We start from the raw sequence: 55,864 nt of genomic DNA, 5'->3' as shown, positions 1-55,864 counted from the left end.
GGCGGACGATGAACCTCCTGACCATTCTTCCGCTCGCCGTGGTCATGGTCGCCGGGACGCAGTTGGTGGTGGCCGTTTTCCTGGCCTCGTCGGATCGGCCCCGGGCGGCGTCGCTGGGCTTCCTCGCCGGCGCGGGGCTGGTGGTCGCCGCCGGGGTGACAGTGGCCTGGTTGTTGACCAAGTTGGTGGGTGGAGTGGTCGCCGACGCCAGCGCCGTCGCCGGGAAGGTCGATCGCGGCCCCGCCATCGACCTGGTGGTGCTGGCCCTGCTGGTGTGCCTGGCGGTGCTGATCTGGGTCCGCCGGGGCCGCTCCGGACCGCCGCGCTGGCTGGGAAGCATCGAGCATGCCGGTCCGCCGCAGGCGCTGCGGCTGGGTGCGCTGCTCTTCGTGGCGACGCCGACCGACGACCTGACCATGGCCACCGTCGGGGCGAGCGTGGCCCGACATGATCTGCCGTGGTGGCACCTGGTGCCGTTCGTGCTGCTCACAGTGCTCCTGCTCGCGCTGCCTCTGCTGGCGTTGCTGCTGTTGGGGAGCAGGGCATCTCGGGTGCTGACCCGGATGCGGGAATGGGCCGAGGGGCACGCCTGGATCGTCAACGAGATCGTGATCGCGTTCTTCGCGCTGCTCACCGTGTTGGACCTGATCCGGTCGGGGTGAGCCGCCGCATGCCGTCACGGGATTGCGTGTCGTTTCGTCGACACCAGGAAGGGTCGGACGGGTTCCAAGGAGGACGAGATGAAGGTTCTGATCACCGGGGCGTCCGGCACTCTGGGCCGTGCGGTGCTGGGTCGGTTGCGTGACGACGGGATCGGCGTCCGGGCAACCAGCCGCCGGCCACCCGCCGGCACGGACGTGGAGTGGGTGGTGACCGACCTGGTCACCGGGGACGGGCTGACCGAGGCGGTGACCGGGATGGACGCCGTGCTGCACCTGGCGTCCGCGCCTCGGGGTCGGCAGACCTACCAGGTGGATGTGTTGGGCACCCGACGACTGGTGGTGGCCGCCGGCACTGCCGGTGTGCGGCACATCGTCTACATCTCGATCGTCGGGGTTGATCGGGTGCCGATTCCGTACTACCGCCACAAGCTCGCCGCCGAGCAGGTGATCGCGGCCGGTCCGGTGCCGTGGTCGGTGCTGCGGGCCACCCAGTTCCCCCAGTTCCTGGACGACATGCTGACCGCCAGCGCGCGGCTGGGCCCGGTGATCGGGGACCGGGCGGTGCTCGCCCAACCGGTCGACCCGGGTGAGGTGGCGGCGCGGCTGGCGGCCCGACTGGTCGCCGGACCATTGGGCGGCATCGAGGAGCTGGGTGGGCCGCAGGTGCTCCGCTTCGACGAGGCCGCCCGGGCGTGGCGAGCGGCCCGAGGCTCGCGCCGACCGCTGCTGCCGGTGCGGATTCCCGGCCGGCTCGGTCGCGAGCTGCGGGCCGGTGGTCTGGCCACCGAGGCACTGCCCCGGGGCGTACGTACCTGGGCCGACCACCTGGCCGACACGTACGGGGGAACCGGCCGGAAATGAGAGCAACAACGGTTCACGTTCGTCTTACCGTGACGCCATGTTCGCTGTCGTCACCACTGTGATCCTCTACGTCTTCGGCTTCGTCTTCCTCTACGGCGTGATCCGGCTGGGTGTCCGGCACGCGTTCGAGGATCTGGAGCTGCAACGGGCCAAGGCCCAGCGCGAGGAGGAGTTGGCGGCTGCCCGCGACCGCTCCTTCATGAGCGACAACGCCTTCCTCGCGGGCAGTTGAGCGCCGGATCGATCCGGCCCGGGCCGCTGGCGTCGCCGGGGGGCCGGGGAGCCGCCGGGCGGTTCAGCGTCGCGGATGCGAGGATCGCACCCGTGATGGGAACGCTGAAGACCGAACCGGCCCGCGCCCGCCTGGATCTGCTCGCCCCGCCGGTCGCGGAGGCCATCGCGCAGTGGCCGGCCGACGCGCCGGTGGACGTCAACGACGTGCTGGTCGCGCCGATCGACGCCGACCTCGCCGACACCGCGGCGTTCTGCGCGGCGTACGAGGTGGGGCTGGACGTGTCGGCCAACTGTGTCGTGGTGGCGGGCAAGCGTGAGGGCGTGGTGCGCTACGCGGCCTGCATCATCCTGGCTACCACTCGGGCCGACGTGAACGGGGTGGCCCGCCGGACGCTGGACGTCCGCAAGGCGAGCTTCGCCCCGATGGACGACGCTGTCGAGTTGACCGGCATGGAGTACGGCGGCATCACCCCGATCGGGCTGCCGGCGCAGTGGCCGATCCTGGTGGACGCGCGGGTCATCGCCACACCGCACGTGATCGTCGGGTCCGGCGTACGGCACAGCAAGATTGCGCTGCCGGGGCCGGCGTTGGGCGCGCTGCCGGGAGCCCAGGTGGTGGAAGGGCTGGCCAGGCCGGTCTGACCAGGTATCGGCATCGATGTTGTTGCACGTGAAACATCGTGATCATCAATGTCGGACGTCCGGTCGTCGGTGACTCAGTGTGAGTGCGCTGCGGACTCGCGCTGCTCGACCTCGGCGAACGCGGCGAGCAACGTCTGCACTTCCTGCGCACCGGAGACCGCGTACTTCCCGGCCAGCACGAAGGTCGGCACGCTGGTGATGCCCAGATCCTGGGCGGCGGCCAGGTCGGCGGCGACGTCGGCGACGCGCTCGTCGGAGTCGAGGAACCGGCGCGCGTCGACCGCGTCGAGGCCGATCTCACCGGCCAGGGCGGCCAGCGCCTCCCGCGAGCCGACGTCGACTCCGTGGTTGAAGTGCGCCTGGTAGAGCGCCTCCACCATCTCGGCCGCCCTGCCCTGGTCGGTCGCCCAGGAGACCAGCCGGTGCGCGTCGAAGGTGTTGGCGATCACCGCGCGGTCGTAGTCGAGCCGCAGCCCGTCGGCCGCCGCGACCTGGGTCACGTGGTCGACCATCTGCCGGGCGCGCTCCGGGCCGCCGAACTTGCCGGCCAGCGCCTGCACCAGTGGCAGGGGCTGCGGCACCGGCGACGGGTCGAGCTGGAACGGCCGGTAGCGGACCGTCACCTCGCCCTCGTAGCTGGCGAGGGCCTCATCCAGGCGGCGCTTGCCGATGTAGCACCACGGGCAGATGACGTCCGCGTAGATCTCGATCTCCATGATCGGTGGCAACCTCGCGGTCAGCCGAGTTGTTCCCGGATCTGCCGCTTGAGGCGGCCCAGGATCGCCGTGCCGCCACGGATCCGCAGCGGGCTGATCGCCTGCGCCAGCCCCATCCGCTGATAGAGGTCGTCCGGCACGGCCAGCACCTGCTCGGCGCTCGCCCCGGCCAGCCCCTCGGCGAGGATCCCGGCGAACGCCCGGGTGGTGGGCGCCTCCGGTGGGCAGTCGAAGAGCGTCTCCACTGTGCCTTCCGGGGTCACCCGGGCGCGCAGGAAGAACGCCGTCTGACACTCGGGCACCTGTTCCATGCCCTCGCGCTCCGCGGCGCCCTCCGGCAGCGCCGGGATGACGTCCGCGTACTCCAGGAGCATCTCCAGCACCAGGTCGCGCGGCGCGGCGGCGAACTCGTCGACGATCTCGGCCAGTCGGGCCGGCATGTCAGCCATGCGTCGAGGCTACCGCCGTCGTCCCGAGGGCCCGGTCACACGGTGGGCGACTGCTCGCTGATCTCGCTGAGCGCGCTGGTGGGGTCGAGCTGCATGGCCAGGTCGCCGAGCGAGACGATCCCCACCAGCTTGCGGTCACTGTCACAGACCAGCACCCGTCGGATGCCCCGATCCCGCATGAGCGCCGCCGCCTCACCCGCCGTGCAGTGCTGCTCGATCATGACGACCTCGCGGGTGACGATCGAGCCGATGGTGGTGGCCGCAGGCGAGCTGTTCTCCGCCACGGCCCGCACCACGATGTCCCGGTCGGTGAGCATGCCGGCGAGGCTGGCGCCGTCGGTCACCACCACATCACCGATGTCGGCCTCCTTCATCACCCTGGCCGCCTCGTCCAGGGTGGTCTCGGCCGGCAGGTACACCACCTGCTTGGTCATCACGTCACTGACCCGGTAACCGGTCATGAGAGCCTCCGAAGACGTTTCCACCCGATCCGACAGCACTACCCTGTGACGCGGCAGCTACACCAGGCTCGCACGAACCTGGCGTACCTCGTGGACGAGTCGATCCACCAGACCGTCCAGCGGTAACTCGGTGCGCCCGTCGCCGGCCCGCTCGCGCAGCTCGACGTACCCCTCGGCGAGCCGGCGGCCGACCACGACGGCCCGGGGGATGCCGATCAGCTCGGCGTCGGTGAACTTGACCCCGGCCGAGACGTGCGTGCGGTCGTCGACAAGCACCCGCAGGCCGGCGGCGGCGAGACGCCCGCCGAGCTCCAGCGCCGCGTCGAGCTGCGGGCCCTTGCCCGCAACCACCAGGTGTACGTCACACGGCGCGACCGCCGCCGGCCAGACCAGTCCCCGGTCGTCGTGGTGCTGCTCGGCCACGGCCGCCACCGCCCGGGAAACCCCGATGCCGTAGCAGCCCATCGTCGGCCGGACCGGCTTGCCGGCCGGCCCGAGCACCTCGACAGCGAAGGCGTCGGTGAAGCGGCGGCCGAGCTGGAAGATGTGCCCGATCTCGATGCCCCGCCGGATGGTCAGCTCGCCGGCGTCGCACTCCGGGCAGGGGTCGCCGGCGCGGACGTCGGCCGCCTCGATGGTGCCGTCCGGGGTGAAGTCCCGTCCGCACACCACGTCGGTCGCGTGTCGGCCCGGCTCGTTCGCCCCGGTCAGCCAGGCAGACCCGGTCACCACCCGAGGGTCGACCAGGTAGCGGATGCCCAGCTTGTCGAGCAGTTGCGGTCCGATGTAGCCGCGAACCAGCTCCGGATGCTCGGCCCACTCCTCGAAGACGGTCACCTGTGCCGGGTGCAGTGCGGCGCCGAGCCGCTTCAGGTCGACCTCCCGGTCACCGGGCAGCCCGACGACCAGGAGCTCGGCCCGGTCGGCACCCGGCCGACGAACTGACAACACGACGTTCTTCAGGGTGTCGGCGGCGGTCCAGCCGTCCCGACCGCCCAACCGGCGCGCGTTGGCCAACTCCACCAGGCTGGCGATCGTCGGGGTCTCCGGAGTGTCGTGCACCTCGACGGCCGGCTGCGCGCTCGGGTCACCGGCGCTCGGCACCCGGGTGGCCACCGCCTCGGTGTTGGCCGCGAAGTCGCAGGAGGTGCAACCGACGAAGGTGTCCTCGCCGACCGGCGTCGCCGCCAGGAACTCCTCCGACGCGGAGCCGCCCATGGCGCCGGACATCGCCCGCACCACCGTGTAGTCCAGCCCCAACCGATCGAAGATCCGCTGATACGCGGCGCGATGCCGCCCGTACGCCTCCCGCAGCCCCGCCTCGTCCAGGTCGAAGGAGTACGCGTCCTTCATCAGGAACTCCCGGCCACGCAGCAACCCGGCCCGCGGCCGCGCCTCGTCGCGGAACTTCGTCTGCACCTGGAACAGCGTCACCGGGAAGTCCCGGTACGAGGTGAACAGGTCCTTGACCAGCAGCGCCGCCATCTCCTCGTGGGTGGGCGCCAACAGGTGCTCGGCACCGCGCCGGTCGGCGAGGGTGAAGATGTCGTCGCCGTACTCCGTCCACCGGCCGCTGGTGCGATACGGCTCGGCGGGCAGCAGCGCCGGGAAGTGCACCTCCTGGTCGCCGATCGCCACCAGTTCGGCGCGGACGACCTCGGTGATCCGATCAAGCACCAGCTTGCCCAGCGGCAGCCAGGTGTAGCCGCCCGGTGCGGCACGACGGATGTAGCCGGCGCGCAGCAGCAGCCGATGGCTCGGCACCTCCGCGTCGGCCGGATCCTCGCGCAGGGTCCGCAGCAACAGGGTCGACATGCGTAGCAGCATCCGCGCAGCCTACGGCCGGTGCGGCAGGATGAGCGATCCATTTCGATCCGAGCCGGACCCGATGCCGGCAACCATCGGCGCCGTTGCTGGCGTCTGCAAGGACACCAAGTCCTCGTACCCCGACCTGAAGGATTGGCCCGTGTGGACCCTCTGCTGAGTGAGTTCGACTCGTTCGTCCGTACCCGCACGCCAGCGTTGCTGCGCTCGGCCTACCTGCTCACCGGCGACCAGCACCTGGCCGAGGACCTCGTCCAGTCGGCCCTGGCCCGGACCCACCGCTCCTGGAACAGCCTGCACCACAGCGGCAACGCCGAGGCGTACACCCGCAAGACCATGTACCACCTACAGGTGTCCTGGTGGCGTCGGCGCCGGGTACCCGAGTCGATGCCGGGCGACCTGCCCGAGCCACGCGGAGGCGACTCGGCCCCGGACCACGCCCACCAGACCAGTCTGCGGCTCACCCTGCGGGCGGCACTGGCGAAGCTCTCCCCGAAGCAACGTGCCGTGCTGGTGCTGCGGTTCTTCGAGGACCGCACCGAGGCGGAGGCGGCGGACCTGCTCGGCGTCACGATCGGCACCGTGAAGAGCCAGACGGCCAAGTCACTGGCCAGGCTGCGCACCGTCGCACCCGAACTCGCCGAGCTGTACGTCCTGGAAGGGAGTACCCGATGAACGACCAGCGCCTCCGGCTCGATTTGACCGCCCTGGCCGACGAGGTCACCTCGGTCGACCTGCGGGACCGGACCCTGCGTACGTCCCGCCGGCTCGGCATCCAACGGGCGGTGGCCACGTCGGCAGCCGCGCTGGTGCTGATCGCCGCAGCGGCCGGTACCGCCTTTGCCATCCGACCGGACCAGTCCCCGACCCCGCTGCCCGCCGACACCCCATCGGTCACCGCGACTCCGACGCCGTCGGCGTCCCCCACCCCGACGCCCTCCACCAGCGCCGGCGACACCCCCGGCGCCCCACCCAGCGGCGGGTCGGGCACGAACAACCCGACCGTGGAGTTCGGAAAGCTCTTCTACGGCCCGGCCAGTGTGACCGACGCGGAGATGGCGAACCTGCGGTCCTGGCGTCCGGGCGACAGCCCGGTGAGTCTGCTGGCTCTGCCCGAGCTCGCGGCGAAGGGCAACGCGAGCATCTCGCCGGACGGGCGCCGGGTGGCCTGGGTGGACCGCGACGACAGCGGCGAAAGTACCCTTGTCGTGGCCGACGCCGACGGCTCCGACCGGCAGGAGATGCGCTCGGACGTGGCGGGCGACTGCTCCCCGGTCTGGTCACCGGATGGGCGGCACCTGCTGTTCGTGGCGGCGATGGGGACGGGTGAGTCCGGTCGGCACGGAGTGCTGGACACCCTCAGCGACAAGAAGACAGTCACCTGGTGGCCCGGGCGGCCCGGCGGCTGTCACGCCCTCTGGTCGGCGGACGGTCGGACCATCGCCATGGCCGTCGATGTTGGGATCACCCTCTATGCCGCGGACGGCACGAAGAAGCGGGTTGTCCCCGGCTTCTCCATGAACGGTTGGCGCAGCCACGACATTGCCAGCCTGTCCTCGGACGGCTCTCGGATTGCTCTGCTGCGGAGGAAACCCGGCGAGGAATCCGGCGACATCGCTCGTGAACTGTGGGCCAACGCGGTGCTGGACACCCGTACTGGCAAGCAGGTCACCTTGGCACTGGGTGGGCGCACCCTACGGCAGGTCTACTTCCAGTCGGACGGCTCCATGGTCGTGCGGGTCCAGGACGGCAGCGGGTACGCCGTGCTGCTGGTGGACGAGGACGGCAGGAAGATCTCCGAGACCGCAGAGCCGGCGAGTCTGAAGAACGAGCAGATCCTGGCCGTCGTCGACTGACCGATCGGCGCGAGATGGGCGGGTCACCCTCGGGAGGCCCGCCCCTTCTGCGTCTGAGCACCGCCGGCGAATCGGTGTTGATCACGGTCGGTGAACTGCGAAAAAGGTTGCCGGTGCGAGCGGATCCGACTGTCAGGTAGTAGCGCGCTGCGGCGGCAACTCGCCAGGGCCAGGGGCTCGTCTTGGGTGGTGTCAGGCACTGTGAGCCTCCACAAAGGATGGAAACGATGAACCTCGGCCCGTTCACCTACACCACCCGTCCCGCCTCGGCCCGTCGTTCCGGCGCGATCGCCGGTACCGCAGCCCTGCTGCTCCTGGCGTTCGGTGCGGCTGCCTGCGGCACCGCCGACCCGAAGGCCGCCGTGCCCGCTCCGGCCGAATCGGCCACCGCCACCGCCGCTCCCTCGGCCGGCGACACCTCGGCCGCCGGCACCGGCGGCTCCGTGCAGGATGCGGCCCCGGCTGTCGCGCCGGCCCGCCCGGCGGCCGGCTCGACGCAGTGGCCGCAGCTGACCTGGTACACCGCCGAGGAGCACGGCCAGAAGCAGAACGACCCGGCCCGGATCTGGCGGCGTACCCCTGCTGGGACGTGGCAGGTGGTGCGTTCGGGCCGTCCCGAGAACGGCAAAGCCCTCAACGGCCCGCTCGCCGTCTCGCCGGACGGCCGACGGGCGGCCTGGGTGGAAGGGTCCGCCCGCCAGCTGGTGATCAGCGCGTTCGACGGCACGAAGCGGCACGTCATCCCGACCCAGGGTCAGCAGACCTGCGCGCCGAGCTGGCTCGACTCCGGGCGGGTGCTGTACGGCCTGGGGCGGGAGAAGGAGCTAACGCTCATCGCGGTCAACGCCGACGGGACCGGGCAGAAGGTGCTCGCCACCCACTACCCGAAGTGCCCGACGGTGTCCGGCGGATGGATCGCCCAGGTCGGCGCGCAGACCGTGGCGATCGGGGACGAGCGAGGCGTCCGACGTGCGATCAGCCCGCGCCTCCCCGCCGGCCTCGTCATTGGTGGGGTGGCGGCGATCTCCGGCAACGGCCGGACGCTGGTGATCAGCGCCCACACGACCAGCCCCGGGGGATGTGGGTGCAGCGAGCGGTTCCGCAACTACCGGCTCGACGCGGTCAGCGGGGCCGCCATCGAGCTGGCGCCATTGGACTCGGCGTGGAAGCAGGCGACCGGGCACGGCGAAGCCGTCGACGGGGTCGTCCTGGCCGACGGCGGCCTGGTGGTGCAGATCAACGCGGCGACGCCGGCCGACGGCGCGCCGGCGTACCGGTTGGTCCGGTACGCCGCCAGTGGCCGGGTGCTGGCCACCGCGTCGGTGCCTGCCGGCCAGCCGTGGGGTGGTCTGCTGGGCTGAACTCCCGGTGCAGCGTCACCGGGCACGAGGGACCGGCCACTCACGGGGGTGGCCGGTTCCGCCCGTCGTCTGTGCAATGACCTCCGACACGTAGTGGATTCGGGGCGGTGCCGGGCGTTGCTGCGGTGACAGACTGGTCGCCGCAGGCAACGAGCGGCGTGAGGGAGGCGCGGGTGCGCTGGGGCAGTTTTGTCGCGGTCGGGGACAGCTTCACCGAGGGTATGGACGATGCGTACCCGGACGGCACCTACCGGGGCTGGGCGGACCTGGTGGCGACCCGGCTCGCCGCCGACGCGGGGCCCGACTTCCGGTACGCGAACCTGGCCATCCGGGGCCGGCTCTTCCCCAGCGTGGTCGCCGAGCAGGTGCCCTCCGCCGTGGCGATGAAGCCGGATCTGATCAGTTTCGCGGCCGGTGGCAACGACGTGCTGCGGCGCACCTTCGACCCGGACACGCTTGTCGCCCGCTTCGACGAGGTGGTCCGGCAACTGCGCTCGGGCGGCGCGGACGTGCTCCTCTTCCGGTTCGCGGACGTGATGGCCCGACTGCCCGGCCAACGCCTCGTCGCCCCCCGGGTGCAGTTGCTCAACCAGGCGGTCGGCGAGACCGCCGAGCGGCACGGCGCCATCATGGTCGACCTGTACGCCGACGACACGTTCCTCAACCCCATGCTCTGGAGCACCGACCGGCTGCACCTCTCCCCGGCCGGGCATCGACGGGTCGCCGGGCAGGTGTTGAACGCCCTCGGGGTCGGTTGCGACGAGGAGTGGCTGATGGTTCCGCCGCACCCGGCGCCGTCGCCGTGGCTTGCCGCCCGCGCTTCCGACCTGCGGTGGGCCGGTCGGTACCTCGCCCCCTGGGTGAAGCGGCGGTTGACCGGCCGGTCGTCCGGCGACACGGTGACGGCGAAGCGCCCGCAACTCGGCCCGCTCGTCGACTGAGCATGCTCACTCTGCACACGGCGGCCCTGCTGCGCCGCGACCGGGACGGCGAGTCGTTGCCCGACCACGCCGTACTGGTCAGTGGCGACCGGATCGAGGCCGTCGGCCCGCTGGCCGAGCTGAGTTCGGCGTACGGCAACGCCCGGGTTCGCCGCTGGCCCGGCACGCTGGGGCCGGGTCTGCTGCACGACCGTCCGCTGCCGCCCGCGCCGACCCCACGTGAGCGGGTGCACGCGCTGCTGCGTACCGGGGTGACGGCGGTGCTGGCGGAACACCTGAGCAACCCCGCCCTGCGGGCCGCCGCCGAGCGCGGCGACCTGCTGGTGCTGACCACCGCCGTGGCGCCGACCCTGCGGTCGGCCGGGCGGGCCGATCTCGCGGTGCACGGCGTCGACGGGGCCTGCCTGGTGACAGTGGTCGCCGGTCGGATCGTCCATCGTCGCGCCTGAACAGGTCGGGATCTCTCCACTGTGGAACGGGCCGATTGAATCGGGGTCGCCCGATGTCCGCCGTCCTCGATAGCATCCGCTGCCCCCGCTGATCGGAAGGCGGGGACCTCGGGGAAAGGTGGATGAGGGATGACCCTCATACCTGGCACGACGACATCCGCAAGACCGGTCCGGGCACTGCTGGCCATGGGGCTTTCCGTTGCGGTCGCCGCCGGGGCGCTCACGCTCACGACCGCGCCGGCCGCGGCGAACGAGGCGCTCTCCGTCGACGACAACCAGCCGCCGGGTGTGCCGACCGAGCTGCGAACCTCCGACGAGCCGTGCACGACGGCCGAGCCGTACCAGTTGTGGCAGAACGACGACCTGGCGCTCTCCGCCGTCCTGCACGACCCGGACGTCGACGAGAACGGTGGTGCCGACCGGTTGACCGCTACCTTCGCGCTCTGGCCGGTCGACGAGCCGACGGCTCGGATCGAGCGATTCGGGTACAACGGTCGGGAAGGCGATCGGGAGAGCGGCCTCTTCGAGCGGGAAACGCTCACCCACGACCGGTTGTACGCGTGGCAGGTCCGGGCGGCGGACAGCCAGGCGACCGGCGAGTGGAGTGGCCTCTGCTACCTCCGGACCGACTTCCAGGGCCCGGAGGTAGCGCCGGTCGTCACCTCCACCGACTTCCCGGTCGAGGGCTGGCACCCGGCGCTGTCGGGTCAGTTCACCTTCGACGCGGCGGCGACGCCGGACGCGGTCGGCTTCCGGTACGAACTGCTCGGCGGCGACGGCGTCCACGCGGTGTCGGCGGACCAGCCCGGCGGCTCGGCCACTGTCACGCTCCGCCCGGATGCGGGGCCCAACACTCTCGTGGTGTGGAGCCTGGACGCGGCCGGGAACAGGTCGCCCGAGGCGCGGTACGAATTCCGGGCCAGCGACGTCGCGCCGATCATCACCGGCAGACTCACCGAGATCGGCGTGCCGACCACGTTCACCGTGCAGCCGCAGATGGCGGGTGTGGTCCGCTACCGGTTCCACCTGGACGGCGACCCCGAGCAGACGGTGGAGGCGGCGGCCGACGGCACCGCCACGCTGACCGTCACCGCGACCCGGGGCGGCAACCGGACGCTCTCCGTGACCAGCGTTACCGCCGATGGCGTGACCGCCACCACAGCGAGCACCTTCGCGCTGTCCACCGCCCCGAAGATAACCGCGACGGTCTATCGGCAGGGCGGCACCAGTGGGGGGCCGGGTGTGCCCGGTGTCTTCACCTTCACCCCGCGCCAGCCTGACGTGGTCAGCTACCGCTACAGCTTCAACACGGTGACCAGCACCGTGGCCGCGGCGGCCGACGGCACCGGATCGGTGACCTGGACTCCGACCAAGGCCGGGCTGACCATGCTCACCGTCTGGAGCATCGACCGGAACGGCGCCCAGTCGGGTTCGACGTCCTTCATCTTCTTCGTCGGCAATCTGCCGCCGAGCAACCCGGCCGGCAGCCCGGCTCAGGCCGGCGACCGGTAATCCGCCGCCCGGCCGACCGGCCCACCATCCCGTGCGGGTGGTGGGCCGGTCCAGTTACAGCGGTCGCGGAGGGCGATCCGGCGTACCTTGGGGATCATGTCTGTGCCGAACGATCCCGATCCCCGCCTCCAGTCGTACGCGGACCCGCAGCGGTTGGTCACCACCGAGTGGCTGGCCGAGCATCTGGGCGACGAGGGCCTCGTCGTCGTCGAGTCCGACGAGGACGTGCTGCTCTACGAGTCCGGTCACATTCCCGGTGCGGTCAAGGTCGACTGGCACCTGGAGCTGAACGATCAGGTGACCCGGGACTACCTGGACGCCAAGAGCTTCGCCGAGATGTGTGCCGCGAAGGGCATCGGCCGGGGCGACACTGTCGTCTTCTACGGCGACAACTTCAACTGGTGGGCCGCGTACGCCCTCTGGGTCTTCACGCTCTTCGGCCACGCCGATGTGCGGCTGCTCGACGGCGGCCGGCAGAAGTGGATCGCCGAGGGACGCGAGGTGACCCGCGACAAGCCGGCTCGCCCGCGGGCCGACTATCCGGTGCCGCTGCGCGACGACGCGCCGCTGCGGGCCTTCCGTGAGCAGGTCATGGCGCACGTCGCCGCCGGGCGGCCACTTGTCGACGTCCGGTCGCCTGGTGAGTACACCGGCGAGATGCTGCACATGCCGGACTACCCGCAGGAGGGCGCGCTGCGTGGTGGACACATCCCGGGCGCGGTCAGCAAGCCGTGGAAGTCCGCCGCCAACGAGGACGGCACGTTCAAGTCGGCCGACGAGCTGAAGGCGATCTACGCCGACCAGCTCGGGCTGAGCCCGGACGACGACGTGATCGCGTACTGCCGGATCGGCGAGCGGTCCAGCCACACCTGGTTCGTGCTGCGGCACCTGTTGGGCTACCCGCAGGTGCGCAACTACGACGGGTCGTGGACCGAGTGGGGCAACCTGGTCCGGGCACCAGTCGTCAAGGGCGACCAGCCCGGCGGCCTGACCGTCTGACCAGGTCGTCGTGTGATCGACTCGGGTTTCCTGATGTCGGGCCTCCCGCTCGCTCGGACGTCGCGCTATCAATGAACCCGAGTCGATCACGTCGAGACCCTTGTCAGCTGGCGAGTGCGAACACGCCGCGCAGGTCGCGGACGATGCCGGTGATCTCGCCGGTCTCCGGGTGCCAGCGCGCCAGGGCGGCCGGTTCCAGCCGGAGCAGCACCGCGCCCTTGTTGTCCCAGCCCAGTACGACACAGCAGCCCTTGCTGCGATCCCTGCCCAGGTCGAGCAGGTGGAGCACGGCGCCGGTGCGCGCGTCCAGCACGGCTGCCCCCTCGGCGCCGTCGATCTCGCTGCTGATGATCCAGGCTGCTCGGGCCAGTCGTTCGCCGTGTAGCCAGCCCCGGCCGTAGAACTCGTTGACCTGGTAGGGCGATGGCAGCGCCGAGCGGTTGATCGGCTGTTCGGAGCGGATTTCGCCGTCCCGGGCGGTCCGGGTGCGTAGCTTCAGGCCGGCCCCCTCGCCGTACATGTCGATCAAGGGGGCCTCGCGGCCGGCGGCCGGGTCAGGTGCGATCAACTCCCAGGTCGACACGTCGATCGTGCTGGCCGCCCCGGTGACCCGGTCCACCGCGTACGTCCGGTCGTCGCCCCCGACCAGCACCCGGTCGTGCGCCCACACCACCTGCTCCAGGTAGCCGTCGAGCGGTATCCGGCGGACGGCAGCCGTGGTGAGGTCGATCATGATCAGCTCTTTGGCCTGCGCGAACGCCGCCGACCGGCCGTCCGGCGACAGTACCCCCGGCTTCAGCGCGGGCGCCTCGTTGCCGCCCTCGTCCCGGGTCGGTGCCAGCGTCACCACGTCGAGGCTGCGCACCACGCCGTCGTTGCCGAGCACCCGGACCGGGCCGTTCGCGTGGTACTCCTCGTCCACCGGCTGGAACAGCGCCAGTGCCTGCTGGACCGGTCGCTCGGAGAGCGGCACTGTCGCCGGGTCGCCGAGCTTGGCCAACGGATCGGGCGGGAAGGTCAGCTCGGCGGGCGGTTTCTGCACCGGCCCCGCGTGGGACGGGTCGACGGTCGGGGTGAGCGTGGGGCCGACCGGAGGGACCGGCGCCGGGTCGGCGGGCGGTCGCAGCGCCGCCACGGTGCCGCCACCGACCAGCACCACGGCCAGGGCGACCACTGCGACGGCCCGCCGGGTACGCCGAGTACGCCGAGCCCGCTCCCATCCGGCGGCGGCCGGCTGGCTGGGGAGCACGTCCTCGACGCTGACGGTCAGCAGTCGGCGCAGATCCTGCTCGTTCACGGGTTCACCTCCAGGCCGCTGGCCAGATCGGCCGAGCCTCGGCTCGGTCGGGCATCGCGGGCGAGTTCCGGGGCCACCTCGCGGAGTCGGCGCAGCGCCGCGTGGCACTGGCTCTTCACGGTGCCGACTGTCACCCCGAGCGCCTCGGCGGTGGCGACCTCGGTCAGGTCCTCGTAGTAGCGCAACACCAGCACGGCCCGCTGCCGCGGTGGCAGCAGGCCCAGCGCGTCGTGCATCGTCAGCCGTAACGCGCCGTCACGGTCGTGGGCCACCTGGTCCGGCGGCGCGGCGCTGAGCCATTCCCGGCGCCGGCGACGCCACCACGACACCGAGTCGCGGTAGAGGATGGCGCGCACGTACGCGGAGGGGTCGCCGTCGCGGACCGAGGACCAGCGCAGCGCCAGCTTGAGCAGCGCGTCCTGGAGGAGGTCTTCGGCCTGATGCCGGTTGCCGCAGATCAGGTAGGCCGCCCGGAGCAGCCGGTGCTGGTGGTTCTCCACGAAGGCGAGGTAGCCGTCGCGTCCGTCGTCCTTCGTCGGCGCCATCCGCCCCCCTCCCGGCCGTCGCGCTGTACGCGTCATCTGGCAGACGCACGGGAGGCGGCAAAAGGTTGGGTCAGCTCGGTGGCGTTCCGGTCAGGTAGCGCTGGAGAGTCGGCGCGATCCAGGCGACCAGCTCTTCCGGCGGGGTGTCCACCATGGGCGGCAGGCGAACGATGTACCGGGTGAAGGCGAGGCCGAGTATCTGACTGGCCACCAGGCCGGCCCGTCGGGCGGTCAGCGCCGGGTCGCTGCCGAACGTGGCCACGGCGGCGGTGAGCTGGTCGGCGAAGATGCCGCGCATGCGTTCGGCCGCGCCGGGGTTGGTGCTGGCGGCCCGCAGCAGCGCCACCAGGGTCTCGTCGCCCTCCCAGCGGGCGAGGAAGTGCCGGACCAGCACCTCGCCGAGTCGAGCGGGCGGCACCGAGGTCAGGTCGGGCAGACGTAGGTCGAACTCGGCCGCCGCCGCGAAGAGCCCCTCCTTGCTGCCGTAGTAGCGCATGACCATCGACGGGTCGATCTGGGCGTCGGCGGCGATGGCCCGGATCGTGGCGCGCTCGTAGCCGTCCGCCGCGAACCGTTCCCGGGCCGCTCGCAGGATCGCCGCCCGGGTGGCGTCGGAGCGGCGGGGCTGGGTCGACTGCGTGGACGGGGTCATGCCAACGACCGTAGGCCAACAGGTGTTGACACGCAATCGGGCGGGCCCTAGCGTTGCCAACACATGTTTGCCAACGGGTGTTGGCAACGGTTTCTGGAGGTGGCCATGAGCACCGACGTCCTGGTGGTGGGTGCCGGCCCCACCGGTCTCGCCACCGCGTTGACGCTGGCCCGGCGCGGGGTCGAGGTGACAGTGCTGGACCGGTTGGCCGTGCCGCCGACGACCTCTCGTGCCGCCGTCGTGCACGCGTACACCCTGGAGGTGCTGGACCGGATCGACGCCGCGGCGCCGCTGATCGCCCAGGCGGTGCGGACGCCGCGTTTCACCGTGCGCGACCGGGACCGGGTGCTGCTGTCGGTGCCGTTCCACGAGTTGCCGTCCCGCTTCCCCTACGCGCTGCTGGTCTCCCAGGCGGTCACCGAGGCCGTGCTCACCGAGAAGTTGGCCGAACTCGGTGTCCAGGTACGACGGCCGTGCCAGCTCACCGGGCTGAGCCGCACCGGTGACGGCATGCTCGCGCAGGTCGACGACGAGGCGCTGCGGGCCCGGTTCGTGGTCGGTGCGGACGGCCTGCACAGCACGGTTCGGCAGTTGGCCGGGATCGGCTTCACCGGCAGCAGCGACGAGGAGTCCTTCGTGCTCGCCGACGTGCGGGTGCGCAGCGTGCTGCCCCGCGACGAGGCGGCGCTCTTCCTCGCCCGCCCCGGGCCGCTGGTCTGGGCGCCACTGCCCGGTGGGGTGGTCCGGTTGGTCGCCGCCGTGGCCACCGCCCCGGCCGAACCGGATGCGGCCTACCTCCAGGCGCTGCTCGACGAGCGCGGCCCGGCGCGACGACCCGACCGGGTGACCGAAGTGCTCTGGGGTTCCCGGTTCCGGGTGCACCACCGGATCGCCGACACCTTCCGAGCCGGGCCGGTGCTGCTGGCCGGTGACGCCGGGCACGTGCACAGCCCGGCCGGTGGGCAGGGCATGAACCTCGGCATCTGCGACGCTGTCGCGCTCGGCACCGCAGTGGCGGACGTGCTCGACGGCGGCCCGGAGACGCTGCTCGACGACTACACCGCCCGGCAGCGGCCGATGGCCGAGGACGTGCTGAGCTTCGCCGCCGGGCTGACCAGGATGGCCGGCGTCTCCCCGGCTCGTCGGCCCGCCCGGGACGTGCTGCTCCGGCTGCTCGGTGCCGTCCCACCGGCCCGCCGACGCATCGCGCTGCGGCTGTCCGGGCTGTCGCACCGGGAGCGGACGCCGGGTTAGCCCGCGCGGCTCGACACAGCGGACGCGGCCGGTCGCAGTGTCCGCCACGCGGCGACGGTGACCAGCGCGAACGTCCCCGCCGCCGTGCCCGCCACCGGCGCCGTGCCGTACGCCGCGGCGGCCAACCCGGCGAGCGCCGCCCCGAGCGGTGCGGTGAGCAGACCGACCATCCGCTGGGCCGCACCGACCCGGCCCAGCAGGTCGCTCGGCACCTGCCGCTGCCCGTACGACGCCCACAGGCTGTTCCATGCCACGGTGCCGGCGGCGAAGACGGCCAGCGCGATCCCGCCCGACACCGGATGCCGAGCCAGCGCGAAGCCGGTCAGCGCCATGGTCTCCACGGCCAGCACCGCACGCAGCGCCGGCACCGTGCCGAGCCGGGCGGCCAGCCGCCCCGCCCCGAGCGCCCCCGCCACGCCCCCGACGATGGCGGCGGCGGCGAACAGCCCGTACCCGGCCGGCGGCACCCGGAGCACGTCCAACGCGTAGAGCACCAGCACCGCCATGATTCCGCTGATCGCCAGGTTGCTCGCGGCGGTGAGCAGCGTGACCCGCCACAGCGTCCGGTGCGCCCGCAGCCAACGCAGACCCTCGACGATCTCGCTCCACACCGAGCCGCGCCGCCGCGCCGTCGCCGGAGTGATGGCGGGAGGCGGACTGAGGGCCAGCACGAGCAGGGCGGCCGCCCCGAAGGTGACGGCGTCGAGGGCGAACGGGAGGGCCGGGGCGACGGCGAACAGGACACCGGCGGCGGGCGCTCCGAGGAATCCACCGGCCACCGCCGACCCCGCCTGGAGCCGGCCGTTCGCCCGGGGCAGCGCGTCCGCCGGCACCAACGCGGGGAGCAGCGCGAACGACGCGGAGTCGAAGAGAGTGCCCAACGTGGCGAGCAGGAACGCCGCCACCAGCAGCACCAGCACACTGACCCGGTTGAGCGCGACCACCACTGCCAGCGCCGCCACCACGGCCGCGCGTACCCCGTCGACCAGCGCCATCGTCCGACGACGGTCCCAGCGGTCCGCGTACACGCCGCCGAGCAGGCCGAAGAGCAGCGGCGGCAACTGCCCGGCCACGGTGACCGCCGCGATGATCCGCGGATCGCGGGTCACCGTCGCGGCCAACAGGGCCAGTGCCGGGGTACGCAGCGCGTCCCCGAACCGGGACGAGACGGCCGCGGACCACAGGAGCCGGAAGTCCCGGCCCAGAGCGGAGGAAGTCATGCCGGCGACCGTGCCGGTTCGACCGGGTCGAGGGTCAAGCCGCCGGGCAAAAGGGGACCGCACCTGTCGGTGATCATGGGTACGGTGAGCGCCGGCATCGGGACCGGGGAGACAACAGGCGTGGACCACACTTTCCAGGTCGACCTACGTGGCGTGGTTGACCTGCTCAGTCATCACCTCTACGGCAGCCCGCGGGTCTACGTCCGCGAGCTGCTCCAGAACGCGGTGGACGCGATCACCGCCCGACGCAGGACCGAGCCGGACGCGCCGGCGCTGGTACGCATCGAACCCCCGGACAGCACCGGCGACGGCACGCTACGGGTGCACGACACCGGCATCGGCCTGACCGAGGCGCAGGTGCACGAGCTGCTTGCCACCATCGGCCGCAGCTCGAAGCGCGACGAGCTTGGTTTCTCCCGGCACGAGTTCCTCGGCCAGTTCGGCATCGGTCTGCTGTCCTGCTTCCTGGTGGCCGACGAGATCCAGGTGCTCACCCGGCACGGCGACAACCCCACGGTTCGCTGGACCGGGTACGCCGACGGCCGCTACGCGGTGACGGTGGCCCCGCCGGAGGCCGCCCGCGCCGAGCCGGGCACCACCGTCACGCTGGTGCCCCGCCGCGACGCGGACCAGTGGTTCAGCACGGCGACCGTCACCGACCTGGCCCGGCTCTTCGGCGCGCTGCTGCCGGTCACCGTCCGCGTCGGCGACGTCGTCACCACCACCGGGGAACCGCCCTGGCCGACCACGCCGGGTGCGCCACTGGACCGCGCGGCGCTGATCCGGTACGCCCGGGAGACGCTCGGCGTGGACCCGTTCGACGTCCTGCCGCTGGCCGTGCCGGAGGCCGGGCTGACCGGTGTCGCCGTCATCCTGCCGACGCCGGTGAACCCGGCGGCCCGGGCCGGGCACCGCGTCTACCTCAAGCGGATGCTGCTCACCGAGAACGCCGACGGGCTGCTGCCGGAGTGGGCGTTCTTCGCGCACTGCGTGGTGGACGCGACCGAGCTGCGCCCGACCGCCAGCCGGGAGGCCCTCTACGAGGACACCCTGCTGACGGCGACCCGGGAGGCGCTCGGCGACCAGGTGCGCGGCTGGCTGGTCCGGTTGGCCCGGCACGACCCGCACCGGCTGGCCGAGTTCCTCCAGGTGCACCACCTCGGCGTGAAGGCCCTGGCGCTGCACGACGACGAGATGCTCCGGCTGGTCGACAGGTGGTGGCCCATGGACACCAACGTCGGCACGCTCACCCTCGCCGAGTTCCGGGAGCGCTACGGCGTGGTCCGCTACGCGGCGAGCCTTGACGAGTTCCGTCAGCTGGCCGCGGTCGCCGCCGCGCAGGACCTGGCGGTGGTCAACGCCGGCTACACGTACGACACCGAGCTGATCGAGCGGCTGCCGGTGGTGGACCGCTCGGTGCTCATCGAGCGGCTGGAGCCGAGCGACCTCACCACCCGGTTCGACGCGCTCGACCCGCAGGTGGAGTTGGCGCTGCGACAGTTCCTCACGGCAGCGCAGCGGGCCGTCGAGCGTTCCGGCTGCGAGGTGGTCATCCGGGCGTACGACCCGGTATCGCTGCCCGCGCTCTACCTGGTCAGCCGGTCGGCGGCGTTCAACGACCAGCTCGCCGCCAGCCGGGACCGGGCCGACGAACTGTGGGGTGGAGTGCTCGACGCGCTCGCCGCAACCGCCCCGCCGGACCGTCCGCAGTTGGTACTCAACCACCGCAACCCGCTGGTACGACGGGTGACCATGCTGAGCGACCCGGAGCTGGTCGGTCTGGCCATCGAGGCGCTGTACGGGCAGGCGCTGCTGCTCGGCCACCATCCGATCCGCGCCGCCGACGCGGCGTTGCTGAACGATTCCTTCCTCGGCCTGCTCGGCCGGGCTGTCCCGGGACGGGAGTGAGCATGAGCGACGAGGATCTGTGGCGGGTGCTGCGCGGCATCGCCGACATGCCGTACGGGGCGGGGCAGATCGCCGCGCTGGAGCAGCTGCTGCGTCGGGTGGACGCCGCCGACGATCGGCACCTTGCGTTCGTCACCCGGATGCAGGCCACCACCGGCTACATCTACGGCGGTGAGCCGGCCAAGTCCTTCGTGACCTTCTCCTGGTGCCTGTCCGAGTTCGACAGTGACCCGCAGCCGTACCACCAGCGTCACCTGCACAACCTGCTCTGGCACTTCAAGTACATGATCAACGGCCTGCTGAACTTCCCGGAGGTGCCGCTCGACCGCACGTACGCCGTGCTGGACGACATGGAACGCCGCTACCGGGCCGGCGGGCACAGCCTGCAGGCCGTGCACAAGCACCGGTTCCGGGTCGCCGACCACGTGGGCGACGTCGAGGCAGCGGCGCACTGGTACCGGCTCTGGCAGACCACCCCGCGCGACGGCCTGTCCGACTGCGCCGGTTGCGACCCCACGAGCCAGGTGGGCTACCTCGCCGACACCGGGCGGGACGTGGCGGCGGTGGAGCTGGCCGAGCCGGTGCTCGCCGGCCGGCTCAACTGCAACGAGCAGCCGCAGTCGATCCTCACCGCGCTGCTCCTGCCGTACCTGCGGACCGGGCGGACCGAGGAGGCGCGGGACGCGCACCGGGAGGCGTACCGCCGGCTGCGCGGCAACCTCGCCAACCTGTGGGACATCGCGGACCACGTCGAGTTCAGCACGCTGACCGGCAACGAGGCACGGGCTCTCGAGCTGGTCGAGCGGCACCTGGACTGGCTGGACCGGCCGCCGTCGCCGGCCGCCGCCATGCACTTCGCGGCGGCGGCTTCCGCCGCGCTGCGTCAGGCCGGCCCGTCGACCGTGTACCGCCGGGCCGCCGAGGGCCGGCCGGCCGCCGAGGTGTCGGCGGCGTCGTTGGCGGACGAGCTGGCCGAGACCGCGACCGGTCTGGCCGCCCGCTTCGACGCCCGTAACGGCACGAGCCACCAATCGGAGTGGATCGCCAGTCGGCTGGCCGTGCAGGCGAGCGGGGAGCATGTGCCGCTGTCCGCGAGCGTCCGCCGCCGCCCGGCCCGCCCGACCCGTCCGGTCGGGGAGGAGCCCGGCGCACCAGCGTCGTCCACCGAGCGCGCCGAGCGAGGGCGAAGCGGTAAGGGTGAACGACCCGCCGTGACCGTGCCCGCCGACGCCGGCCCGGACGATCTGCTGGACCTCGCCGAGCAGAGCTGGGGCCGGCACGACCGGGCCACCTTCCGCGCGGCACTCGTCGCCTTCGACGACCGGTTCGGCTCCGCCGAGCTGCCAGCCCGCACGTCCGCGCACCGGTTGGCGCTACGGGCGTCGGAGCGTGGCGACGAGGACGACATCGATGGTGCGATCACGCTGAATCGGGCGGCGTTGGAGCTGTACCGGGAGGCGGACGACGAGGTGGCCGCCCAGACGGTCGCCGGGCGGCTCGGCGTGTTGTTGACCCGGTCCGACGAGGACACCGAGGAGGGCCTGCTGCTGGTCCGGGAGGCGGCCGACGTCCTGGACCGGCTCGGCGACGCCCAGCAGCGGGCGGCCGGACACGACCGGGTGGCGTTGGTGCTGCTGCACCGAGAGCGTTGGGCGGACGCGCTCGCCGCGCTCGACCGGGTACCGGCCGACGCGGGCGGCGATCGGCACCTGGCGGCCCGGATCGCACTGCACCGGGGGCACCTGCTGGAGCAGTTGGACCGCGTCGACGAGGCCCGCGCCGCCGTCGACGAGGCACGCCGGAGCGGCCGTGAGTTGGGTGTCGGCGAGGTGGTCACGGGCGCCTGCCTGGCGTACGCCAGGCTGGTCGACGACCCGGCGGACGCCGTGGCCGCCTGCGACGAGGCGTTGGAGGCGGCACTGGCGGACGCGGAGCTGCCGGTCCGCGTCACCCGTGCCAGGGCGTTGCTGTCGGCCGGCCGGGCACCGGACGCGGTGGACGACTTCGTCGAGGCGGTGACGCTGTGCGTGGAGCGGGGCGCCGAGGGGGACGCGTTCCTGCGGTGGGAGCTGGCCAACGCGTACCGGATGGTGGGCCGGCTCGCCGAGGCCGCCGAGGTCGCCGAGGAGGCCGTGCTCGGCCTGGATCGGCTCGGCGCCCAGGCGGAGGCCGACCGCTGTCGGCACCTGCTGGCCGGCGTCTACGCCGGACTTGGTGAGATCGATCCCGCGTTGGCCCTGTTGGAGCAGTTGGCCAGCAATCTGGACGGACCGGACAACCTCCCGCACCGGGCACAGGTGCTGGAGGAGGCCGGCGGGATCCTCTACGACGCCGACCGGGACGCGGCGGCGGGCGAGCGGTTCGCCGCCGCGGCTGAGGCGTACCGGCTCGGTGACCTGCCGCTGGACGAGCTGCGTGCTCGCCGGCGGGAGACGTACGCCTGGTTCTGGGCCGACGACCGGGACGCGGCGTCGCGCGCCGTCGAGGTGGTGGACGGGTTGGCGGCGAAGCTGGCCGGGCAGGCCGAACCGCCGGTGCTGTACGAGCTGGCGATGGCGGCCGAGGCCGGAGCGCGGGTGCTCACCGGGGAGGAGCGACTGGACGAGGCCCTGGGCCGGCTCACCGGAGTGCCGGACCGGTTGCGCTCGATCGAGGCGTTCGGCGAGGCCGCCCAGGTGGAGGCCCTGATCGGTGAGTTGCTGCTGCGCCTGGACCGGCCGGCCGAGGCGGAGCCGCTGCTGCGCCGCGTACTCGGTGGGTTGCCGGCCGCGTCGCGGCAGGTCCGCCAGACGGCCTGGCTGCTGGCGCGGGCGCTGGATCTGCTCGATCGGCCCGCGGAAGCCGCAGCGCTGCGCGCGGAGCACGACCTGGACGAGGACGACTGACCTCGGTGGCCGCCCCTGGCCAGGTCAGGGGCGGCCGGGCCCGGGGCGGACGGAACTGACCGGCAACCATCGTGGGCTCCTCGCGGTCTAGGCTTGCCCGGTGACGGTGGAGCAGCAGGCACGGGGTGCGGCGGGTGCGGGCCGGCGCAGGTCCCGCAAGGACGAGATCCTGGAGATCGCGGTAGGTCTGTTCGCGGCGCGTGGTTATCACGGCGTGTCGATGGACGACATCGGCGCGGCCGCCGGGGTCACCGGTCCGGCGCTCTACCACCACTTCGCCGGCAAGGAAGCCATGCTGGCCGCCGCGCTGATTCCGGTCAGTGAGGGGTTGCTGGCCGGTGGGCGGGAACGCGCCGCCGGGCGTTCGGACGACCCGCGCGGCGTGCTGGAGTCGCTGATCGACTTCCACGTCGAGTTCGCGCTGGCCAACCCGGCGGTGATCGCGTTGCACCTGCACGAGCTGGACCGCCTGCCCGAGGAGCCGCGGCGCCGGATTCGTCGCCTGCAACGGCTCTACGTCGAGGAGTGGGTGACAGTGCTCACCGCGCTGCACCCGGGGATGCCCGACGGTGAGGCGCGGGTGCTCGCGCACGCCGCGTTCGGCCTGATGAACTCGACGCCGTTCCTCGGTGGTGAGGTGGACCGGCGACGCCGTGCCGAGCTGCTGCGCGGCGCGGCCCTGGCCGCGCTGCTCGCCTGAGCCGACTCGTCAGAACCGTGCCGGTCATGATTCCCTGACATCGTCCCACCATCCGGACGCCGGGAGGAAACATGATCGAGTCACTGCTGGTCGCCAATCGGGGCGAGATCGCCCGCCGGATCATCCGGACCGCGAAGCGGCTCGGCATCCGCGTGATCGCTGTGCACTCGGAGGCCGACGCCGACCTGCCGTTCGTCGCAGAGGCGGACGAGGCGGTCCTCATCGGCCCACCGAACCCGGCGCTGAGCTACCGCAACACCGAGGCGATCCTCGCCGCCGCGAAGTCGACTGGCGCGCAGGCCATCCACCCCGGGTACGGCTTCCTGTCGGAGAACGCCGAGTTCGCCCGTACCGTCGAGGCGAGCGGCCTGATCTGGGTCGGACCCGACGCGGACGCGATCACCGCGATGGGCGACAAGATCAACGCCCGGAACCTGATGGCGGCGGCCGGTGTTCCGGTCGCGCCCGGCACCACCGACCCGGCCGCCGACCTGGACGCCGCCGTGACGGCCGCGGCCGAGATCGGCTACCCGGTGATGGTCAAGGCGGCAGCCGGCGGTGGCGGCATGGGCATGGGCGTGGCGGTCGACGAGGCCGCGCTGCGCACCGAGTACGACAAGGTGCGCGCGTTCGCCGAGCGGATGTTCGGCGACGGTTCGGTGTTGATCGAGCGGTACTTTCCCCGGGTACGGCACGTCGAGGTGCAGATCCTCGGCCTGGCCGACGGCCGGGTGGTGGCGCTCGGCGAGCGGGAGTGCTCGGTGCAGCGACGCAACCAGAAGCTGGTCGAGGAGTCCCCGTCGCCGGCGGTCTCGCCGGAGCTGCGATCCCGGCTCCTGGCGGCGGCGGTGCGGGCCGGCGAGGCGGTCGGCTATCGCAACGCCGGCACCGTGGAGTGTCTGCTCGACGCAGCCACCGGCGAGTTCTTCTTTCTGGAGATGAACACGCGGTTGCAGGTGGAGCACCCGGTGACCGAGTACGTCTACGGCATCGACCTGGTCGAGGAGCAGTTGCGGGTGGCCTCCGGGTTGGCGCCGACGTTCGACCCGGACGCGTTGACCCCGAGTGGGCACGCCATCGAGATGCGGATCAACGCGGAGGACCCGAAGCGCTTCCTGCCCGGCCCGGGTGTGATCAGAACGTGGGTGGAGCCGACGGGCGAGGGCGTCCGGGTGGACTCCGGCTACACCGAGGGCAACACCGTCACCCCGTTCTACGACAGCCTGCTGGCCAAGCTGATCGTCAGCGGCGCGACCCGCGACGAGGCGCTCGATCGCGCAAAGGCAGCCGTCGCCGCCTTCCAGATCGAGGGTCCGAAGAACAACGTCCCCTTCTTCGCCGAGCTGCTGACCAACGACGAGTTCCTCTCCGGCGCCTACGACACGGGAATCGTCTCCCGTATGCGCTGACCGGCCAGCCGTCGACAGTCGTTCGGCGGCGAGGCAAGACTGGTTCGCGCGCCCTTTGCTCTGCTTACCTATACGCGCCAGCGGTTGTCCGGTGACGGACAGTTACCGTCGCACATAGGGCAGCAGAGCAAAGCGGCCTACATGCTGTCCCGATCCGACGTCACAGCGAGGTGACCGATGAGTCAATTGCCAGATTCCGTCTCCATTCGTGAGGTTGGGCCGCGGGACGGGTTGCAGAACGAGGACCCGATCCCGACCGACGCCAAGGTGCGGCTGCTCGACGCTCTCTCCGGCACCGGCGTACGCCGAATCGAGGCGGTGTCGTTCGTGCACCCCAGGGCGATCCCGCAGATGGCCGACGCCGACGAGGTGTGGCAGCGGGCGGTGAAGGCCGACGGAGTGCGGTACTCCGCGCTGGTGCCGAACACCCGGGGCGCCCAGCGGGCCCTCGCCGCCGGATTCACCGAGATCGAGGTGGTGGTCTCGGCCAGCGACACCCACAACCGGCGCAACGTCAACCGGTCCACCGACGAGTCGCTGGACGACATCGCCGAGCTGATCGACCTGCTGCACGGTGCGTCGGCGCGGATCGAGGTGATCGTGGCGACCAGCTTCGGCTGCCCGTACGAGGGGGACATCGACCCGCAGCGGGTGGCCGCGATCGTGGACCGGGTCGTCCGCGACGGCGCGGACCGGGTCGCCTTCGGCGACACCACCGGCATGGGTACCCCACGTCGGGTCCGCGAGCTGCTGACCGCGGTCCGCGACAGCAACGCGCACGTGCCGGTCCTGCTGCACTTCCACAACACCCGGGGTACGGCGCTGGCCAACCTGCTGACCGCGTTGGAGCTGGGGGTGACCGAGTTCGACGCCAGCGTCGGTGGCCTCGGTGGCTGCCCGTACGCGCCGGGAGCGAGCGGCAACCTGGCCACCGAGGAGGCCGTGCACATGCTGCACGACATGGGTATCGACACCGGCATCGACCTGCCGGCGCTGATCGAGGTGGCGGAGTTGGCCGAGGAGTTGCTCGGCAAGAAGCTGCCGTCCGGTGTGCTGCGGGCCGGTCCGCGTACCCGGCTGACGCCGCTGCCGAGCTGAGGACGCGACGAAGGGGCCGGCGCACCCGCCGGCCCCTTCCACGTGCCAGGTCGATCAGCTCACTGAGGTGAGCGCGCCCGGCCAGCTGTCGCGGAAGATGTCCGCGCTGCGGTCGGTGGCGCTGAACGTGCCGGCGAAGAGGTTGCTGACCCGGTTCGCCTCGGCGGTGCTCGGGTAGGCGTTGGTGCAGCTGGTGCCGGCGCTGCCGCCGGACATCAGCAGCGCGCAGTTTCCGTTGTAGTTGTCCGGCAGGCCGAGGATGTGCCCGATCTCATGGGTCATGATCCGCAGCACGCTGTACTGGGCGGCCTGCTGGGTGTCGATGTAGACCCGGCCGTTGCCGAGGCTGGTCCGCACGGCGTACGAGCCGCCGCCGGTGATCCGGTAGATGCGCAGGTTGGAGCCGCAGTTGGCGGAGAGCGTCAGGTTGACTGTGGCGTTGTTCCAGATCGAGGCGGCCTGGTTGGCGACGCTGGCGTAGCTTCCGGCCTGGCTGGTGTTGTAGCAGATGGTCATGGCGGCGGACGCGGGCGACGGGTTGGCGACCGTGATGCCGAGGGTGGCGAGTGTCGTCGCGAGCAACGCGACGGCGAGCCGATTGAGTCGTGAGGTCATCGCTGACTCCGATCTGGGAAGAGGGGTGCCAGGAGCCTAGCGATATGTATTCACGTTTTTCAATGTCTTACTCTCGGCTTCACTGTCTGGTTCGCTCGTAGGTCGCCGACAACCTCGCCGATGCGCTAGCCTAACGATCGTTCAGGTCAGTATGGCGGAGGAGTCGGCGTGACGCTCGACGGTGAGGCACTGGAGCAGCTGCGCAAGCGGGCCCGGTCCGGCGGCGCGGACAAGTACCACGCGGCCAACGCGGCCAAGGGCAAGCTCTTCGCCCGTGAACGGGTCGCGCTCCTGGTCGACGAGGGCTCGTTCGTCGAGGACGGCCTCTACGCCAACACGATGGCCGAGGGGCTGCCCGCCGACGGCGTGGTGACCGGCACCGCCACCATCGACGGCCGACAGGTCTGCCTGATGGCCAACGACTCCACAGTCAAGGCCGGCAGCTGGGGCGCCCGCACCGTCGAGAAGATCATCAGGATCATCGAGCGGGCGTACGGCGCCGGCGTGCCGATGGTCTACCTGGTCGACTCGGCCGGCGCCCGGATCACCGACCAGGTCGATCTCTTCCCCGGCCGGCGTGGCGCCGGCAAGATCTTCTGGAACCAGGTCCGCGCCTCGGGCTCGATCCCGCAGGTCTGTGCGCTGTTCGGCCCGAGCGCCGCCGGTGGGGCGTACATCCCGGCGTTCTGCGACGTGGTGGCGCTGGTCGACGGCAACGCCAGCATGTACCTCGGCTCCGACCGGATGGTCGAGATGGTCACCGGCGAGAAGACCACCCTGGAGGCGATGGGCGGGGCGAAGGTGCACACCGCCGAATCCGGCGTGGGGCACTTCCTCTGCAAGACCGAGGCCGACGCGCTCGACGTCGTGAAGACCTACCTGTCGTACCTGCCGGCGAACTGGACGCAGGCGCCGCCGACCGCACCGGCGGTCGCCGCGCCCGCGAAGGCCGACCTGGCCGCCCTGGTGCCGGCCAGTGAGCGGCAGGCGTTCGACATGCGGCGGTACGTCAAGGGCCTGCTCGACGAGGGTTCCTTCTTCGAGATCCAGGCGCTCTGGGCCAAGGAGTTGACCATCGGCTTCGGCCGCCTCGACGGTCAGGTCGTCGGCGTGGTCGGCAACAACTCGATGTTCAAGGGCGGCGTGCTCTTCGTCGACTCGGCCGACAAGGCCACCCGGTTCGTGCAGCTCTGCGACGCGTTCAACGTGCCGCTGCTCTTCCTCAGCGACGTGCCCGGCTTCATGGTCGGCAGCGCCGTGGAGAAGCAGGGCATCATCCGGCACGGCGCCAAGATGATCACCGCGATCTCCGAGGCGACAGTGCCGAAGATCTGCGTCGTGGTCCGCAAGGCGTACGGCGCCGGTCTCTACGCGATGGCCGGCCCCGGGTTCGAGCCGGACGCGACGATCGCACTGCCGACCGCGAAGATCGCCGTGATGGGCGCCGAGGCTGCCGTGAACGCGGTCTACGCCAACAAGATCGCCGCCATTGCGGACGAGGACGAGCGGGCGGCCTTCGTCGCCGCCAAGCGGGCCGAGTACGAGCAGGACATCGACGTCGTCCGGCTGGCCAGCGAGCTGGTGGTGGACGCCATCGTCGAGCCGCACGACCTGCGCACCGAGCTGGTCCGTCGATTCGCGGCGGCGCGTACCAAGGATCGGCACTTCTCCCGCCGTCGGCACGGCGTCACCCCGGTCTGATCATCGGCTCAGGCCCGCACAGCGACCCGCCCCCGGCGTCACGAGCGCCGAGGCGGACCGTCCTTACAGGAGGATGAGATGGACTTCCGGCTCACCGACGAACAAGCGGCGCTGCGCGAGAGCGTGCGGGAATTCGCCCGCGAGGTGATCGCCCCGGTCATCGCCGAGCACTACGAGCAGCACACCTTCCCCTACGAGGTGATCCGGCAGATGGGCAAGATGGGCCTGTTCGGTCTGCCCTTCGCCGAGGAGCACGGCGGCATGGGCGGCGACTACTTCGCGCTCTGCCTGGCCCTGGAGGAGTTGGCCCGGGTCGATTCCAGCGTGGCCATCACGTTGGAGGCGGCGGTCTCACTGGGCGCGATGCCGATCTACCGCTTCGGCACCGAGGAGCAGAAGGCGACCTGGCTGCCCCGGCTGCTCAGCGGCGAGGCGCTGGCCGGCTTCGGTCTCACCGAGCCGGGCACCGGCTCGGACGCCGCCGGCACGCAGACCCGGGCGGTGCTGGACGGCGACGAGTGGGTGATCAACGGGTCGAAGGCGTTCATCACCAACTCGGGGACCGACATCACGGCCATGGTCACTGTCACAGCGGTGACCGGCACGAACCCGGACGGCTCCAAGGAGTTGTCGGCGATCATCGTGCCGACCGGCACGCCCGGGTTCGCCGTCGCGCCCGGATATTCCAAGGTGGGCTGGACCGCCTCGGACACCCACGAGCTGACCTTCGACGACTGCCGGGTGCCGGCCGCCAACCTGCTGGGCGCCCGGGGTCGGGGTTTCGCGCAGTTCCTGCGGATCCTCGACGAGGGCCGGATCGCCATCGCCGCGCTCGCCGTCGGCCTCGCGCAGGGCTGTGTCGACGAGTCGATCAAGTACGCGAAGGAGCGGCACGCCTTCGGTCAGCCGATCGGCGCCAACCAGGCCATCCAGTTCAAGATCGCCGACATGGAGCTGAAGGCACACACCGCTCGCCTGGCGTACTACGACGCCGCCGCACGGATGCTGGCCGGTGAGCCGTTCAAGCGGCAGGCGGCCATCGCCAAACTGCACGCCAGCACGATCGCTGTGGACAACGCCCGGGAGGCCACCCAGATCCACGGCGGGTACGGCTTCATGAACGAGTACCCGGTGGCCCGGTTCTGGCGAGACTCCAAGATCCTGGAGATCGGCGAGGGCACGAGTGAGGTGCAGCGCATGATCATCGCTCGGGATCTGGGCCTCTGAGTGGCCCAGCCGAACTGATCGGCCGGTCGTCCCGGACGGACTGTCCGTACGGCTGTCGGGTTTCGGCGAGCGGGCGTCAGTAGCCCGACGTTCGACTGCCGACGGTCGGAGTCCATCCGTACTCTTCGTGCCCATGACTCCGGATCATGACTGGTCGCGGAGCCCGGCCGGACGTACCACTCTGCCGGAGCTGCTCCGCGGGCATCGACGCGCCGCCGGTCTCACCCAGGCCGAGCTGGCGTCCCGGGCCGGGGTGGGTGTGCGGACGGTGCGTGACCTGGAGCGTGGCCGGTCGATCCGGCCACAACGCACCACTGTCGAGCTGCTCGCCGGGGCGCTGGCGCTGACCGGCACCAGCCGGGCGGTGTTCCTGGCCGCGGCCCGCGGCGCCGGTGCCGAAGCGGCCTCGCCGGACGCCACCTCGACGACGTTCGCGGTCGGCGGCAACGCCACGTCGGCGGCCGCACCCGCCGACCCGTCGGTCGCGCTCCCGCCGCCGGTCGCGTTGATCGGCCGGGAGCGCGACCTCACCGAGCTGGCCGGGATGCTGACCGCGGAGCGGGGGCCCCGGTTGGTGAGCCTCGTCGGGTTGGCCGGCGTCGGCAAGACCGCCCTGGCGACGTCGGTGGCGCACCTGGTGGCCGCCGCCCACCCGGCCGGTGTCGCCGGGGTGCTGGTGGGCGAGGGCGCGGACGGTCCGGACGTGCTCGCCGCATCGATGTCAGTGCTCGGCGTGGCGCGCCTGCCCGAACTCGTGGCGTTGCTCGCCGGGCGGCCGACGCTGCTGGTGATGGACGCGGTGGAGCGCGCCCCGGGCCCGGTGGCCGCGACAGTGCACCGGTTGCTCGGCGCGCTGCCCTCGCTGCGGGTGCTGGTCACCGGGCGACACCCGGTCGGGTTGCCAGGCGAGCGGGTCTGGCCGGTCGCGCCGCTCGACGTGCCACCACCGGAGGCCGAGCACTCCGGACTCGAATCGTGGCCGGCGGTGGCGTTGTTCACCGCCCGGCTCGCCCAGGTCCGCCGTGAGCCACCCACCCCCGTCGAGCTGCCCGCGCTCGCCGCGTTGGTGCGCCGGTTGGGCGGGCTGCCGTTGGCCATCGAGCTGATGGCCGCCCGGGGCCGTCTCCTCGACCTCACCGAACTGCTCGACCGGTACGGCGACCGGGTGCTCGACCTGGCCACTCCCGCCGACGCGTCCGCCCACCCGGCCTGGGACGCACCGGAGGCTCTCGGCAGTCGGACGAGCGGACCCGACACCCGTGCGGCGGCCTCGGTCGCCGTTACCCTGCGGGACGCGGTGGCGTTCAGCTACCGCCTGTTGGCGTCGGACGAGCAGGCCGCGCTGCGGCAGCTGGCCGTCTTCGGTAACCGGTGGTCGGTCGAGTTGGCCGAGGAGATGCTCGCCGACGAGGCCGACCGGGACGGCGCGGTGGCGATCGACCCGGTTCCACTGTTGGACCGCTTCGTCGAGTTGGGGCTGCTGAGCGTACGCGGCACCGGGTCGTTCCGGTTCCGGCTGCTCGACGCGGTCCGTGACTACGCCGTCGAGCAGGCGGCCGGTGGAGGTGAGCTGACCTGTATCCGGCGTCGACACGCGGAGGTCATCGCGCGCCTGGTGGCCCGTACCGCCAGCGACCTGATCGGCCCACGGCTACCCGACGCGGTGCACCGGCTGGACGAGATGAGCAGTGACATCAGCTCGTCGTTGGCCCACGCGGCTACCGACGACCCGTTGACAGCGCTGCGGCTGGCGGCCTGTCTGACCCGCTGGTGGCGGTTCCGCGGACGCGACGTCGCCGGGCGGCAGTGGCTGCGGCGGCTGCTGGCGGACCCGCGGACCGCCGACGCCGATCCTCTTCTGCGTGGCTGGGCCGCACTCGGGGTCGCCCGGCTGGCGACGGAGCACGGCGCGGGTGCCGAGGAGTTGTCGACGGCCCGTGCGGCGTTGGACACCTTCCGGCAGGCCGGCGACGTCACGGGGGAGTTGGAGGCGCGAAACGTGCTCGGCACCCTGCTGATCTCCGTGGGGCGGCAGGACGAGGCTCGCGAGCAGGCCGAGGCGCTGCTGCGGTTGGCAGCCCGCAACGGGCGGACCCGGGACCTGGCGGTGGCCCAGAACAGCCTCGCCTGGCACGAGATCCGCGCGGGCGATCTGGCTGCGGCCCGCCGCCGGCTCGCCGCTGTGGACCGACTCGCCGCCGAGAGTGGGGAGCAGCGACTGCGGGTGCTGGGCTGGGCCAATCGAGCCGAGGTCGCCCGACTGGAGGGCTGGTACGCGGACGCCATCGATCGTGGCCGGCGGGCGATCGCGGCCCTGTCCGAGCTGGGTGATCCCGGGCGTCGCCGTCGGGTACTCGGGACCGTCGGGCTGGCGCTCGCCCAGGACGGGCGGGCCGCGGAGGCGACCGAGGTGCTGACCGAGTTGCGCGCCGGGGGCATGGAGGCCCTGCCGGCGCGGCCGGCCGTCCCGCGACCGCGCTCGGACGACGCGGCGCTGGCCTGGGGTGGCCCGGAGGCCGGGCTCTGTGCGCTGATCGAGGGGAACCTGGCGCTGCACCGGGGCGACCGGGAGTTGGCTGCCGAGTGGTTCGCGGCCGCCGCCGACCATGCGGGGCAGGATCGCCGCGACGTGGTGGAGGCGCTGGTCGGGCTGGCTGCGAGCACCGCGGACCCGTCGGTGCTCGATCGACTGGACCGGGTCTGTGTGGAGGGCGGCATCCGGCTGTTGCCGCAGGAGTCGGGCCTGCTCTACGCGCTGATCGCCGCCCGGGGCGGACCGGCTCGGTAGCCTGCGCTTTCTCCGAGTCGATCGCGACGGGAGAGTGGCGCGGACGAAGAGCCCCCTTGGTGCTACCCCTCGCTGATCGCCCGCGCCGTCACCCCCCGGTGATCCCCGGTGCAGGAAGCCTGCCACCGATGCGGTGGCAGAAAGTCGGCTTGGACCGAATCCTCCAGCTTGGCTGGGTCAGTTCTGCCGGTCTTTCTGCCGCTGCCGCCGCCCGACGGCGGGTGCTGATCAGTGCCGTCGGGTGGCGTTGTCGGTGGCGGCGACCTGCTCCGGGCTGACATCGTCACTGCCTGCGGTGGCGCACGGATGCGCGGCGTCGCGGACCCGCCGCAACCCGTCGAGGAGGGCCGCCAGCGCATCGGGGTCGAGCTGCCCGGTGAACCACTGCTCGATCATCTGCAGATGCCCGGGCAGCGTCTCGTTCAGACGTTGCATCCCGGCGGCGGTGACCACCGCGTACGAGCTGCGTCGGTCGTTCGGGCAGGCCCGGCGGGTGAGCAACCCGTCGCGCTCCATCCGGTCGACCACCCGGGTCACTCCGCTGGTCGACAGGGAGGTCTGTGCGGCGAGGTCGGTCATGCGTAGTTGGTTGCCCGGCGAGCGGGCCAGTCGGGTGATGACCTCGAACTCGACCGCGGAGAGGCCGTGTTCCTCGAGTTGGGCGTTGAACCGGGCTGACAGCCCGGCGTGTGCCTCGAAGAGCAGGCCGACGGCGGTGATCCGGGGATCGTCGAAGACGTTGGTCACCCGTTCATCATACCAGTGCTTGACACGGGGAATGTTGCAACAGTTATAGTTGCTCAAGCAGTCGTTGGGCTACTAAACAATCTCCTGGAGGACAGCACCATGACCAGCAGCATCGATGCGGTTACCCGCGACTGGGACAGCCTCACCATCCCGGCGGCCGGCACCTACGCGCTCGACGTGGCGCACAAGCGGGTCGGCTTCGTTGCCCGGCACATGATGGTGAGCAAGGTTCGCGGTGAGTTCAACGAGGCCACCGCCACCATCACCGTCGCCGAGGACCCGCTGCAGTCGTCGGTCGTCGCCACCATTCAGGCCGCCAGCGTCGACACCACCCAGGCCGACCGGGACGCTCACCTGCGCAGCCCCGAGTTCCTGGACGCCGAGAAGTTCCCGACGCTCGAGTTTCGCAGCACCGGGGTCAAGTCCCGTCGCGGCAGCGAGTTCGTGCTCACCGGTGAGCTGACCATCAAGGACGTCACCCGCCCGGTCGAGCTGGAGGTGGAGTTCGAGGGTGTCGGCCGCAGCCCGTTCGGCCAGGACATCTTCGGCTTCTCCGCGAGCACCGAGATCGACCGCGAGGAGTTCGGCCTGACCTGGAACGTCGCCCTGGAGACCGGGGGCGTGCTGGTCAGCCGCAAGATCAAGATCGAGATCGAGGGCGAGGCCGTCCGTCAGGCCTGATCCCCAGGGATCGCCGGAGGGTCAGGTGGGGGAATCCTCCCGGCGATCCGGTACGCAGGGCCCGCGCCGCACGTCGGCGCGGGCCCTGCGTCGTTCCCGCTGGTGGTAATTGTCACGGGTTGTTCGCACCGCAATCGGGTCCAGTCGGTCGACGACGGGGTACAGATGGCGCCACGAGCGCGTCCTCCCGGTCGACGTCGCATCACTGCCGTCGGCCTCTGGCCCCGGTCAGGTGGGCGCTCTTACCGTGGATGCTTCACAAAGCGCTTCCGGGACGGCATGATCCCGACCGCGCCGGCCGTCGGGAGGACACATGGGCAGGGACGTCTCAGAGGGCGCCTTCACCCGGGATGATCGCGTCCGATATCGGCAGAAGGTGCGGCGGTGCCTGGACGTCTTCGCCCTGATGCTTGACGACTTCGGCTTCGACGCCGACCGGCCGATGACCGGCCTGGAGATCGAACTCAACCTGGTCGACTCGGCCGCCGAGCCGGCGATGCGCAACGAGGAGATCCTCGCCGACATCGCGGACCCCCTCTTCCAGACCGAGTTGGGTCAGTTCAACCTGGAGCTCAACGCCGAGCCCCGACTGATCGAGGGCACCGGCTTCGCCGACTACGAGCACGACCTGCGCGGCAGCCTCTCCCGGGCCGACGAGCGCGCCGCCAGGTCCGACGCGAAGATCGTCCTGGTCGGCATCCTGCCCACCCTCACCGAGGGGCACCTGGTCGAGGACAACCTCTCCACCAACGAGCGTTACCGGGTGCTCAACGACCAGATCGTCGGCGCCCGGGGCGAGGACATCGAGCTGGACATTCGCGGCGTCGAGCAGTTGCGCACGCACACCGACTCGATCGCCCCCGAGGCCGCCTGTACGAGCCTCCAGTTCCACCTCCAGGTCGCCCCGGACAGCTTCGCCGACTACTGGAACGCGTCCCAGGCCATCGCCGGCGTGCAGGTGGCGGTCGGGGCGAACAGCCCCTTCCTGTACGGCCGCCAACTGTGGGCCGAAACGCGGATCGCGTTGTTCCAGCAGGCCACCGACACCCGCCCGGACGAGCTGAAGGCGCAGGGCGTACGGCCGCGGGTGTGGTTCGGCGAACGGTGGATCACCTCGATCTTCGACCTGTTCGAGGAGAACGTCCGGTACTTCCCGCCGCTGCTGCCGATCTGCGAGGACGAGGACCCGGTGGAGGTCCTGCACGCCGGTGGTGTGCCACAGCTCGGGGAGCTGCGGTTGCACAACGGCACCGTCTACCGCTGGAACCGTCCGGTCTACGACATCATGAACGACCGTCCCCACCTGCGGGTGGAGAACCGGGTGCTGCCGGCCGGTCCGACCGTGGTGGACATGCTGGCCAACGCGGCCTTCTACTTCGGGCTGGTACGCGGTCTGGCCGAGGCCGACCGACCGATCTGGAGTCAACTCACCTTCAGTTCCGCCGAGGAGAACTTCCACGCCGCCGCCCGACGTGGCCTCGACGCCGTGCTGCACTGGCCCGGGCTCGGCGACGTGCCGGTCACCAAGCTGGTCCTGGACCAGCTGCTGCCCACCGCCGCCACCGGCCTGGACGGGTTCGGTGTCGCCCCGGCGCAGCGGGACCGGCTGCTCGGCATCATCGAGCAGCGCTGCCGTACCGGCCGCAATGGCGCCGTCTGGCAGACCGAGGCGGTCTGGGCGGCGGAGCGGCACCAGGGCATGGACCGGACGGCCGCGCTACACCACATGGTCCAGCGCTACGCCGAACTCCAGCGCACCAACCAACCCGTCCACACCTGGCCAACCACCTGACCCCACCCACCCCCAAACCCCCACCCCGAACGCGTTGATCATGAAGTTATTGCCATGACACGCCGAGCGAGGTGGCAATAACTTCATGATCAACAGGTTGGTTCGGGGGGCCAGGGTGGGTTGGGGGTGGGGGTTAGTCGGTGGTGGGGCGGGTGGGGCGGCGGGCTGCTCGGGTGCGCCGGCTGGTGGCGGTGAGGTCCTCTGCCGCTGTTGCTTCGGTGGGACGACCGGCCGGATCGGCGAGGTCCGGGTCCGTACGCGGGGCGGGAACCTGCGGCGCGGTGGTGACGTCGCCCGGCAGCGAGCCCGTCCGGGGCGTCTGCGCTGGGGCGTCGGCCCTCCTGCGCCGCGCTGCGGTTCCGGCCGTCGAGGCTGAGGTTGCGGCCGTCGGGCCGGGAACTGCCGGCGCGGGCTCGGTCTCGGCGACCGGGGCCGGGTCGGCCACCGTGTCCCGAGCGACCGCACCCGGCTCGGCCGAGCGGCTCTGTTGGGCCGGGCGGTGCCGTTCGCCTCGCTCGCCGAGGCGGGCGGCCAGCACCGAGCCGCCGATACCGGCGATCACCGCGTACGGGGCGATCAGCTGGGTGGACAGCTGTGCGGGGCCCAGCGTCGACCAGTGCGGCAGGGTGGTCAGGTAGGCGAGCGCGACGAGCACCGGGCCCGCCGCGCCGGAGGCCGCCGCACCCACGCGGTGCCCGCCCGAACGGGCGGACCGCCGGGCGGCCAGTACGCCGATCAGCAGCGCGGGCACCAGTGCCAGCAGCGCACCGGGCGAGTAGAGCTGGCCCCCGATCCAGTACCGGGCGTGGTCCGGGTCGAACTGCCAGGTGCCGAGTTGCGCGCCGGTCAGCCCTCGTCCGACGCGTACCCCGTCGATCACGGAGATCACCGCGAGCAGCCAGAGCCAGGCGGCCGTCGCTGTCACGTTGACCGCGGCGGCTCGGGAGCGAAGCGCCCAGATCGCGACGAGGACGCCGATCAGGATGCCCAGCGTCGCCTGTACGGCGGCCGTCCGTTGCGGAGCGCCGGTGTCCGCGCCGGTCGCGACCCGCGCGGGTACCGCGATCAGCAGCACCGTGACCAGCCCGCCCAGCCCGGCGCCAAGCGCCAGGGCCACCCGGCGCAGCAGGCCACCTCGGTCGTGGACCGGCGGCTCGGCGACCGGTGGTGGCGTGCCCGCCACCTCAGGCCGGCCGGTGTCGACGGCCGGTGAAGGCCCGTCGACCTGGCTCTCGTGCTCCGGCCTACGGTCGTCGAGCTGCTGGCCCTCGTGACCGGCAACACCGTCGGGCGACGTTTCCGGAGAGGTCACGGTCTTCGCCGGGGCGCTCCGTTGGTGCAGCCGCTGCGCGCAGACCGCGCCGAGGACCGTCGAGCTGGCGGCGAGCCAGGTGGCCCAGGCGAGGCCGTCCGCCCAGGCTGTATCGGTCGCACCGGCATCGGTGGGCGTCCAGGTGATGACGCCGAGCCCGTAGCCGAAGCCCAGTTGTGCGGCACCTGCGCCGGCAGCGACCCCGATTGCCGTCGCGATCGACACTCCCCAGCCCTGTCTGGCCATGCCGGGCAGCGTAACGTCCCGTCGTCGGCGCGGCGAGTCGCAAAGACCCGCCGGTGTGGACCGCCGGTGCGGGCGGATTGGGCGGCGGGCGGTACGGTCGCCGGTGATGAGGCGGTGGGCGTAATGACGGACACGAACACGGGCCAGCAGAATGCCGCCGGTGGCGGTGCGGGCCGGGCCAGCGTCGTGCTCGGTGGTGGGTTGGCGGCGGTCCTGCTCGCCGCCGTGGGCGCGACCGGCGGCTGGTTGCTGGCCGGCGAGGACGACGCACCCTCTGGTGACCCGCTGGCCGTTGCGACCACGGCTGGCGCGTCGACCACCCGGGCCACCGCACCCCGACCGAGCAGCGGCCGGCCCACACCGTCGGCGGTCCAGACCTCCGCCACCTCGACCAAGGGGGCCGGCCTGACCGTGCCGCCGGTGATCGGCACCGACTTCGAGCAGGCCCGGGACACGCTGCGCAAGCAACGGCTGGGTTGGCGGCTGGTCTTCGGTGGCGGGGTCGGCCGTACGGTCGAGAGCACCACACCGGACGTGGGCACCGAGGTCGCCCGGGGGACGACGGTGCAGCTACAGGTCGCCGGGCCGGCGCCGGCCGCCGAGGTGCCGGACGTGGTCGGCAAGAGTTGCGCCGACGCCGCCGACGAGTTGGTCGACGAGGGCCTCTACCCGCGCTACCTCAGCGGACGTACTGGGACGGTCAGCCGGCAGGAGCCCGCCGAAGACGGCCCGGCCCGGTGGAACGACCAGGTCAGCATCTGGTGTGGCTCCGACGGCCAGCCGACCACGAAACCCACGCCCTGATTCCGGGCCGGCGGGTTCGAGCCTCCCGGCCCGTACCCGCCGTTCTGTCCCGCCGACAGCCGGCGCGGCTCGGCACGCTGATCCCCACCCATGGCGGTGTGGGCGACTAGGTTGGCGGTCGAGGGCCATGACGCCCGTCCGGGTTCGGGAAAGGACGTGCGATGAGCGACGACCGCCAGGAGCCGCCCGCCGGCGAGCACGACGACGACCGGACCCGGCCCCTGCCCTCCGCCGCTGACCGGCCGGCCCCGACCGGGCCCGCCGCCGACCGTCCGGCCCCGCCCGGCCCCGCCGTCGACGGCCCTGAGCCGACGCAGCCGACGCCAGCCGCCGCCGACCCGGACGAGACGGCACCGATCGACCGGACTGTCCCGGCTCGTCCCGACCTGTCGCCCGACCAGACCATGCCGATCGACAGGTCCGCCGGCACCGGGCCGGGTCCGCCGGCCGACCGGACGGCGCCGATACCGCCAGCCTGGTCCGGTCGGGCCGAGGTGCGCTCGCCCCGACCGGATGACCCCGGCGGTGAGTGGTACGTCGAGGAGCAGGGCGGTCGGCGGTGGTGGTTGCCGATCCTCTGGGGCGTACTGGCGCTGTTGCTCGCGGCCCTGCTCGGGGGCGCGCTCTGGTTGGTGCGTGGCCAGCAGGAGGATGACCGCGACGATCCGGGGCCCACGCCGTCCCCGCCACCGACCAGTGCCCCCAGCACTCCGCCGACCAGTGCAGCCCCCACGTCGGCGGCGCCCACCAGTGAGTCGCCGAGCAGTTCGCCGACCACTGACGCGCCGGACGAGCTGCCGGTGCCACCGCTCGCCGGCCTGCCGCAGGCCACCGCCGAGGGGCTGTTGGCTCGGCTCGGCCTGGCCTACCGGGTGGTGTACCGCCCGTCGGAACTGCCACCCGGGACGGTGGTGGGCACCGAGCCGGAGGCGGGCACGTCGGTGTCGACCGACGACGAGGTGTTGTTGATCATCTCGCAGGCCGAGCCGCCGACCGGGGCGAGCCCGACCACGCCGAGCACTACTGTGACGAACACGCCGTGACCGCTGGTCACCACATCCGGCGGCGGGTGCCGACGAGACCGATGCCGGCCAGGGAGATGGCGAGGCCGAAGATGCCGGACCAGAAGAGGGAGCGGCGGATGTCCGTGGCGCTGTGTCCGGCCGGAGCGGCTTCGGTGAGTTCCTGGGGGCCGTCGGACTGGCCGCCGGCACCAAGGCCGGACACCGGCCCGGTCGGGTCGGCACCACCAGCGCGGTCGGCCGGGGTGCCGGTGTCGATCCAGCCAGGTTCCTCGTAGACCGACTGGCCGTCGCCGGTCGGTGGGTCGGAGTCGAGCACGGTGATCTCCGGTGCGGGCACCGGTGCGGTCAGCCGGGTGGACGACATCGCCGGGTCGCGGACGAGGACCAGGAGTGTCGCCATCGCCCCGAGGAGGGCGAGGAGTCCGAAGGCACAGGCGATACGGGAGCGGTGGTGCCGCCGCAGGGCGGGCTGATTGACCATGACCATCCCAGGGTCAGGGTCCTGGACGAGCGGGTGGAACGGTGCCGGGGTGGGCGTACCGATTCTATGGCGGCGGCACGCCCACCGGCGGCGGTTCGGGTCGGTCAGCCCACCCGGAGCGGGGTACGCGCGACCGGGCGGCGGGCCCGCACTGTGTGCGGACGGGGTTCGGGGGCGGCCTGCAGTTGCTGCAGCCCTTCCCGCTGGACGAAGATCGACCGTCGGGTGACCGCGTCGCCCGCGGCGTTCAACTCGTAGCCGTCGAGCCAGAGCCAGCCGTCATAGGTCGGCCAGTCGAGCACCCGGATCACCCGGAACTTGATCGGCCTGAGGAACTGGACACTCGCCGCGCGTGTCACGTGCAGTACGTCACCGGTGCGGGGAAGCACATGGGCTCCTGGGGAGGATCGGCCGGCGGTTGCGCCGGCGGTGCCTGAACGGGGGACGTCTCGGCCGGTGACGGGGTCGTGCCTCGTGAACCGGTGGTGCGGATGGCGGTGGTCGGGCCGTACCCCGCTGGTGACGTGCCGCCACCCGACCACCACCCGGTTGCTTCCGGGAACCGCGCCCGCCGCCGCAGCTTGCCGGCTTGCAGCGGCGGGGTCCTTACCCCGGAGCAGGTCGCGTTGTCGTCGGCCGGGCCCGCGCCGTGCCCGGCTTCCCCGAAGCGGTGGGGTCACCACTCCGAGGGACCGAACGGAGACGCTGAGTGATCCGTGCCATACGGACAGAGTGCATCAGGGACGTGCTTCATGCAAGTTGCACGTCGACTTTTGCCGATACGTGAGCGTGTCGCGCGAAAGGCCTATTGAAGCCATCCGCGTCCGGGCGGCAGACTGGGGGCCGGTTTCGCCCGTCGCGGCCGGCCGAGGACCGGCACCACCCCTTCGTCGCGAACGCTCGCCGGTCGACGGTCGCGCCCCCGGCGGGTGTCACCAGTGGCGCGTTACCGGAGGTAGCCCGAGTGGGGTCGAGCAGCCAGCGGCGGGGACCAGTGACTCACGGTCACGGGTTGCACGATGAGTGAGCGGCGCAGTCCTACCATCAGACGGCGGCGGCTCGGGGCCGAGCTGCGCCGCCAGCGGGAGTCCGCCGGGATCACCATCGAGGTGGTCGCCGAACAGTTGGAGTGCTCGGCGTCGAAGGTCTCCCGGATCGAGACCGGGCACACCACGGCCACCCCACGCGACGTGCGGGACATGCTGCGGATCTACGGCGTCGTCGGCGCCGAGAGCGACGAGCTCGTGCAGATCGCCCGGGAAGCCCGCCAAAAGGGCTGGTGGCACCCTTACAGCACGGTGCTCGTCGGCGCGTACGTCGGGCTGGAGGCGGCGGCCAGTTCGATCCGGGCGTACGAACAGCAGGTCGTTCCGGGTCTTCTGGAGACCGAGGAGTACGCCGGGGCCATGATCCGTGCCGCTCGGCCGGACTTCACCGCCGATCAGGTGCATCAAAGAGTGCGTGTCCGTTTGGGTCGTCAGTCGTTATTGACCCAGGACGATCCGGTCGATCTGTGGGTGGTGCTCGATGAGGCGGTGGTAAGTCGGCCGGTGGGCGGGGACGAGGTGATGCGCGGTCAACTCAAGCGGTTGGTCGAGGTGGCCGAGTTGCCGAACGTGACGCTGCAGATCCTGCCCTTCGAGGTGGGTGCGCATGCCGGCATGGACGGCACGTTCACGATCCTCAGCTTCCCTGAGCCCGGTGATCCGGATGTTGTGTACGCGGAGAACGCCACGGGTGGGCTTTTCCTCGAGAAGAGCGACGAACTACAGAAGTACAGCTTCATCTTCGATCACATCCGCGCTGCGGCCATACGTCCGGAGGAGTCCGTCGCACACATCGCAAAACTGGCAGAGGAGCCGTTGTGGAAATGGCGACCAAAGGGTTCCCCGTGGACCTGACGCAGGCAGCATGGTTCAAGAGCTCGAAGAGCGGGCCGAACTGTGACAACTGCGTGGAGGTGGCGTACGTGACGGGGGCGGTCGGAGTGCGGGACTCGAAGGACAAGGCGGGCCCCGCCCTGGTCTTCGCACCGGGTGACTGGCACTCCTTCGTTGCCGGCACCCGGGGTGGTGTGTTCGGCGCGGTCTGACCGACTGGTCAATGGAGTCCCCGTCCGGTTCGCCGGACGGGGACTCTGCCGTGTCCGCGGTGGGCGCGGCTGACTGTCGCGTCGCGGCGGGGTCGACGAGGTTCCGTCGGGATTCCCGTCGCCAGAGCGTCCCCGTCTCGTTGAACCGGTCGGTACGGCGCTGGTCGACGACCCGCCGCACCGACCCGCAACCGAGCGAGTAGGCGAGACGGATGACGACGATCGGTTCAGAAAACCTCACCACCGGTCCGGCGAAGCCGGAGCGGTTCGGTGGCAAGTACCGCGGCGCCCGTCGGGACACGGTTCTGACCGAGGTGGTCTCGACCGACCAGGAGCTGAGCGGGCGGGAGGGTGCCTCCGAGACGACGGATCCTCCGCTCTCGCTGCCCTCGCTGGACCCGAACCCGCTGATCGAGCCGTCGTTCCCGCCGGCGGGCTGGCCGATGCAGCCGCCCGAGTCCCTGGCGGACCATCCGTTGCTGCGTGGTCTGCTGATGGAGTTGCCGCCGAAGGGCACCGTGCCCTCGCAGGATTGGCTGGACCGCTGGTTCGAGGCCACCAGGTCGATCCTGGAACTGCTATACGTGCAGAGCGCCAGCCGCCCGCGTTGACCCTGCGACGGCGGGCTGGGCCCGCTCCGCGAAGCGGTTGTGGCGTAGCGCGTGCCGGACCCCGATGGCGATCACCGCGAGCGCGCCCACTGTGATCGCAGGCCCGGTGACGCCGGGGTCGGCTCCGAGGTCGGAGCCGGTGGCGGCGATCAACGCCGGCACCGTGGCCAGGGCGGTGACCTGTAGTGGCAGCCCGACGAGCGGGTGGGCCGCGGCGGCGCGCAGCCCGTGCGGCGCGGGGGTGGCGGGGGCGCTGGCGAACGCGCCCGCACCGGCCCACAGCCGGCGGATCCGTCGTACCGAGCAGACCGTCGCCACGAGCGCCGGGCCGGCGGCCAGGGTGAGCCCGGCGGCGGCCCGGTCGACCGGCGCGGTGCCGGCGCTGAGCAGCCCGCCGCCGAGCACGGTCGCGGTGAGCGCCACGCCGGTGAGGGCCAGCACCAGCAACCATCCGGTACGCCGACGCAGCATGCGGGTGTTGCGCAGCCGGGGAAGGCCGTCGGCAACGACGCCGGCGGCCAGCCAGACGGCGGCGACCGGGAGCAGGATGGTGAGCTGACTCTCCATGCTCGAGAGTCTTTCCCGAATCCTGGCGAGGCGAATCCGGGCGCGTCCCCCGTTCGCCCCGGACGCCGGGCCCGTAGGGGGTCATCACTCGAAGGTATGGCCGTTTCGACATGTTCAACTGACCGACGGCTGACTTACCCTCAGCTAGATCGGCGAGTGTCGATTGATGTTGGGACCGGTGGTCACGTTCCACTGCCGGTCAGAGGGAGGTAGGAGATGGGTCTTCCACGAAGGTCCGTACTGATCGGGGTGGCCGCGGCGACCGTGCTGGCCGTCGGCACCCCAGCCCTGGCCGCCGAACCCGTGGGTGTGGTTCGGGCCGCCGGCGGAGCCACCGCCGTGCCGGACAGCTACATCGTCGTACTCAAGGACAGCGCCGTTGCCCGGGACCGGGTCGGCGACACCGCGAAGCGGCTCTCCGGCCGCCACGGCGGCACTGTGGCCCGCACCTACGGCGCGGCGCTGCGCGGCTTCGAGGCCAATGTGAACGCGAGCGCGGCGGCGCGGATCGCCGCCGACCCGGCGGTGGCGTACGTCGAGCAGAACCACACCGTCTCGATCTCCGGCACGCAGGCCAACCCGCCCTCCTGGGGCCTCGACCGGATCGACCAGCGCAACCGGCCGTTGGACAACTCCTACACCTACCCGAACACGGCGAGCAACGTGCACGCCTACATCATCGACACCGGCATCCGGTTCTCCCACAACGACTTCGGCGGCCGGGCCACCTCCGGCTACGACGCGGTGGACGGCGGGTCGGCCGACGACTGCAACGGGCACGGCACGCACGTGGCCGGCACCGTCGGCGGGTCCGCGTACGGGGTGGCCAAGGCCGTCCAGCTCGTCGGCGTACGGGTGCTGAACTGCTCCGGCAGTGGCACCAACGCCGGTGTGATCGGCGGCGTCGACTGGGTCACCGCGAACGCGATCAAGCCGGCGGTGGCGAACATGAGCCTCGGCGGCGGCGCGAACAGCTCACTGGACAACGCCGTCCGCAACTCGATCGCCTCGGGTGTCACGTACGGCCTGGCGGCCGGCAACGACAACGGCGCCAACGCCTGCAACACCTCGCCGGCGCGTACCACGGAGGCCATCACGGTGGGCTCGACGACCAGCTCGGACGCCCGGTCGTCGTTCTCCAACGTCGGCACCTGCCTGGACATCTTCGCGCCCGGCTCGTCGATCACCTCGGCCTGGTACAACAGCAACACCGCCACCAACACGATCAGCGGCACCTCGATGGCCACCCCGCACGTGGTCGGAGCGGCGGCCCTGGTGGCCAGCGCCAACCCGAGCTGGACCCCGGCTCAGGTCCGCAACCAACTGGTGGCCAACGCCACCCCCAACGTGGTGAGCAACCCCGGCTCAGGCTCACCGAACCTGCTGCTCTACGTCGGCACCGGCAGCACCCCGCCGCCGCCCACCGGCTGCACCGGCACCAACGGCACCGACGTGTCGATCCCGGACGCCGGCTCGGCGGTGACCAGCTCGATCACCATCTCCGGCTGCGGTCGCAACGCCTCCTCGACCTCCACCGTCGCGGTGAACATCGTGCACACCTACCGCGGTGACCTGGTCATCGACCTGCTCGCCCCGGACGGCAGCTCGTACCGGCTGAAGAACAGCAGCACCTCGGACAGCGCCGACAACGTGAACGCCACGTACTCGGTCAACGTGTCCGGTGAGGCCGCCGACGGCATCTGGCGACTCCAGGTGCGGGACACCTACTCGGTCGACACCGGCTACATCAACACCTGGACCCTGACCGTCTGACGGGTCTGTGACGACCGAGGCCCCACCCGGCACGCCGGGTGGGGCCTCGCGTCGTACGGATCGGGCTCAGACCGAGAAGGTGGCCGGCCGCTCGGTGGCCGGGGCCGGCGGGCGGGCCTTCCACAGGCCGATCTTCTGCGCGGCGAGCCGGCTCAGGTAGACCGGGTTGAGGATGACGTAGCGGCGCCAGAGCCGCTTCGGCTCCAGACCGAGGCGCCAGAACCACTCAAGACCGACGCGCTGCATCCACGGCGGGGGCTGGCGCAGCAGCCCGGCGTGGTAGTCGAAGGCCGCGCCGACCGCCATCAGCGGCATGTCGAGCAGCGGCCGCATGGCGTACGCGAAGACCTCCTGGCGCGGGCAGCCGAGCCCGACCAGCACCAACCGGGCGCCACTGGACCGGATCCGGTCGGCGATCTCGGCGTCCTCACCGGGCTGGACGGCACGGAACTTGGACGGCTCCACCCCGGCGATCTTCAGAGCTGGGAACATCCGCTCCAGAGCCGGGATCAACCGGGCGAGAGTCTCCTCGGTCGAGCCGTACAGGTAGACCGGTAGCCCCTCGTCAGCGAAGCGCGACAGCACGTGCAGGGTCAGGGTCGGCCCGTACACCCGGTCGCTGAGCCCGGCGTGGTGCAGCAGGTTGAGTGCCCACCGCACCGGCTGCCCGTCCGGCGTGACCACGTCGAAGGAGTTGAGCCGCGCGTTGTGCGCCGGGTCGAGCACCCCGGTCATCACACCGTGCACGGCCAACGCGGTCAGCGCGAGGGAACGCCGCTCGTGTGCCGCGGTCACCACCGCGTCGGTCGCCGTGGCGTAGTCGGTGGCGTCGACCAGGACGCCGAGCACGTTGCGCTTCGTCCGGGCGGTCATGGCTGGGCCACCCACTTGTCCACGTTGGCCTCGTAGATTTCCCGCAGGATCATCGGCACGTCGTAAGTGATCTTCCAGTCCGGATACTGCGCCTCGAACCGGGCCATGCTGCTGACGTACCACTGGTGGTCGCCGGTGCGGTTCTGCTCGACGTAGTTGATCCGCGCCTCGCGGCCGGTGATCTCCTCCGCGATCCGGAACGCCTCGATGTGCGAGGTGTTGGAGTGCCGGCCGCCACCGAGGTTGTAGACCTCCGCGGATCGCGGGGCCCGGAAGAACGCCTCGAACGCGGTCAGCACGTCGTGCGAGTGGATCGCATCCCGCACCATCTTGCCCTTGTAGCCGAAGAGGTTGTACGTCCGGCCCTCCATGACGCAGCGCATCAGATAGGCCAGGAACCCGTGCAGCTCGGCCGCTGAGTGCGCCGGGCCGGTCAGCGTGCCGCCCCGGAAGCAGGCGGTCTTCATGTCGAAGTAGCGCCCGTACTCCTGGACCATCACGTCCGCGGCGACCTTGGAGGCGCCGAAGACCGAGTGCAGCGAGTGGTCGATCGACATCTCTTCGGTGATGCCCTGGTACCAGCGGTGGTCCTCGGGCAGCTCGTACCGGGTCTCCAGCTCGATGAGCGGCAGGCTGTTGGGCCGGTCGCCGTACACCTTGTTCGTCGAGCAGTGGATGAACGGCGATTCGATCGCGTGCCGGCGGGTGTTCTCCAGGATGTTGAGCGTGCCGCCGGCGTTCACGTCGAAGTCCGTGTACGGCTCCTTGGCTGCCCAGTCATGGCTCGGCTGGGCGGCGCTGTGAATCACCACGGCGATGTCCGAGCCGTACTTCTTGAACACCTGCTCCAGGCCGTCCCGGTCCCGGATGTCCACCGCGAAGTGGGTGTACGCGCTACCCAGGTCACGGCCGAGCCGTTCCAGGCTCCACGAGGTGGAGCCGTCCTCGCCGAAGAAGTACCGGCGCATGTCGTTGTCGATGCCGACGACATCCAGACCGAGGCCGGCGAAATGCCGGACCGCCTCGGAGCCGATCAGACCACCCGACCCTGTCACCAACGCGACACTCACACGCCACTCCTGGTCCATCGGAGGCAGAATCCATCGGAGCATAGCGTGACGTCCAGCACGCCCCGATATGACGGAAGGGCCCCGCATGAAGCGGAGCCCTCGTCGGTGGTGGGGATGGGGGGAGTTGAACCCCCACGCCCTTTCGGGCACACGGACCTGAACCGTGCGCGTCTGCCATTCCGCCACATCCCCGTGGCACAACCCGGAACACTCTAGCCGCCCGGCCCCGCTGTCTCCAACGGGCCTCGGGAATACTACGCTGTCCCTGACGCTCGCCACGAGCGATTACCGTTCGTGGCGGACGAAAGATTAGCACGACAGTCGCGGCCCTTCCGAACGGGTCGAGAGCAGCCGGCCGAGCGGCGTGTGAGCTGCGCGCGCGCCGGCCGGATACCATCATGTCCTCGGGACCCGAGGAGGAGCCGGTGAGCGTGCTGCAACGCTTCGAGAAGCGTCTGGAAGGCCTGGTCGAAGGGGCCTTCGCCAAGGTCTTCAAAGGGGTGGTCCACCCCGTGGAGATCCTCAACGCCATGCAGCGGGAGGCCGAGGCGCACAAGGCGATCCTGGCCGGTGGGCGCACGTTGGTGCCCAACCGCTACGTGATCGATCTCTCGCCGTTCGACCACAGTCGGCTGGCGCCGTACGCCGCCGCGCTGGCCCAGGAGTTGGCCCAGTCGCAGGCGGAGTTCATCGGCGAGCAGGCGTGGACGGTCTACGGCGACGTGATCGTCGAGATCGAGCGAGGCGAGGGTCTGGACACGGGCATGTTCCGTGTCACGGCCGAGGTCTACACCGGCGGCGAGGTCGCCCCGGTGTCGGCGCCCGGCTACGACGCCGGCCCGCCCGCCTACCCCGCGTACGACCAGGGCGGTGGCTACGGCCCGCCGCCCGGGCACGGTGGCGGTCGCAACGTGCGGCTGGTCTCCGGCGACGGTCGCACCTATCCCCTCCAGATGGGGTCGACGGTGATCGGTCGCGGCGACCAGGCCAACCTGCGTCTGCCCGACGTCGGCATCTCCCGGCGACACGCCCGGCTGGATTTCGACGGCGGCCAGGTCGTGTTGACCGACCTGGGTTCGACCAACGGCACCATGGTGAACGGGCAGCGGGTCTCCGCCGTCGCGCTCAACCCCGGTGACATGGTCCAGCTCGGGACGACGACGCTGACCTTCCGCGTGGACGGCTGACCCGCCTTGCCGGAACTGGTCATCACCGTTGCCCGGTTCGGGTTCCTGATCCTGCTGTGGATCTTCGTGTTCACTGTGGTCGGCGTGATCCGCCGGGACCTCTTCGCGGGCGCCCGGTCCGGTCGTCTGGTGGCCGCACCACGCGCGGTGGGCGCCTCGACGGGGCAGGCGGCCAAGCCGGCGAAGGTGAAACGGGGCAGAGCGGCGCACCAACTGGTGGTGACGGCCGGTCAGCTGGCCGGCACCAAAATCACTCTCGGTGAAGCGCAGATCACCATTGGTCGAGCTGAGGACTCCACCCTGGTCATCACCGACGACTACGCCTCCGCGCGACACGCCCGGCTCGTGCCGCGTGAGGGGCAGTGGTACGTCGAGGACCTCGGCTCGACTAACGGCACGTACCTCGATCGCGCTAAGGTCTCCGGACCAACCCCCGTCCCCCTCGGCGTGCCGATCCGGATCGGCCGCACTTCCCTCGAATTACGGCCATGACTCTGACCCTGCGCTATGCGGCCCACAGCGACCGCGGTCTGATCCGAGACGGCAATCAAGACTCCGTCTACGCCGGGCCGCGGTTACTCGCCGTTGCCGACGGCATGGGCGGTATGGCCGCCGGTGACGTCGCCAGCAACATCGTCATCGGTGCCATGGCGCCGCTCGACGAGGACGTCCCGGGGGACGCTCTCGTCGATGCGTTGCGTTCGGCCGTGGGCACCGCCAACCAACAACTCCGCGACACGGTGGACGCCAACCCGCAACTGGAGGGGATGGGTACCACGCTGACGGCGACCCTCTTCACCGGCAGCAAGCTGGGGATGGTCCACATTGGCGACTCGCGGGCCTACCTGCTGCGCAAGGGCGAGTTCGCGCAGATCACCAAGGACGACACCTACGTTCAGATGCTGGTCGACGAAGGCCGCATCAGCGCCGAGGAGGCGAGCAGTCACCCGCAGCGGTCGCTGCTCACCCGCGCCCTCGACGGTCGGGACATCGACCCGGAATACTCGGTCCGTCAGGTCATGCCCGGCGACCGGTACCTGATCTGCAGCGACGGCCTCTCGGGTGTGGTCAGCGCCGAAACCATCGGCGAGACCCTGCGGGAGTACACCGACCCGCAGCAGTGCGTCGAGCGGCTGGTGCAGCTCGCGCTGCGTGGCGGTGGGCCGGACAACATCACGGTGATCATTGCCGACGCCACGGACCAGGACATCGTCGAGGCGACCCCGATCGTGGGCGGCGCCGCCGCCCGGGACCGCGGCATGGCGACCTCCGCCGACGACTCGACTCCGGCCGCCCGAGCCTCGGCGCTCTCCGCGCCGCGTCCGGCCGCGCCCGAGGAACCGGCGGCCTCCGACGATGACGCCGACCGGCCGAAGCGACGCCCGGTCCGGACCGCCGCCATGGCGCTGGCCCTGCTGGTGATCGTCGGCGGTGCGGCGTTCGGTGGTTGGACGTACACCCAACGGCAGTACTACGTAGGAGCCACCGAAGAGGGCCAGGTTGCCGTCTTCCGCGGTGTCCAGGGTCAGATCGCCGGGATGGACCTGTCCAGCGTGCACCGCCGCAGCGGCACCCGCCTGGACGACCTCACTGTCGCCGCACAGGACACCGTCAAGGTCGGCATCCGGGCCAAGAGTGAGCCGGACGCCGAGCGTCAGCTCGCCGAGCTGACCAGCGACACGCCGAGCAACCCCAACCTGAAGCCGCTCTGCCCGCTCGACCCGACCGCCGCCGGGGTCACCACGCCGACGCCGACGCCCACCCCGATCGGTTCGACGCCGACCCCGAACGGCAGCCCGAGCGCCAACGCGTCGCCGACCCCCAACGGGGTTGTCAGCGCAAGCCCGACCGTCGGTGCCACCACCGCTCTCGGTGGGGCCGGCGCGACCACCACACCCGACGTCACGCCCTCCGACTCGGCCACGCCGGCGCTCGACACGGCCGGCTGCCGGTCTCCTGAGTGAGCGTCGGCTGAGATCCTGAGGACTCCACCCGTGACCGTAGCGGCCACACCGGCACCCTCGCCCGCCACCGCGGGCGAGCAATCCGGCGTACGCCTGGCGCGGTCGCGCCGCAACGCCGAGCTGTACCTGCTGTTGCTCGCGATGGTGCTGGTGGCCGCGTACGGGGCGACCGTCGAGGCGAACCTGCTGGACACGGTCACCCCGGACTTCTGGATGCCGGCCGCCGCGCTCGGCGCGGTCTTCCTCGGCCTGCACCTGGTCATCCGGTTCCTGGCCCCGTTCGCCGATCCGGCGCTGCTGCCGGCGGTGGCCCTGCTCAACGGGCTCGGGGTGGGCTTCCTGCGCCGGATCGACCTGGGCGATGCCCCGGTGACCGAGCGGGAGAGCCTGGCCGTCTTCGCGGGGCAGGGCGGGCGTCAGCTGGCCTGGACGCTCGGTGCGGTGATCCTCGCCGCCGGCCTGCTCGTGATCATGCGCGACCACCGGTCGATCTCGCGGTACGCGTACACCCTGGGGTTGGCCGGCATCGTGCTGGTGATGATCCCGGCGGTGCTGCCGTCGAGCATCTCCGAGATCAACGGCGCGAAGCTCTGGGTCCGGGTCGGCAGCTTCTCCATCCAGCCGGGTGAGTTCGCCAAGCTGGCGCTGCTGGTCTTCTTCGCCTACTACCTGGTACGCAAGCGTGAGGTGCTGTCGCTGGCCAGCCGGCGCTTCCTCGGCATCGACTTCCCGCGTGGCCGCGACCTCGGGCCGGTGGTCGGCGTCTGGCTGATCAGCGTCCTGGTGCTGGTCTTCGAGAAGGACCTGGGCACCTCGCTGCTCTACTTCGGCATGTTCGTGGTGACGCTCTACATCGCCACCGAACGGGTCAGCTGGCTGCTGATCGGCCTGGTCCTGTTCTTCGGCGGCGCGTACCTCGCCTATGTCCTCGGCTCGACTGTCGGCGGGCCGTTCGCCAACTTCTACGTGCGGGCGGAGATCTGGCTCGACCCGTTCGCCGACCCGACCGACAAGGGCTACCAACTCGTGCAGGGCCTGCTCGCCCTGGGCACGGGCGGGCTCTTCGGCGCGGGGCCGGGCGGCGGTCAGCCGGACATCCTGCCCGAGGTGCAGAACGACTTCATCTTCGCCGGCATCGGTGAGGAGATCGGCCTCTTCGGCCTCTCCGCGCTGCTTGTCGTCTACCTGCTGATCGTGGAGCGCGGGTTGCGCGCCGCGCTCGCGGTACGGGACTCGTTCGGCAAGCTGCTCGCCGGCGGTCTGGCGTTCACCCTCGGCCTCCAGGTCTTCGTGATCGTCGGTGGGATCAGCAAGCTCATCCCGCTGACCGGTCAGACCACCCCGTTCCTGTCCGCCGGCGGGTCGTCGCTGATGGCCAACTGGCTGCTCATCGCGGTGCTGCTGCGAGTCTCCGACGGCGCCCGCCGACCGGTGACCGGGGGCAGCGGGGGCAAGGCGGTCCGACCCAGCGGTGGCCCACCCGAGCAGCTGCACGGTGCTCCCACGGAGGTGATCAAGCCGTGAACGCACCGCTGCGCCGTGTCGGCGTCGTCGTCATGGTCCTGTTCGGCCTGCTCTTCGCGAACCTCAACTGGATTCAGTTCCAGAAGGCCGACGAATACCGCACCAGCGACTACAACGGTCGGGTCCAGGTCGCCGACTACAAGCGCAAGCGCGGCAACATCGAGGCCGGCGGCACCGCCCTGGCCACCAGCAAGGAGACCACCGGCAAGCTGAAGTTCCAGCGCTCCTACCCGGGTGGCCCCAAGTACGCCCACGTGCTCGGCTACAAGCCGGTCAACCTGGCCGACCAGGGCATCGAGCAGGTGGAGAACGACTTCCTGGCCGGCACCAGCGACCAGCTGATCGGCGACCGGTTGAAGGACATGTTCACCGGCGACGACACCGGCGGCGGCAACGTGCTGCTCACGCTCTCCAAGCGGGCCCAGGACGTGGCGTACGACCAGCTGGGCAACAACGAGGTGGGCGCGAAGCGGGGCGCGGCGATCGCCGTCGACCCGCGTACCGGTGCCATCCAGGCGCTGGTCTCCATGCCGAGCTTCGACCCGAACCCGCTGGCCAGCCACGACACCAACCAGGCGACCGCGGCGTACAACAAGCTGGAGAAGGACCCGGCCGAACCGCTGAAGAACCGCGCGCTGGCCGAGACGCTGCCGCCGGGCTCCACCTTCAAGATCGTGGTGGCCGCGGCGGCGCTGGAGAACGGCGTCACCAAGACCACCCAGATCCCGGCCGGTCCCAGCTGGACCCCGCCGACCTCCGGCGAGCCAATCCGTAACGCCGCCGCCTCGATCTGCCCCGAGCGACAGGTCACCCTGCTGAAGGCGGTAACCGAGTCGTGCAACACCGGCTTCGCGCAGCTCGGCGTGCGACTCGGCGCCGACATCGTCAAGGAGAAGGCCCGGCAGTTCGGCTTCGAGCAGGAGGACCTGACCGTCGGCCAGCTCGGCGAGGGCGGCCTGCCTACGGCGGCAAGCCGGACCGGGGACATCCAGAACCCGGACGGCAGCACGGACCCGGCCGCGCTGGCCCAGTCCTCGATCGGTCAGAACAACGTCCGGATGACCCCGCTGGAAGGCGCGATGATCGCCAGCGCGGTCGCCAACAACGGCAGTCAGATGCGGCCGTACCTGGTGCGGCAGCTGCTCGCTCCGGACCGGACCACCAGCTACTACACAGCGAAGGCGCGGGAGCTGCGTCAGCCCGTCGAGCCGCAGGTCGCCACCGACCTGCGCGAGATGATGGTCAGCGTGGTCCGGAACGGCACCGGCAAGAGTGCCGCGATCAGCGGCTACACGGTCGGCGGCAAGACCGGCACCGCCCAGTCCGCCCCGGATCGGCCCGACCACGGCTGGTTCATCGGCTTTGCCCTCGACAAGAACGGCAACCCGGTCTCCGCGGTCTGCGTGATGCTGGAGCAGGCCGGCCCCGGTGGTAGCGCCGAGGCGGCTCGGATCGCCGGTCAGATCATGAAGGCCGCCATCGCCGACCCAGGGGGTCGCTGACATGCTCAGCCCCGGCGTGCAGCTCGGCAACCGCTACCGTCTCGACGAGCGGATCGCCAGCGGCGGCATGGGCGACGTCTGGCGCGGCACCGACCAGGTGCTCGGTCGGACAGTCGCGGTGAAGAGCCTGCTCCCCGCCCTGCTCGACGACCCGGACTTCGGTGAGCGGTTCCGCGGCGAGGCCCGCACCATGGCCACCATCAACCATCCCGGCGTGGTGGACGTCTACGACTTCGGCAACGACCAGCAGATCGCCTTCCTGGTCATGGAGTACGTCGAGGGTGACGCCCTGTCGTCCACGTTGAGCCGGGTCGGCCGGCTCACCCCGGCCCGGACGATGGCCCTCGTCGCGCAGGCCGCCGACGCACTGCACGCCGCGCACGAGAAGGGCATCGTGCACCGCGACGTGAAGCCGGGCAACCTGCTGGTCCGGCCGAACGGCACGCTGGTGCTCACCGACTTCGGCATCGCCCGCTCCGACATGGTCGGCCAGCTCACCGCCGCCGGCTCGGTGCTCGGCACCGCCTCGTACATCTCGCCGGAGCAGGCCACCGGCGGCGTGGCCACCCCGGCGTCCGACGTGTACGCCCTCGGCGTGGTCGCCTACCAGTGCCTGGCCGGTCGGCGGCCGTTCGAGGGCGACAACCCCCTCGACATCGCGATGCGGCACGTCCGGGAGACGCCCCGGCCACTGCCGGCCGACATCCCTCCGCAGGTGCGCGCCCTCGTCGAACGGGCGTTGGCCAAGGACCCGGCCGCCCGCTGGCCCAGCGCCGCCGCACTCGCCGGGGTCGCCCGTCAGCTCAAGGCAGCGCTCTCCCAGCAGGCCCGGGCCGGGGCCAACTCCGGGCCGGTCTCCGCAGCGCCCGCCTCACCCGCCGCGCCCGGTCGGGCCCAGGTGCCGCAGGCGCACCAGATGCGTCCGCCGACTGCCCGCCCGCAGGTGGCCGGAGCGAGGCCGACAGCTATCGCACCCGCCCAACAGCCACGCCCCACCGCCGTCGCGCCGGCCGTCCAGCCCGTCCGGCCGCAGGGCGCACCCAACGGCTACCCGCGCGGCGCGGCAGCAGTGCCGTCCGGGCCGCCCCGGCAGGAACACCAGCCGGCGTACGTCCGGCAGGCCGGCCCGGCGACGCCGGCACCCCAGCCCCAGCGGTCCCGGCCGGGAATGGTGCTTCTCGCCATCCTGCTGGCCGTGCTGGTCCTGCTCTGCTCTGGCGTGATTTCCTACAACCTACGGAAGCAGTCGCAGGCCGGTGCATCGGCCGGGCTGGCGCCGCGCACCGTGGCGTCCGGCGCGCTACGACTCGACGGGCGCGACGATCCGACCCGGACGTCGTACCGTCGAGAGGTACGACTCCAGCCGGGCAACGGCGGGACGACGACGAGCGAAGGACGACAGACGCGATGACAGCGCAGGCCCGCCTGCTCGGTGGCAGGTACCAGGTCGGCGAGCTGCTCGGCTATGGCGGCATGGCCGAGGTGCACCGTGGTCGCGATCTCCGGCTCGGTCGGGACGTCGCGATCAAGATGCTCCGCACCGACCTCGCCCGGGACGCGACGTTCCAGATGCGGTTCCGCCGGGAGGCGCAGAACGCCGCCTCGCTCAACCACCCCGCCATCGTGGCGGTCTACGACACCGGCGAGGAGACCGCGCCGACCGGTGAGACGCTGCCGTTCATCGTCATGGAGTTCGTCAACGGGCGGACCTTGAAGGAGGTCCTCGGCGCCGAGGGCCGACTGCAACCGCGCCGTGCGCTGGAGATCTGCGCCGACATGTGCGCGGCACTGGAGTTCAGCCACCGGCACGGGATCATCCACCGGGACATCAAGCCCGGCAACGTGATGCTCACCCAGACCGGCCAGGTCAAGGTGATGGACTTCGGCATCGCCCGGGCGCTGGCCAGCGGTGCGACCACCATGACCCAGACCAGCGCGGTCATCGGCACTGCCCAGTATCTTTCCCCGGAGCAGGCACGCGGCGAGGCCGTCGACGCCCGCTCCGACGTGTACGCGGGCGGCTGCGTGCTCTTCGAGCTGGTCTGCGGGCACCCGCCGTTCGTCGGGGACAGCCCGGTCAGCGTCGCGTACCAGCACGTACGGGAGACGCCGCCGACGCCGAGCGACATCAACCCGGACGTCACCCCGGCCGTCGACGCGATCGTGCTCAAGGCGCTGTCGAAGAACCCGCTGAACCGCTACCAGAGCGCTGGCGAGATGCGGGCCGACCTGCTCCGCGCCGCCGCCGGCCGGCCCGTGCTGGCCACCCCGGTGCTGCGCGAGGCGGAGACGGTGGCGATGGCCCCGGCCGGCGGTGGGGGCGGCTATCCGCCTTCCGGCCGTGGGCCGCAGACCGGGCAGATCCCGGCCCGGGTGGGCGACCCGCGTCAGCGCAAGGCGTCCTCCTGGCTGATCGCTACGTTCAGCGCGGTCGGCGTGCTGGCAGTGATCGCCCTGGTCGCCGCCCTGCTCTGGAACATGCAGCAGGACGAGGACCTGAAGTCGGTGCCCACCCTCACCGGTAAGACCCGGGAGGCGGCGATCACCGAGATCAACAATCTCGGTTTCAAGCCGCAGGTAGGCGACCCCGTCCTGGCAAATGACTGCACCAAAAACACCATCGCCAAGCAGAGTCCTGCGCCGGGCACCCGGCTGAAGCAGGCGGACACGGTGACCATCCAGATTTGCGACGGCAAGCCGGATGTGAAGATCCCCCCCGGCCTGGTCAACTCCCAGATCGAGAACGTGAAGACCCAACTTGAGGGTCTGGGGTTGACGGTCGAGGAGAAGAAGGTCGACAACCCCGCTCAGGAGGGGATTGTCACCAAGGTGACTCCGCCGTCGGGGACGACCGTGGCGCAGGACAGCAAGGTCGTCGTCGAGATCTCCCGGGGCAACGTCAACAAGGTGCCCAACGTGATCAACTCCACCCGGGACGAGGCCGCCGAGGAACTCCGCGAGGCGGGTTACAAGGTCCAGTTCCGCGATGGTGAAGAGGTGCCGGCCGATCAGGCCGGTCGGGTCCAGAAGCAGAACCCGGTGGGGGGCACCGAACTGGCCAGGAACAAGACGGTCACCATCGAGATTGGTATTCCCGAGCCGGAGACCGACCCGACGCCGACGGTCACGCCGACGACCACGCCGACGGGCACGCCGACCCCTCCCGGCAGCGGGGGCGGCATCGGTCTGCCGTTCCCACCCGCGCCGGGCCGGCCCCAGGACTAGGCCACCCGCGGGCATCGGCATGACGGAGACGGAAGCGTCCCGGGCCGGGCCGATACGGCGGTGGCCTCGCCGCCTTCGCCGCGTGGCCGTCTCGGGCCTCGTCGTGCTGGTGCTCGCCAGTT

At 71.4% G+C, this 55,864-nt stretch carries 52 protein-coding genes and 1 tRNA gene (1 of these 53 running past the window's edge); 36 read left to right on the top strand and 17 right to left on the bottom strand.

Annotated elements, in window-relative coordinates; genetic code table 11:
- Window positions 1–8 precede the first annotated feature (8 nt).
- The 4 genes from ABZ794_RS10000 (at window position 9) to ABZ794_RS09985 (ending at window position 2,399) form a co-directional block, all read left to right on the top strand.
- Window positions 9–662, top strand: coding sequence for a GAP family protein (locus ABZ794_RS10000; protein WP_210782134.1), 654 nt, complete (start codon window positions 9–11; stop codon window positions 660–662).
- A gap of 78 nt (window positions 663–740) precedes the next feature.
- Window positions 741–1,523 carry an NAD(P)H-binding protein gene (locus ABZ794_RS09995; protein WP_238687911.1) on the top strand — a complete coding sequence of 261 codons (783 nt, stop codon included), beginning with the start codon at window positions 741–743 and terminating at the stop codon, window positions 1,521–1,523.
- Window positions 1,524–1,560: 37 nt separating this feature from the next.
- The gene (locus tag ABZ794_RS09990) at window positions 1,561–1,755 is read left to right on the top strand and encodes a hypothetical protein (RefSeq protein WP_210782138.1); all 195 of its coding nucleotides are present in this window, start codon (window positions 1,561–1,563) and stop codon (window positions 1,753–1,755) included.
- A 95-nt stretch (window positions 1,756–1,850) separates the two neighbouring features.
- The gene (locus tag ABZ794_RS09985; protein ID WP_210782198.1) at window positions 1,851–2,399 is read left to right on the top strand and encodes a YbaK/EbsC family protein; all 549 of its coding nucleotides are present in this window, start codon (window positions 1,851–1,853) and stop codon (window positions 2,397–2,399) included.
- A 74-nt stretch (window positions 2,400–2,473) separates the two neighbouring features.
- Here the strand turns inward: ABZ794_RS09985 and ABZ794_RS09980 are convergent, their stop codons facing one another.
- The 4 genes from ABZ794_RS09980 to ABZ794_RS09965 are packed head-to-tail and all read right to left on the bottom strand — an operon-like array spanning window position 2,474 to window position 5,852.
- Complete coding sequence (locus tag ABZ794_RS09980) at window positions 2,474–3,115, bottom strand: DsbA family oxidoreductase (RefSeq protein WP_357515088.1); 642 nt, start codon at window positions 3,113–3,115, stop codon at window positions 2,474–2,476.
- Between the two features lie 20 nt (window positions 3,116–3,135).
- A complete protein-coding gene (locus ABZ794_RS09975; RefSeq protein WP_124858574.1) occupies window positions 3,136–3,564 on the bottom strand; it encodes a SufE family protein in 429 nt (142 codons plus the stop codon).
- Between the two features lie 35 nt (window positions 3,565–3,599).
- Complete coding sequence (locus ABZ794_RS09970) at window positions 3,600–4,025, bottom strand: CBS domain-containing protein (protein ID WP_030487636.1); 426 nt, start codon at window positions 4,023–4,025, stop codon at window positions 3,600–3,602.
- A gap of 57 nt (window positions 4,026–4,082) precedes the next feature.
- Entirely contained in the window at window positions 4,083–5,852 is a 1,770-nt protein-coding gene (locus tag ABZ794_RS09965) for a proline--tRNA ligase (RefSeq protein WP_357515085.1), read from the bottom strand.
- Window positions 5,853–5,993: 141 nt separating this feature from the next.
- Between ABZ794_RS09965 and ABZ794_RS09960 the strand changes: the two genes are divergently transcribed.
- The 7 genes from ABZ794_RS09960 to ABZ794_RS09930 all read left to right on the top strand — a co-directional run bounded on the left by ABZ794_RS09960 (window position 5,994) and on the right by ABZ794_RS09930 (window position 12,967).
- On the top strand, window positions 5,994–6,524 hold the full coding sequence (locus tag ABZ794_RS09960) for a SigE family RNA polymerase sigma factor (protein WP_112726603.1): 531 nt from the start codon (window positions 5,994–5,996) through the stop codon (window positions 6,522–6,524).
- Window positions 6,521–7,705 carry a hypothetical protein gene (locus ABZ794_RS09955; protein WP_357515083.1) on the top strand — a complete coding sequence of 395 codons (1,185 nt, stop codon included), beginning with the start codon at window positions 6,521–6,523 and terminating at the stop codon, window positions 7,703–7,705. Before ABZ794_RS09960 ends, ABZ794_RS09955 begins: the two co-directional genes overlap by 4 nt.
- Before the next feature lie 227 nt (window positions 7,706–7,932).
- On the top strand, window positions 7,933–9,066 hold the full coding sequence (locus ABZ794_RS09950; RefSeq protein ID WP_357515081.1) for a hypothetical protein: 1,134 nt from the start codon (window positions 7,933–7,935) through the stop codon (window positions 9,064–9,066).
- A gap of 173 nt (window positions 9,067–9,239) precedes the next feature.
- The gene (locus tag ABZ794_RS09945; RefSeq protein WP_238688000.1) at window positions 9,240–10,007 is read left to right on the top strand and encodes an SGNH/GDSL hydrolase family protein; all 768 of its coding nucleotides are present in this window, start codon (window positions 9,240–9,242) and stop codon (window positions 10,005–10,007) included.
- Between the two features lie 2 nt (window positions 10,008–10,009).
- Window positions 10,010–10,456, top strand: coding sequence for a hypothetical protein (locus ABZ794_RS09940; protein ID WP_357515079.1), 447 nt, complete (start codon window positions 10,010–10,012; stop codon window positions 10,454–10,456).
- A 129-nt stretch (window positions 10,457–10,585) separates the two neighbouring features.
- On the top strand, window positions 10,586–11,968 hold the full coding sequence (locus ABZ794_RS09935; RefSeq protein WP_357515077.1) for a hypothetical protein: 1,383 nt from the start codon (window positions 10,586–10,588) through the stop codon (window positions 11,966–11,968).
- A gap of 96 nt (window positions 11,969–12,064) precedes the next feature.
- A complete protein-coding gene (locus ABZ794_RS09930; RefSeq protein ID WP_357515075.1) occupies window positions 12,065–12,967 on the top strand; it encodes a sulfurtransferase in 903 nt (300 codons plus the stop codon).
- A gap of 103 nt (window positions 12,968–13,070) precedes the next feature.
- On the opposite strand, the gene ABZ794_RS09925 is transcribed toward ABZ794_RS09930, so the two are convergent.
- The 3 genes from ABZ794_RS09925 to ABZ794_RS09915 all read right to left on the bottom strand — a co-directional run bounded on the left by ABZ794_RS09925 (window position 13,071) and on the right by ABZ794_RS09915 (window position 15,461).
- The gene (locus ABZ794_RS09925; RefSeq protein WP_357515073.1) at window positions 13,071–14,264 is read right to left on the bottom strand and encodes a hypothetical protein; all 1,194 of its coding nucleotides are present in this window, start codon (window positions 14,262–14,264) and stop codon (window positions 13,071–13,073) included.
- A complete protein-coding gene (locus ABZ794_RS09920; RefSeq protein WP_238687904.1) occupies window positions 14,261–14,809 on the bottom strand; it encodes a SigE family RNA polymerase sigma factor in 549 nt (182 codons plus the stop codon). Before ABZ794_RS09920 ends, ABZ794_RS09925 begins: the two co-directional genes overlap by 4 nt.
- Before the next feature lie 70 nt (window positions 14,810–14,879).
- The gene (locus tag ABZ794_RS09915) at window positions 14,880–15,461 is read right to left on the bottom strand and encodes a TetR family transcriptional regulator (protein ID WP_357515071.1); all 582 of its coding nucleotides are present in this window, start codon (window positions 15,459–15,461) and stop codon (window positions 14,880–14,882) included.
- Between the two features lie 105 nt (window positions 15,462–15,566).
- Between ABZ794_RS09915 and ABZ794_RS09910 the strand changes: the two genes are divergently transcribed.
- Window positions 15,567–16,715: an FAD-dependent oxidoreductase gene (locus ABZ794_RS09910; RefSeq protein WP_238687902.1), complete on the top strand. Its 1,149-nt coding sequence runs from the start codon at window positions 15,567–15,569 to the stop codon at window positions 16,713–16,715.
- Here the strand turns inward: ABZ794_RS09910 and ABZ794_RS09905 are convergent.
- The gene (locus ABZ794_RS09905) at window positions 16,712–17,935 is read right to left on the bottom strand and encodes an MFS transporter (RefSeq protein WP_357515068.1); all 1,224 of its coding nucleotides are present in this window, start codon (window positions 17,933–17,935) and stop codon (window positions 16,712–16,714) included. The two genes, ABZ794_RS09910 and ABZ794_RS09905, sit on opposite strands and share 4 nt — an antisense overlap.
- 120 nt (window positions 17,936–18,055) lie before the next feature.
- Here ABZ794_RS09905 and ABZ794_RS09900 point away from each other — a divergent pair, with 120 nt between their 5' ends.
- The 5 genes from ABZ794_RS09900 (at window position 18,056) to ABZ794_RS09880 (ending at window position 25,935) form a co-directional block, all read left to right on the top strand.
- A complete protein-coding gene (locus ABZ794_RS09900; RefSeq protein WP_210782162.1) occupies window positions 18,056–19,843 on the top strand; it encodes an HSP90 family protein in 1,788 nt (595 codons plus the stop codon).
- A gap of 2 nt (window positions 19,844–19,845) precedes the next feature.
- Window positions 19,846–22,728 (top strand): hypothetical protein, encoded by a 2,883-nt coding sequence (locus ABZ794_RS09895; protein WP_210782164.1) that lies wholly within the window; start codon window positions 19,846–19,848, stop codon window positions 22,726–22,728.
- 100 nt (window positions 22,729–22,828) lie between these two features.
- Window positions 22,829–23,428, top strand: coding sequence for a TetR/AcrR family transcriptional regulator (locus ABZ794_RS09890; protein ID WP_357515066.1), 600 nt, complete (start codon window positions 22,829–22,831; stop codon window positions 23,426–23,428).
- A 71-nt stretch (window positions 23,429–23,499) separates the two neighbouring features.
- Window positions 23,500–24,837 carry a biotin carboxylase N-terminal domain-containing protein gene (locus ABZ794_RS09885; RefSeq protein WP_357515064.1) on the top strand — a complete coding sequence of 446 codons (1,338 nt, stop codon included), beginning with the start codon at window positions 23,500–23,502 and terminating at the stop codon, window positions 24,835–24,837.
- Window positions 24,838–25,014: 177 nt separating this feature from the next.
- Window positions 25,015–25,935 carry a hydroxymethylglutaryl-CoA lyase gene (locus ABZ794_RS09880; RefSeq protein ID WP_357515062.1) on the top strand — a complete coding sequence of 307 codons (921 nt, stop codon included), beginning with the start codon at window positions 25,015–25,017 and terminating at the stop codon, window positions 25,933–25,935.
- Between the two features lie 54 nt (window positions 25,936–25,989).
- Here ABZ794_RS09880 and ABZ794_RS09875 read toward each other — a convergent pair whose 3' ends face one another.
- The gene (locus ABZ794_RS09875; RefSeq protein WP_210782173.1) at window positions 25,990–26,550 is read right to left on the bottom strand and encodes a snapalysin family zinc-dependent metalloprotease; all 561 of its coding nucleotides are present in this window, start codon (window positions 26,548–26,550) and stop codon (window positions 25,990–25,992) included.
- A 168-nt stretch (window positions 26,551–26,718) separates the two neighbouring features.
- Between ABZ794_RS09875 and ABZ794_RS09870 the strand changes: the two genes are divergently transcribed.
- From ABZ794_RS09870 to ABZ794_RS09860, 3 genes are all read left to right on the top strand, one after another.
- Window positions 26,719–28,251 carry an acyl-CoA carboxylase subunit beta gene (locus ABZ794_RS09870; protein ID WP_238669690.1) on the top strand — a complete coding sequence of 511 codons (1,533 nt, stop codon included), beginning with the start codon at window positions 26,719–26,721 and terminating at the stop codon, window positions 28,249–28,251.
- A 78-nt stretch (window positions 28,252–28,329) separates the two neighbouring features.
- The gene (locus tag ABZ794_RS09865) at window positions 28,330–29,478 is read left to right on the top strand and encodes an acyl-CoA dehydrogenase family protein (RefSeq protein ID WP_210782176.1); all 1,149 of its coding nucleotides are present in this window, start codon (window positions 28,330–28,332) and stop codon (window positions 29,476–29,478) included.
- A gap of 133 nt (window positions 29,479–29,611) precedes the next feature.
- Entirely contained in the window at window positions 29,612–32,266 is a 2,655-nt protein-coding gene (locus ABZ794_RS09860; RefSeq protein WP_357515058.1) for a helix-turn-helix domain-containing protein, read from the top strand.
- Window positions 32,267–32,494: 228 nt separating this feature from the next.
- Here ABZ794_RS09860 and ABZ794_RS09855 read toward each other — a convergent pair whose 3' ends face one another.
- Window positions 32,495–33,013 (bottom strand): MarR family transcriptional regulator, encoded by a 519-nt coding sequence (locus ABZ794_RS09855; RefSeq protein WP_210782180.1) that lies wholly within the window; start codon window positions 33,011–33,013, stop codon window positions 32,495–32,497.
- Between the two features lie 99 nt (window positions 33,014–33,112).
- Here ABZ794_RS09855 and ABZ794_RS09850 point away from each other — a divergent pair, with 99 nt between their 5' ends.
- Both ABZ794_RS09850 and ABZ794_RS09845 read left to right on the top strand, forming a co-directional pair.
- Complete coding sequence (locus ABZ794_RS09850) at window positions 33,113–33,694, top strand: YceI family protein (protein WP_210782182.1); 582 nt, start codon at window positions 33,113–33,115, stop codon at window positions 33,692–33,694.
- 313 nt (window positions 33,695–34,007) lie between these two features.
- Window positions 34,008–35,486: a glutamate--cysteine ligase gene (locus tag ABZ794_RS09845; RefSeq protein WP_210782184.1), complete on the top strand. Its 1,479-nt coding sequence runs from the start codon at window positions 34,008–34,010 to the stop codon at window positions 35,484–35,486.
- Between the two features lie 133 nt (window positions 35,487–35,619).
- Here the strand turns inward: ABZ794_RS09845 and ABZ794_RS09840 are convergent, their stop codons facing one another.
- Window positions 35,620–37,044 carry a hypothetical protein gene (locus tag ABZ794_RS09840; RefSeq protein ID WP_357515055.1) on the bottom strand — a complete coding sequence of 475 codons (1,425 nt, stop codon included), beginning with the start codon at window positions 37,042–37,044 and terminating at the stop codon, window positions 35,620–35,622.
- A gap of 123 nt (window positions 37,045–37,167) precedes the next feature.
- Between ABZ794_RS09840 and ABZ794_RS09835 the strand changes: the two genes are divergently transcribed.
- A complete protein-coding gene (locus ABZ794_RS09835; protein WP_357515053.1) occupies window positions 37,168–37,848 on the top strand; it encodes a PASTA domain-containing protein in 681 nt (226 codons plus the stop codon).
- Between the two features lie 161 nt (window positions 37,849–38,009).
- On the top strand, window positions 38,010–38,891 hold the full coding sequence (locus tag ABZ794_RS09830; RefSeq protein WP_210783101.1) for a PASTA domain-containing protein: 882 nt from the start codon (window positions 38,010–38,012) through the stop codon (window positions 38,889–38,891).
- 7 nt (window positions 38,892–38,898) lie between these two features.
- Here the strand turns inward: ABZ794_RS09830 and ABZ794_RS09825 are convergent, their stop codons facing one another.
- Both ABZ794_RS09825 and ABZ794_RS09820 read right to left on the bottom strand, forming a co-directional pair.
- On the bottom strand, window positions 38,899–39,360 hold the full coding sequence (locus ABZ794_RS09825) for a hypothetical protein (RefSeq protein ID WP_238687894.1): 462 nt from the start codon (window positions 39,358–39,360) through the stop codon (window positions 38,899–38,901).
- A 98-nt stretch (window positions 39,361–39,458) separates the two neighbouring features.
- A complete protein-coding gene (locus ABZ794_RS09820; RefSeq protein ID WP_091396374.1) occupies window positions 39,459–39,743 on the bottom strand; it encodes a hypothetical protein in 285 nt (94 codons plus the stop codon).
- Between the two features lie 630 nt (window positions 39,744–40,373).
- Between ABZ794_RS09820 and ABZ794_RS09815 the strand changes: the two genes are divergently transcribed.
- From ABZ794_RS09815 to ABZ794_RS09805, 3 genes are all read left to right on the top strand, one after another.
- Entirely contained in the window at window positions 40,374–41,255 is an 882-nt protein-coding gene (locus tag ABZ794_RS09815) for a helix-turn-helix transcriptional regulator (RefSeq protein ID WP_091396372.1), read from the top strand.
- Window positions 41,225–41,446: a DUF397 domain-containing protein gene (locus ABZ794_RS09810; protein ID WP_091396369.1), complete on the top strand. Its 222-nt coding sequence runs from the start codon at window positions 41,225–41,227 to the stop codon at window positions 41,444–41,446. Before ABZ794_RS09815 ends, ABZ794_RS09810 begins: the two co-directional genes overlap by 31 nt.
- Before the next feature lie 212 nt (window positions 41,447–41,658).
- Window positions 41,659–42,057, top strand: a complete 399-nt coding sequence (locus ABZ794_RS09805; protein WP_238687893.1) for a hypothetical protein — start codon at window positions 41,659–41,661, stop codon at window positions 42,055–42,057.
- Here ABZ794_RS09805 and ABZ794_RS09800 read toward each other — a convergent pair.
- On the bottom strand, window positions 42,025–42,624 hold the full coding sequence (locus ABZ794_RS09800; protein WP_210783095.1) for a hypothetical protein: 600 nt from the start codon (window positions 42,622–42,624) through the stop codon (window positions 42,025–42,027). The genes ABZ794_RS09805 and ABZ794_RS09800 overlap by 33 nt on opposite strands.
- Before the next feature lie 216 nt (window positions 42,625–42,840).
- Here ABZ794_RS09800 and ABZ794_RS09795 point away from each other — a divergent pair, with 216 nt between their 5' ends.
- Window positions 42,841–44,397, top strand: coding sequence for a S8 family serine peptidase (locus ABZ794_RS09795; protein ID WP_210783093.1), 1,557 nt, complete (start codon window positions 42,841–42,843; stop codon window positions 44,395–44,397).
- Window positions 44,398–44,463: 66 nt separating this feature from the next.
- On the opposite strand, the gene ABZ794_RS09790 is transcribed toward ABZ794_RS09795, so the two are convergent.
- The 3 genes from ABZ794_RS09790 to ABZ794_RS09780 all read right to left on the bottom strand — a co-directional run bounded on the left by ABZ794_RS09790 (window position 44,464) and on the right by ABZ794_RS09780 (window position 46,532).
- On the bottom strand, window positions 44,464–45,270 hold the full coding sequence (locus ABZ794_RS09790; protein ID WP_210783091.1) for a WecB/TagA/CpsF family glycosyltransferase: 807 nt from the start codon (window positions 45,268–45,270) through the stop codon (window positions 44,464–44,466).
- On the bottom strand, window positions 45,267–46,382 hold the full coding sequence (locus ABZ794_RS09785) for an NAD-dependent epimerase/dehydratase family protein (RefSeq protein WP_210783089.1): 1,116 nt from the start codon (window positions 46,380–46,382) through the stop codon (window positions 45,267–45,269). The genes ABZ794_RS09790 and ABZ794_RS09785 overlap by 4 nt, the downstream gene beginning before the upstream one ends.
- 64 nt (window positions 46,383–46,446) lie before the next feature.
- Window positions 46,447–46,532 (bottom strand) — tRNA-Leu (locus ABZ794_RS09780).
- Between the two features lie 206 nt (window positions 46,533–46,738).
- Here ABZ794_RS09780 and ABZ794_RS09775 point away from each other — a divergent pair.
- The 8 genes from ABZ794_RS09775 to ABZ794_RS09740 all read left to right on the top strand — a co-directional run.
- Window positions 46,739–47,527, top strand: a complete 789-nt coding sequence (locus ABZ794_RS09775) for a DUF3662 and FHA domain-containing protein (RefSeq protein WP_007454122.1) — start codon at window positions 46,739–46,741, stop codon at window positions 47,525–47,527.
- A 6-nt stretch (window positions 47,528–47,533) separates the two neighbouring features.
- On the top strand, window positions 47,534–48,019 hold the full coding sequence (locus tag ABZ794_RS09770) for an FHA domain-containing protein (RefSeq protein ID WP_030487599.1): 486 nt from the start codon (window positions 47,534–47,536) through the stop codon (window positions 48,017–48,019).
- The gene (locus tag ABZ794_RS09765; RefSeq protein WP_210783087.1) at window positions 48,016–49,491 is read left to right on the top strand and encodes a PP2C family serine/threonine-protein phosphatase; all 1,476 of its coding nucleotides are present in this window, start codon (window positions 48,016–48,018) and stop codon (window positions 49,489–49,491) included. The genes ABZ794_RS09770 and ABZ794_RS09765 overlap by 4 nt, the downstream gene beginning before the upstream one ends.
- A 30-nt stretch (window positions 49,492–49,521) precedes the next feature.
- The gene (locus ABZ794_RS09760) at window positions 49,522–51,015 is read left to right on the top strand and encodes an FtsW/RodA/SpoVE family cell cycle protein (protein WP_210783085.1); all 1,494 of its coding nucleotides are present in this window, start codon (window positions 49,522–49,524) and stop codon (window positions 51,013–51,015) included.
- On the top strand, window positions 51,012–52,517 hold the full coding sequence (locus tag ABZ794_RS09755; RefSeq protein ID WP_238687890.1) for a penicillin-binding protein 2: 1,506 nt from the start codon (window positions 51,012–51,014) through the stop codon (window positions 52,515–52,517). Before ABZ794_RS09760 ends, ABZ794_RS09755 begins: the two co-directional genes overlap by 4 nt.
- 1 nt (window position 52,518) lies before the next feature.
- Complete coding sequence (locus ABZ794_RS09750; RefSeq protein WP_238687889.1) at window positions 52,519–53,928, top strand: serine/threonine-protein kinase; 1,410 nt, start codon at window positions 52,519–52,521, stop codon at window positions 53,926–53,928.
- Complete coding sequence (pknB, locus tag ABZ794_RS09745; protein ID WP_210783079.1) at window positions 53,925–55,742, top strand: Stk1 family PASTA domain-containing Ser/Thr kinase; 1,818 nt, start codon at window positions 53,925–53,927, stop codon at window positions 55,740–55,742. The genes ABZ794_RS09750 and pknB overlap by 4 nt, the downstream gene beginning before the upstream one ends.
- An 82-nt stretch (window positions 55,743–55,824) precedes the next feature.
- Window positions 55,825–55,864, top strand: partial view of an ElyC/SanA/YdcF family protein gene (locus ABZ794_RS09740; RefSeq protein WP_357515046.1) — the beginning only. It continues 593 nt past the right edge of the window; 40 of the gene's 633 nt are visible here — the first part of the coding sequence; it begins with the start codon at window positions 55,825–55,827; its stop codon lies off the right edge, out of view.

It is taken from the genome of Micromonospora sp. NPDC047187, from assembly GCF_040643355.1.
GTDB lineage: Bacteria > Actinomycetota > Actinomycetes > Mycobacteriales > Micromonosporaceae > Micromonospora > Micromonospora salmantinae.
This window is presented reverse-complemented; position numbering and strand designations above follow the sequence as displayed.

What these genes read in the sequence shown, in the direction of transcription:
- ABZ794_RS10000 (WP_210782134.1), top strand. Translation starts at nt 9, where the DNA reads ATGAACCTCCTGACCATTCTTCCGCTCGCCGTGGTCATGGTCGCCGGG.
- ABZ794_RS09995 (WP_238687911.1), top strand. Translation starts at nt 741, where the DNA reads ATGAAGGTTCTGATCACCGGGGCGTCCGGCACTCTGGGCCGTGCGGTG.
- ABZ794_RS09990 (WP_210782138.1), top strand. Translation starts at nt 1,561, where the DNA reads ATGTTCGCTGTCGTCACCACTGTGATCCTCTACGTCTTCGGCTTCGTC.
- ABZ794_RS09985 (WP_210782198.1), top strand. Translation starts at nt 1,851, where the DNA reads ATGGGAACGCTGAAGACCGAACCGGCCCGCGCCCGCCTGGATCTGCTC.
- ABZ794_RS09980 (WP_357515088.1), bottom strand. Translation starts at nt 3,115, where the DNA reads ATGGAGATCGAGATCTACGCGGACGTCATCTGCCCGTGGTGCTACATC.
- ABZ794_RS09975 (WP_124858574.1), bottom strand. Translation starts at nt 3,564, where the DNA reads ATGGCTGACATGCCGGCCCGACTGGCCGAGATCGTCGACGAGTTCGCC.
- ABZ794_RS09970 (WP_030487636.1), bottom strand. Translation starts at nt 4,025, where the DNA reads ATGACCGGTTACCGGGTCAGTGACGTGATGACCAAGCAGGTGGTGTAC.
- ABZ794_RS09965 (WP_357515085.1), bottom strand. Translation starts at nt 5,852, where the DNA reads ATGCTGCTACGCATGTCGACCCTGTTGCTGCGGACCCTGCGCGAGGAT.
- ABZ794_RS09955 (WP_357515083.1), top strand. Translation starts at nt 6,521, where the DNA reads ATGAACGACCAGCGCCTCCGGCTCGATTTGACCGCCCTGGCCGACGAG.
- ABZ794_RS09950 (WP_357515081.1), top strand. Translation starts at nt 7,933, where the DNA reads ATGAACCTCGGCCCGTTCACCTACACCACCCGTCCCGCCTCGGCCCGT.
- ABZ794_RS09940 (WP_357515079.1), top strand. Translation starts at nt 10,010, where the DNA reads ATGCTCACTCTGCACACGGCGGCCCTGCTGCGCCGCGACCGGGACGGC.
- ABZ794_RS09935 (WP_357515077.1), top strand. Translation starts at nt 10,586, where the DNA reads ATGACCCTCATACCTGGCACGACGACATCCGCAAGACCGGTCCGGGCA.
- ABZ794_RS09930 (WP_357515075.1), top strand. Translation starts at nt 12,065, where the DNA reads ATGTCTGTGCCGAACGATCCCGATCCCCGCCTCCAGTCGTACGCGGAC.
- ABZ794_RS09920 (WP_238687904.1), bottom strand. Translation starts at nt 14,809, where the DNA reads ATGGCGCCGACGAAGGACGACGGACGCGACGGCTACCTCGCCTTCGTG.
- ABZ794_RS09915 (WP_357515071.1), bottom strand. Translation starts at nt 15,461, where the DNA reads ATGACCCCGTCCACGCAGTCGACCCAGCCCCGCCGCTCCGACGCCACC.
- ABZ794_RS09910 (WP_238687902.1), top strand. Translation starts at nt 15,567, where the DNA reads ATGAGCACCGACGTCCTGGTGGTGGGTGCCGGCCCCACCGGTCTCGCC.
- ABZ794_RS09905 (WP_357515068.1), bottom strand. Translation starts at nt 17,935, where the DNA reads ATGACTTCCTCCGCTCTGGGCCGGGACTTCCGGCTCCTGTGGTCCGCG.
- ABZ794_RS09895 (WP_210782164.1), top strand. Translation starts at nt 19,846, where the DNA reads ATGAGCGACGAGGATCTGTGGCGGGTGCTGCGCGGCATCGCCGACATG.
- ABZ794_RS09885 (WP_357515064.1), top strand. Translation starts at nt 23,500, where the DNA reads ATGATCGAGTCACTGCTGGTCGCCAATCGGGGCGAGATCGCCCGCCGG.
- ABZ794_RS09880 (WP_357515062.1), top strand. Translation starts at nt 25,015, where the DNA reads ATGAGTCAATTGCCAGATTCCGTCTCCATTCGTGAGGTTGGGCCGCGG.
- ABZ794_RS09875 (WP_210782173.1), bottom strand. Translation starts at nt 26,550, where the DNA reads ATGACCTCACGACTCAATCGGCTCGCCGTCGCGTTGCTCGCGACGACA.
- ABZ794_RS09865 (WP_210782176.1), top strand. Translation starts at nt 28,330, where the DNA reads ATGGACTTCCGGCTCACCGACGAACAAGCGGCGCTGCGCGAGAGCGTG.
- ABZ794_RS09860 (WP_357515058.1), top strand. Translation starts at nt 29,612, where the DNA reads ATGACTCCGGATCATGACTGGTCGCGGAGCCCGGCCGGACGTACCACT.
- ABZ794_RS09850 (WP_210782182.1), top strand. Translation starts at nt 33,113, where the DNA reads ATGACCAGCAGCATCGATGCGGTTACCCGCGACTGGGACAGCCTCACC.
- ABZ794_RS09845 (WP_210782184.1), top strand. Translation starts at nt 34,008, where the DNA reads ATGGGCAGGGACGTCTCAGAGGGCGCCTTCACCCGGGATGATCGCGTC.
- ABZ794_RS09840 (WP_357515055.1), bottom strand. Translation starts at nt 37,044, where the DNA reads ATGGCCAGACAGGGCTGGGGAGTGTCGATCGCGACGGCAATCGGGGTC.
- ABZ794_RS09835 (WP_357515053.1), top strand. Translation starts at nt 37,168, where the DNA reads ATGACGGACACGAACACGGGCCAGCAGAATGCCGCCGGTGGCGGTGCG.
- ABZ794_RS09830 (WP_210783101.1), top strand. Translation starts at nt 38,010, where the DNA reads ATGAGCGACGACCGCCAGGAGCCGCCCGCCGGCGAGCACGACGACGAC.
- ABZ794_RS09825 (WP_238687894.1), bottom strand. Translation starts at nt 39,360, where the DNA reads ATGGTCATGGTCAATCAGCCCGCCCTGCGGCGGCACCACCGCTCCCGT.
- ABZ794_RS09815 (WP_091396372.1), top strand. Translation starts at nt 40,374, where the DNA reads ATGAGTGAGCGGCGCAGTCCTACCATCAGACGGCGGCGGCTCGGGGCC.
- ABZ794_RS09810 (WP_091396369.1), top strand. Translation starts at nt 41,225, where the DNA reads ATGGCGACCAAAGGGTTCCCCGTGGACCTGACGCAGGCAGCATGGTTC.
- ABZ794_RS09805 (WP_238687893.1), top strand. Translation starts at nt 41,659, where the DNA reads ATGACGACGATCGGTTCAGAAAACCTCACCACCGGTCCGGCGAAGCCG.
- ABZ794_RS09800 (WP_210783095.1), bottom strand. Translation starts at nt 42,624, where the DNA reads ATGGAGAGTCAGCTCACCATCCTGCTCCCGGTCGCCGCCGTCTGGCTG.
- ABZ794_RS09795 (WP_210783093.1), top strand. Translation starts at nt 42,841, where the DNA reads ATGGGTCTTCCACGAAGGTCCGTACTGATCGGGGTGGCCGCGGCGACC.
- ABZ794_RS09790 (WP_210783091.1), bottom strand. Translation starts at nt 45,270, where the DNA reads ATGACCGCCCGGACGAAGCGCAACGTGCTCGGCGTCCTGGTCGACGCC.
- ABZ794_RS09785 (WP_210783089.1), bottom strand. Translation starts at nt 46,382, where the DNA reads ATGCTCCGATGGATTCTGCCTCCGATGGACCAGGAGTGGCGTGTGAGT.
- ABZ794_RS09775 (WP_007454122.1), top strand. Translation starts at nt 46,739, where the DNA reads ATGTCCTCGGGACCCGAGGAGGAGCCGGTGAGCGTGCTGCAACGCTTC.
- ABZ794_RS09765 (WP_210783087.1), top strand. Translation starts at nt 48,016, where the DNA reads ATGACTCTGACCCTGCGCTATGCGGCCCACAGCGACCGCGGTCTGATC.
- ABZ794_RS09750 (WP_238687889.1), top strand. Translation starts at nt 52,519, where the DNA reads ATGCTCAGCCCCGGCGTGCAGCTCGGCAACCGCTACCGTCTCGACGAG.
- pknB (WP_210783079.1), top strand. Translation starts at nt 53,925, where the DNA reads ATGACAGCGCAGGCCCGCCTGCTCGGTGGCAGGTACCAGGTCGGCGAG.